Annotated in this window: 37 protein-coding genes and 1 pseudogene; 24 read left to right on the forward strand and 14 right to left on the reverse strand. The window is 54.1% G+C overall.

What is annotated here, in order from left to right:
• Positions 1-257: 257 nt before the first annotated feature.
• From paoC to ABF979_RS09095, 6 genes are all read right to left on the reverse strand, one after another.
• Positions 258-2,462 carry an aldehyde oxidoreductase molybdenum-binding subunit PaoC gene (paoC, locus tag ABF979_RS09070; protein ID WP_415559272.1) on the reverse strand — a complete coding sequence of 735 codons (2,205 nt, stop codon included), beginning with the start codon at positions 2,460-2,462 and terminating at the stop codon, positions 258-260.
• Positions 2,459-3,412: an FAD binding domain-containing protein gene (locus tag ABF979_RS09075; RefSeq protein WP_415559274.1), complete on the reverse strand. Its 954-nt coding sequence runs from the start codon at positions 3,410-3,412 to the stop codon at positions 2,459-2,461. Before ABF979_RS09075 ends, paoC begins: the two co-directional genes overlap by 4 nt.
• The gene (gene paoA, locus ABF979_RS09080; protein ID WP_415559276.1) at positions 3,409-4,038 is read right to left on the reverse strand and encodes an aldehyde dehydrogenase iron-sulfur subunit PaoA; all 630 of its coding nucleotides are present in this window, start codon (positions 4,036-4,038) and stop codon (positions 3,409-3,411) included. The genes ABF979_RS09075 and paoA overlap by 4 nt, the downstream gene beginning before the upstream one ends.
• A 167-nt stretch (positions 4,039-4,205) precedes the next feature.
• A complete protein-coding gene (locus ABF979_RS09085) occupies positions 4,206-5,357 on the reverse strand; it encodes a replication-associated recombination protein A (protein ID WP_415559278.1) in 1,152 nt (383 codons plus the stop codon).
• 203 nt (positions 5,358-5,560) lie between these two features.
• A complete protein-coding gene (locus ABF979_RS09090) occupies positions 5,561-6,553 on the reverse strand; it encodes an aldo/keto reductase (protein ID WP_415559280.1) in 993 nt (330 codons plus the stop codon).
• A gap of 42 nt (positions 6,554-6,595) precedes the next feature.
• On the reverse strand, positions 6,596-7,423 hold the full coding sequence (locus tag ABF979_RS09095; protein ID WP_415559282.1) for an oxidoreductase: 828 nt from the start codon (positions 7,421-7,423) through the stop codon (positions 6,596-6,598).
• Positions 7,424-8,247: 824 nt separating this feature from the next.
• Here ABF979_RS09095 and ABF979_RS09100 point away from each other — a divergent pair.
• From ABF979_RS09100 to ABF979_RS09120, 5 genes are all read left to right on the forward strand, one after another.
• On the forward strand, positions 8,248-8,370 hold the full coding sequence (locus tag ABF979_RS09100) for a hypothetical protein (RefSeq protein WP_415559284.1): 123 nt from the start codon (positions 8,248-8,250) through the stop codon (positions 8,368-8,370).
• A 313-nt stretch (positions 8,371-8,683) separates the two neighbouring features.
• Positions 8,684-10,141: an NAD-dependent succinate-semialdehyde dehydrogenase gene (locus ABF979_RS09105; protein WP_415559286.1), complete on the forward strand. Its 1,458-nt coding sequence runs from the start codon at positions 8,684-8,686 to the stop codon at positions 10,139-10,141.
• A 29-nt stretch (positions 10,142-10,170) separates the two neighbouring features.
• Complete coding sequence (locus ABF979_RS09110) at positions 10,171-10,674, forward strand: Lrp/AsnC family transcriptional regulator (RefSeq protein WP_415559288.1); 504 nt, start codon at positions 10,171-10,173, stop codon at positions 10,672-10,674.
• The gene (locus tag ABF979_RS09115; RefSeq protein WP_415559290.1) at positions 10,671-11,546 is read left to right on the forward strand and encodes a GNAT family N-acetyltransferase; all 876 of its coding nucleotides are present in this window, start codon (positions 10,671-10,673) and stop codon (positions 11,544-11,546) included. The genes ABF979_RS09110 and ABF979_RS09115 overlap by 4 nt, the downstream gene beginning before the upstream one ends.
• Positions 11,547-11,557: 11 nt before the next feature.
• Entirely contained in the window at positions 11,558-11,872 is a 315-nt protein-coding gene (locus ABF979_RS09120) for a hypothetical protein (RefSeq protein WP_415559292.1), read from the forward strand.
• Between the two features lie 126 nt (positions 11,873-11,998).
• Here ABF979_RS09120 and ABF979_RS09125 read toward each other — a convergent pair whose 3' ends face one another.
• Entirely contained in the window at positions 11,999-12,820 is an 822-nt protein-coding gene (locus tag ABF979_RS09125) for a MurR/RpiR family transcriptional regulator (RefSeq protein ID WP_415559294.1), read from the reverse strand.
• A gap of 315 nt (positions 12,821-13,135) precedes the next feature.
• On the opposite strand from ABF979_RS09125, the gene ABF979_RS09130 reads away from it, so the two are divergent.
• From ABF979_RS09130 to ABF979_RS09160, 7 genes are all read left to right on the forward strand, one after another.
• Entirely contained in the window at positions 13,136-15,058 is a 1,923-nt protein-coding gene (locus ABF979_RS09130; protein ID WP_415559296.1) for a bifunctional 5-dehydro-2-deoxygluconokinase/5-dehydro-2-deoxyphosphogluconate aldolase, read from the forward strand.
• A gap of 24 nt (positions 15,059-15,082) precedes the next feature.
• On the forward strand, positions 15,083-16,939 hold the full coding sequence (iolD, locus tag ABF979_RS09135) for a 3D-(3,5/4)-trihydroxycyclohexane-1,2-dione acylhydrolase (decyclizing) (protein WP_415559298.1): 1,857 nt from the start codon (positions 15,083-15,085) through the stop codon (positions 16,937-16,939).
• A gap of 45 nt (positions 16,940-16,984) precedes the next feature.
• Complete coding sequence (gene iolE, locus ABF979_RS09140; protein ID WP_415559300.1) at positions 16,985-17,887, forward strand: myo-inosose-2 dehydratase; 903 nt, start codon at positions 16,985-16,987, stop codon at positions 17,885-17,887.
• Positions 17,869-18,669 (forward strand): 5-deoxy-glucuronate isomerase, encoded by an 801-nt coding sequence (gene iolB, locus ABF979_RS09145; RefSeq protein ID WP_415559302.1) that lies wholly within the window; start codon positions 17,869-17,871, stop codon positions 18,667-18,669. The genes iolE and iolB overlap by 19 nt, the downstream gene beginning before the upstream one ends.
• A 98-nt stretch (positions 18,670-18,767) precedes the next feature.
• Positions 18,768-20,249, forward strand: a complete 1,482-nt coding sequence (locus tag ABF979_RS09150) for a sugar porter family MFS transporter (protein WP_202207993.1) — start codon at positions 18,768-18,770, stop codon at positions 20,247-20,249.
• Positions 20,250-20,254: 5 nt separating this feature from the next.
• Entirely contained in the window at positions 20,255-21,376 is a 1,122-nt protein-coding gene (locus tag ABF979_RS09155) for a Gfo/Idh/MocA family protein (RefSeq protein WP_415559304.1), read from the forward strand.
• A 30-nt stretch (positions 21,377-21,406) separates the two neighbouring features.
• Positions 21,407-21,805: a tautomerase family protein gene (locus ABF979_RS09160; RefSeq protein ID WP_415559306.1), complete on the forward strand. Its 399-nt coding sequence runs from the start codon at positions 21,407-21,409 to the stop codon at positions 21,803-21,805.
• Positions 21,806-21,950: 145 nt separating this feature from the next.
• Here ABF979_RS09160 and hydA read toward each other — a convergent pair whose 3' ends face one another.
• Genes hydA through ABF979_RS09190 form a run of 6 tightly spaced genes read right to left on the reverse strand, consistent with a single transcriptional unit; the run spans position 21,951 to position 27,793 of the window.
• Positions 21,951-23,339 (reverse strand): dihydropyrimidinase, encoded by a 1,389-nt coding sequence (gene hydA, locus ABF979_RS09165; protein ID WP_415559307.1) that lies wholly within the window; start codon positions 23,337-23,339, stop codon positions 21,951-21,953.
• Positions 23,340-23,367: 28 nt separating this feature from the next.
• Positions 23,368-24,021, reverse strand: coding sequence for a GntR family transcriptional regulator (locus tag ABF979_RS09170; protein WP_237390014.1), 654 nt, complete (start codon positions 24,019-24,021; stop codon positions 23,368-23,370).
• Complete coding sequence (locus ABF979_RS09175; protein ID WP_415559310.1) at positions 24,021-24,962, reverse strand: dihydrodipicolinate synthase family protein; 942 nt, start codon at positions 24,960-24,962, stop codon at positions 24,021-24,023. The genes ABF979_RS09170 and ABF979_RS09175 overlap by 1 nt, the downstream gene beginning before the upstream one ends.
• Complete coding sequence (locus ABF979_RS09180) at positions 24,959-26,113, reverse strand: NAD(P)/FAD-dependent oxidoreductase (protein WP_415559312.1); 1,155 nt, start codon at positions 26,111-26,113, stop codon at positions 24,959-24,961. Before ABF979_RS09180 ends, ABF979_RS09175 begins: the two co-directional genes overlap by 4 nt.
• On the reverse strand, positions 26,110-27,531 hold the full coding sequence (locus ABF979_RS09185) for an FAD-dependent oxidoreductase (protein WP_415559314.1): 1,422 nt from the start codon (positions 27,529-27,531) through the stop codon (positions 26,110-26,112). The genes ABF979_RS09180 and ABF979_RS09185 overlap by 4 nt, the downstream gene beginning before the upstream one ends.
• Positions 27,518-27,793: a 2Fe-2S iron-sulfur cluster-binding protein gene (locus ABF979_RS09190; RefSeq protein ID WP_415559315.1), complete on the reverse strand. Its 276-nt coding sequence runs from the start codon at positions 27,791-27,793 to the stop codon at positions 27,518-27,520. Before ABF979_RS09190 ends, ABF979_RS09185 begins: the two co-directional genes overlap by 14 nt.
• A gap of 132 nt (positions 27,794-27,925) precedes the next feature.
• Here ABF979_RS09190 and ABF979_RS09195 point away from each other — a divergent pair, with 132 nt between their 5' ends.
• The 12 genes and pseudogenes from ABF979_RS09195 to ABF979_RS09250 form a co-directional block, all read left to right on the forward strand.
• Complete coding sequence (locus tag ABF979_RS09195) at positions 27,926-28,720, forward strand: transporter substrate-binding domain-containing protein (RefSeq protein ID WP_415559335.1); 795 nt, start codon at positions 27,926-27,928, stop codon at positions 28,718-28,720.
• Positions 28,717-29,376 carry an amino acid ABC transporter permease gene (locus tag ABF979_RS09200; protein ID WP_415559317.1) on the forward strand — a complete coding sequence of 220 codons (660 nt, stop codon included), beginning with the start codon at positions 28,717-28,719 and terminating at the stop codon, positions 29,374-29,376. The genes ABF979_RS09195 and ABF979_RS09200 overlap by 4 nt, the downstream gene beginning before the upstream one ends.
• Positions 29,373-30,026 (forward strand): amino acid ABC transporter permease, encoded by a 654-nt coding sequence (locus ABF979_RS09205; protein ID WP_415559319.1) that lies wholly within the window; start codon positions 29,373-29,375, stop codon positions 30,024-30,026. Before ABF979_RS09200 ends, ABF979_RS09205 begins: the two co-directional genes overlap by 4 nt.
• A complete protein-coding gene (locus tag ABF979_RS09210; RefSeq protein ID WP_415559321.1) occupies positions 30,013-30,786 on the forward strand; it encodes an amino acid ABC transporter ATP-binding protein in 774 nt (257 codons plus the stop codon). The genes ABF979_RS09205 and ABF979_RS09210 overlap by 14 nt, the downstream gene beginning before the upstream one ends.
• 26 nt (positions 30,787-30,812) lie before the next feature.
• Entirely contained in the window at positions 30,813-31,703 is an 891-nt protein-coding gene (locus ABF979_RS09215; protein ID WP_215750180.1) for a dihydrodipicolinate synthase family protein, read from the forward strand.
• 1 nt (position 31,704) lies between these two features.
• On the forward strand, positions 31,705-32,562 hold the full coding sequence (locus ABF979_RS09220) for a transporter substrate-binding domain-containing protein (RefSeq protein ID WP_415559323.1): 858 nt from the start codon (positions 31,705-31,707) through the stop codon (positions 32,560-32,562).
• Between the two features lie 28 nt (positions 32,563-32,590).
• Positions 32,591-33,322, forward strand: coding sequence for an amino acid ABC transporter permease (locus ABF979_RS09225; protein WP_415559325.1), 732 nt, complete (start codon positions 32,591-32,593; stop codon positions 33,320-33,322).
• Positions 33,322-36,210 (forward strand): FAD-dependent oxidoreductase, encoded by a 2,889-nt coding sequence (locus tag ABF979_RS09230; RefSeq protein WP_415559327.1) that lies wholly within the window; start codon positions 33,322-33,324, stop codon positions 36,208-36,210. The genes ABF979_RS09225 and ABF979_RS09230 overlap by 1 nt, the downstream gene beginning before the upstream one ends.
• A complete protein-coding gene (locus ABF979_RS09235; RefSeq protein ID WP_202207978.1) occupies positions 36,207-36,935 on the forward strand; it encodes an amino acid ABC transporter ATP-binding protein in 729 nt (242 codons plus the stop codon). The genes ABF979_RS09230 and ABF979_RS09235 overlap by 4 nt, the downstream gene beginning before the upstream one ends.
• Before the next feature lie 112 nt (positions 36,936-37,047).
• Complete coding sequence (locus ABF979_RS09240; protein ID WP_415559330.1) at positions 37,048-38,316, forward strand: ArgE/DapE family deacylase; 1,269 nt, start codon at positions 37,048-37,050, stop codon at positions 38,314-38,316.
• A gap of 114 nt (positions 38,317-38,430) precedes the next feature.
• Positions 38,431-41,007 carry a TonB-dependent receptor plug domain-containing protein gene (locus ABF979_RS09245; protein WP_415559331.1) on the forward strand — a complete coding sequence of 859 codons (2,577 nt, stop codon included), beginning with the start codon at positions 38,431-38,433 and terminating at the stop codon, positions 41,005-41,007.
• A 196-nt stretch (positions 41,008-41,203) separates the two neighbouring features.
• Positions 41,204-41,551 (forward strand): annotated as a pseudogene (locus tag ABF979_RS09250) (transposase); the annotation flags it as partial.
• A 114-nt stretch (positions 41,552-41,665) separates the two neighbouring features.
• Here ABF979_RS09250 and ABF979_RS09255 read toward each other — a convergent pair.
• Positions 41,666-43,597 (reverse strand): Hint domain-containing protein, encoded by a 1,932-nt coding sequence (locus ABF979_RS09255; protein WP_415559333.1) that lies wholly within the window; start codon positions 43,595-43,597, stop codon positions 41,666-41,668.
• Positions 43,598-43,775 lie beyond the last annotated feature (178 nt).

A 43,775-nucleotide genomic window follows, 5' to 3' on the forward strand; every position in this document is an offset into this window, starting at 1 on the left:
ATGGAGGATCGCTCTGCTCTGTCCGAACTGCTTCAGGTCGGATAACAGCCTCTGGGTACTGATGGGGAAGCCTCGGCTTCCCCATCAGTCCTTAAAAGAGACCATCAAGCCCTTAATGGCTCTCAAATGGTGTTCGAACGCTTCAAACGACAGGCTGATTTGTTTTTGCGTTAGAGAATAAAGGGCACAGTGGAGAGAGACATAAGCTGTGTGAACCACTCGTGGTTGGCCCGGTTGTGTAACTTTTACGGAAGTGTTCAAGTCATACGCGGTAGGTGAGCCAGATGCTTGTCTAACGTGAGGGGGTAATCACGGACACGGACCCCTGTTGCATTATACACGGCACTGGCAATCGCTGCTGCCACGCCACAAAGCCCCAATTCCCCGACCCCTTTTGCTTTCATCGGAGAGGACAGGGGATCTACTTCATCAAGAAAAATTACGTCCTGATGAGGGATATCAGCGTGTACGGGGACTTCGTAACCCGCCAGATCGTGATTGACGAAGAAGCCATGTCGGGTATCGACTGCCAATTGTTCCATGAGGGCTGCGCCAGCGCCCATGGTCATGGCACCGATGACCTGGTTTCGGGCGGTTTTGGGGTTCAGAATGCGGCCTGCGGAGCAGACGGCCAGCATCCGCCGGATACGGACTTCGCCGGTAAATCCATTGACACCGACTTCGACGAAATGGCTTGCAAAGGTGGACTGCTGGTATCGTTTGTCTACGTCAGCATATTCAATGGTGTCCTCGGCAACCAGTTCACTCTCATGTGCAGTCTGTCCAAGGGGGAAAACACTGTTACCGACATGGACATTTCCGCCTGAGAACTGCGCTTCGGCTGGTGGTAATCCCAGTTTCTCCGCAACATTTTCTCGCAGTTTGACGCATGCGGCATATACGCCCGCAGCCGAATTGTTGGCCCCCCACTGGCCTCCGGATCCTGCCGATACAGGGAAATCTGAATCACCAAGAATGACCCGGACCCGATCGATGGAAACTCCCATCATTTCCGCCGCTGTCTGGGCAAGAATGGTATAGGTGCCTGTACCGATATCGGTCATGTCGGTCTCGACCGTCACAATACCCTGTGAATCAAGACGCACGCGTGCCCCGGATTTTGTCAGGAGATTGTTGCGGAAGCCTGCCGCGACGCCCATGCCGATGAGCCATTCTCCCTCCCGCACGGATGCGGGGCGGGGGTTCCGACGGCTCCAGCCAAATTTCTCGGCTCCATGTTCCAGGCACTCGACGAGATGCCGCTGAGAAAACGGCCGGCCTGGTTTTTCAGGATCGGCCTGGGTGTCATTCAGAATTCGGAAACGCACGGGATCCATGCGGAGTCGTTCAGCCATCTCGTCCATGGCAATTTCAAGTGCCATCAGGCCTGATGCTTCGCCAGGCGCCCGCATCGCATTCCCTTCAGGGAGGTCCAGAACAGCCAGTCGCATCGCCGTCAGTCGATTAGCACCCGCATACAGCAGCTTGGTTTGATCTATCGCGGCTTCCGGACGCCCGTGAGGAAGGTTGCCCGACGTGCTTTCATGGGCAATAGCCATGATCCTGCCGTGACGATCCGTACCGATGCGGATGCGCTGGATCGTTGCCGACCGATGCGTTGTATTGTTCATGATAAAGGGGCGGGTGAGCGCAACCTTGACGGGGCGTCCTGCGGCTTTGGCGCCGAGAGCCGCCAGTACGGCGTCAGAGCGCAAAAATAGCTTCCCGCCGAAACCGCCCCCGATATAAGGGGAATCAACCCGGACATTTTCCTTCGACAGGCCAAGGGCGGTCGCAATATCGCGCCGGTTCCAGGCGATCATCTGGGTGGACGTCCAGAGCGTCAGTTTTTCATTTTCCCATGCGGCGATCGTCGCATGGGGCTCCATCATGGCATGCGTCTGATCGGGGGTGGTGTACGTCTCATCCAAGCGCGTTGCAGAAGCCGAAAACGCCCTTTCAAAGTCTCCAACACGGTCCGCACGAGATCCATTGGCACCCTGCACCGGGCGAGCGGCATGTTGCGCCTGTTTCAAATCGAACTGACCCTCATCGTGGTCATATTCTGTTTCGATCAGAGCTGCTGCCGCGCGGGCCTGTTCGAAGGTTTCGGCCACCACGATCGCAGTGGCCTGATGGTAATGGGTTATTTCGGGTCCACCAAAGAGCTTTGCCGTATTCATGGGGCCATTTTTCAAGGTGGCCATGTCAAGCGTTGTGACAATTGCCAGAACGCCCGGTGCGGCTTTCGCATGGGCGATATCCATGCGGGTGATCCGCCCTTTGGCGAAAGCGCTCCCGATAATATAGCCGTAGGCCTGATGAGGGACGACGTCATGCCGTTCATAGGCATAAGGTGCGGTGCCTGTTGTCTTTAAACGTCCGTCGATGCGATCCAGGGGATGGCCGACAACATGTAACTGATCAATGGGGTTTTGACCTGCGGCTCTATCGAACTTCATGATGCCTTGGCCTCCTGAATGACGGCTGCCAGAGTGCGCTCCAGCAGCGAAACCTTGAACGCATTCTCCGCAGTGGGGGAGGCACCTGCCAGAAGCTTTGCTGCAACAGCCTCCGACCCCTTTGGTATTTCTGAATCCGCAGCCTCGATACGCCACGGTTTCGGCGCGATGCCGCCGACAGCGACCCTGCCTGTACCATCTTCTTGAATGATGGCTGCAACCGAGACGAGGGCAAAGGCATATGAGGCCCGGTCACGGACTTTGCGATAGAAATGACGTCCTCCCACTGGGGGCGGGAGGGTTACGGATGTGATCAGTTCATCCCTGTTCAGAGATGTTTCGATATGCGGACTTTTTCCCGGCAGGCGGTGAAAATCGGCAATGGGAATACGACGGGATTGCCCACGGACATTTATGGTCTCAACAGTGGCATCAAGAAGACGCATGGCAATGGCCATGTCACTGGGATGCGTTGCAATACAGGCCTCGCTTGTCCCGATAATGCCGAGCTGTCGGCTGACGCCCCCAATGGCGGCACATCCAGCTCCTGGCTGGCGTTTGTTACAGGGCTGGTTCGGATCATAAAAATAGGGGCACCGTGTGCGCTGTAGCAGGTTGCCGGATGTCGTTGCCTTGTTCCGAAGCTGCCCTGAAGCACCTGCAACAAGGGCACGGCTCAAGACGCCGTAATGGCGGCGAACCCGCAGGTCTGCGGCAAGATCCGTATTACGGACCAGCGCGCCAATACGGAGCCCTCCGTCTGAGGTGTCATCAATAGTGTCCAGACCAATCCGGCCGATATCGATCAGGTGTTCCGGCGTTTCGATCTGCAGTTTCATCAGATCAAGGAGGTTCGTTCCTCCGGCAATGAAACGCGCTCCTGGTCTCCGGGCGAGGGCAGTGACCGCTTCGTGGGGTGTCCGGGCACGCTCATAAGTAAATGCTTTCATGGTTGCGCTCCCGCGACTTCAGCCATGGCTTCTGCGATGTTCGAATACGCACCGCAGCGGCAGATATTGCCGCTCATCCGCTCCCGCATTTCCAGACCGCTATGCTCCATCGGTCCGAGCAGATCCTTCGTCACATGACTGGGAATGCCGCTCTTGATTTCATCAAGAACGGCAACGGCGGAGCATATCTGGCCGGGCGTGCAGTATCCGCACTGATAACCATCATGCTGAATAAAGGCGGCCTGCATCGGATGAAGATGCTCCGGGTCCCCGAGACCCTCGATCGTTGTAATGCTGTCTCCCTCGTGCATGACCGCAAGGCTTAGGCAGGAATTGATGCGCCGACCGTCCACAATGACCGTGCAGGCCCCGCATTGCCCATGATCGCATCCCTTTTTGGTGCCGGTCAGAAGCAGGTGCTCGCGGAGGGCATCCAAAAGTGTGGTTCTTGGATCCAGGCGAAGGCTGTGAGCGCGTCCGTTGACTTCAAATGTAACGTCCATGCCTTCGCTCACCTGTGTTTGAGCCTCAGCAAATGGTACGCCAGAGGCCATGATGGTTGCAGTGCTGCCTGCCAGAACCGTGCGACGGGGGAAGCGCGCTCTCTTAATCGTCTGAGAGGTCATGATCGGGTTCCTCGCTCGCCATTAAAAGCAGGTGGCACCAGCGTCATTCAGTGCTGACTTGATGATTGGGGCATTCTACCGCCTGCTAAGCTAACGTATCCAGACCGCAGAGGTTCTGTTCAGATTGTTCGTTCATTCCGCATAAGCTTATAGACTTTATTCATTAATCATTCTTGATTGTGGGCATTGCCTGTGAGGCGTTTCCAATAATCGTCGGCACGTTTTTCAAACGTTGCGGCATCGCGCGCATCACTTTGATAAAATGTCCCTTTAGGTATTGGAGAATAAACCTGCTCTACCCAGCCTCTGGGGTCGTCATGTGGTAGGCGATACCCGATATGGCCGAGTGCTGCGGCTCCCTTGTAATGGGCGTCGCGTAAATGCAGGGGGACTGCCGCCGGAGGCTGGGTTGCGACATACTGTAGCGCACTTGAAATGCCTCGGCATGCTGACATTGATTTCGGGGCCCGTGCGATATGTAACGCCGCATGGGCCAGAACAATCTGCGCTTCTGGATAACCGATTTTCTCAACGGCTTGCGCTGCGGCAATCGCGGTTTGCAGAGCGGTATTATCGGCAAGTCCTACATCTTCAGAGGCATGGATCATGATCCGTCGTGCAATATAGCGTGGATCCTCGCCTCCGTCGATCAGGCATGCCAGCCAGTAAAGCGTTGCGTCCGGGTCTGAACCTCGCATGGATTTAATGAAGGCCGAGACAATGTCATAATGCGCGTCTCCCGAACGGTCATGGTTGATGGGAGCCGCGGCATAGACTTCCTCAAGCATGGCATCAGTGACAGTCACTATCGCTTGGGTATGTCCTACTGCAAGGCTTTCAAGTGTTGTCAGAGCACGTCGCGCATCGCCGCCGGAACGTCCGGCGATCAGTCGGATCTGATGAGGGGTTAGCGCAATTTTTACGCTGTTGTTTTGCAGATGGATTATTCCGCGTTGGATAACCAGTTCCATCTCCTCAATGTTCAGCGGCTCCAGTTTCAGAATTGTTGAACGAGAGACGAGAGCAGGGGTAAGGACGTGGTAGGGGTTGCCAGTTGTTGCGCCGATAAAATCCGCCGTGCCTTCTTCACAGATGGCAAGAAGGTCATCGGTCTGGGTTGCTGAAAATCTCTGGACTTTGTCAACGAAGATCAGAAGGGGAACCATACGGGCTTCATCAGCCAGCTTGCGGATATCCGAGACCCCAGCACGTGTAGCGTTAAGGGCCCGGAAATTCTTGCCAAGCATGTTGCCGACAGTGCGTGCGATTGATGTTTCGGCTACCGCCTCGATGGCTATAACCGGGGCACCGACAGTCACGACCGGCAGGGCGCAGGCATGGTGGATGCTCTGCGGAGAGCTATACTACAACCGAATTTTGTACCCGTAAGACCGATTTCGTCACGTAAGTATCAGAGCAGGGACGTGTCAGAATTACCGTTCAGGTGGCTAGTTAAGGTTCGGGTACCAGCTAAGGGTACCCGGGCGGGATTACCACGGTCTTTTGTGGAAAAGTGGCCTTTTTACAGGCCAGTCATTTTTAGGACGGCTTCAGGCAGCCGGTCGCCCTGCACGATGATCCTTGCGGTTGCCGCGTCGATTTCCTGAAGATCAGATGGAGTAAGCACAAGATCGACGGCGCCAAGGTTCTCTTCCAAGCGTGACAGCTTTGTCGTTCCGGGAATAGGGGCAATCCACGGTTTCTGAGCCAGAAGCCACGTCAGTGCGACCTGAGCTGACGTGGCTCCTTTACGTTTGGCCACATCTTTTACAATACTCACAAGAGCCAGGTTGGCCTTACGTGCTTCTGGAGAGAAGCGCGGCACCAGATTGCGAAAGTCACCCGGCGGGAATTTGGTGTCCATGGTGATCTGGCCCGTCAGAAAGCCTGCACCGAGTGGACTGAAGGGCACGAAACCGATCCCAAGTTCCTCAAGGGCGGGGAGGAGTTCTTTTTCTGGTGCACGCCAAAACAGGGAGTATTCGCTCTGTACAGCCGTGACGGGTTGTACGGCATGAGCCTTCCGAATTGTTTTTACACTGGCTTCAGAGAGGCCGAAATGCTTGACCTTGCCCTCCCAGATTAGTTCTTTAACCGTATCAGCGACCTCTTCGATCGGCACGTCGGGATCGACACGGTGCTGATAGAACAGATCAATCCGGTCGGTCTTCAGGCGCATTAGAGCTGCTTCCGCTACAGCTCGGATATGCTCGGGGCGACTATTAACGCCACCAGAGCGCTGACCGGTTTTCAGATTAATATCAAAGCCAAACTTGGTGGCGATAACCACCTTGTCCCGAAGAGGGACAAGGGCTTCGCCTACCAACTCCTCGTTGACAAACGGTCCATAGGCTTCGGCGGTATCAAAGAACGTGACGCCATGTTCGAACGCATTGTGGATCAGTTTGATCATAGAGGCACGGTCAGTGGCTTCGCCATAAACCCCCGTCATCCCCATGCAGCCGAGGCCAAGTGCGGAGACTTTGAGATCCTTGCCCAATGTGCGATATTTCATAGTAATCTGTCTCAATTGCTACTTAGGGAATACAAAGCGTAATTACGCAAAATCCGTGCTTGTGCTGACGGTTTTCCAATCATCGATTTCCTGAAGCTCGGTTTTGATGGCTTCCATGGCCCAGGTCACGGCATCGCTTCCAAGAAGAAGGCTGTCAGGCAGCTTTTCTTTCATGACGACATCCACGAGAACATGAACGGCCTTGGCCGGGTCTCCCAATTCCTTACCGCTGGTTGTATCAGCGGCTTTGCGCCGGGGACCAACAGTTTCATCATAATCGGCAATGGTGTTTGCTGAGCCCTGCAGGGAACGACCGGCAAAATTCGTACGAAAGGCTCCCGGTTGCACAACCATAACCTTGAGGCCCAGAGGTGCTATTTCCTTGCGCAGAGTTGCGGAAATCCCTTCGAGCGCCAGCTTCGTTGCGGAGTAATAACCCGATCCAGGGCTAGCGATGCGAGGTGCTACCGATGAGACGTTTACAATTATTCCGGACCGGCGTTTACGCATACCGGGGAGGGCTGCTTTTATGACGGAAACCGGCCCGAAGACATTAGTGGCAAACAGAGCCGTTACGTCCGCTTCCTCACCTTCTTCGATCGCTGCGCGATAACCGTATCCCGCATTGTTGACCAGCACATCTATGCTGCCGAACCGCCTCTCGGCAGCCTGTACGGCTTGTGCAATCTGGTCTCGGTTTCTCACGTCAAGCGCCTGAGCCAGAGCATTGTCAGGATAGGCCTCAACGAGCTCTTTCAGGCTATCGGGGTGTCGGGCGGTGATGACGGCGTTATGACCGCGTTCCAGCACAGCCTGTGCCAGATCGCGCCCTAATCCGCTGGAACATCCTGTAATGAGCCATGTGGCCATTATATTTCTCCATTGAGCCCGAGCGTATCAGGGTGCTTGTGCTCTGTTTGTTTGCTGTTAGGGCAGGACTACGAGAGCAAAAGATGCCTGTTCTTTCGTAGTGTGAGTTCATGCCCTACGGGGTATGGCAGATAGATTATCCCGCATTATGTTTCGTGATTAGGTGCCATAAAGCGGATGATATTATTAGTGTGTCTAATTAATAGCGTATAAAAATTTTAATGATCTGACTCTGCGGATAAAATCTGTGCTCGATGGCTCAGCCATGGACGATACTAATTTTGTGCCTATAAAAACCTCTTGTTCTTTCTGGGCGGAGAGAGCCGATAGTTCGCGTTTTGGTTCTTCCTGTGCTGGGAACCATCAGCGAAAGATACTTGGGTGCGCATTTTACAAATCAATTGCCGCGCCAGATAACAGGCGCTGTAGGTGTCGGTTTCGATGAGTTTACGACCGACCTTGAGATTACAATTCAGGTTAAGGTTCTTGCGAAGAGGGGAGGTATAGCGGGCATCTACACAACCCATAACTGGGCGGCTCTGGTTCAGATCGCTAACTGCGCGTTGCTTTCAAAGATCCAGCTCCAGACAGCCAGTAAGGTCGGAGGATCGAGACAAGACGCCTTGCTGGACGTGCGTAATCTGGTGATAGGGTAGAGTCGGTCTACGAGTGCGAGACGGCGGGGAAAAGTGATTATCAGTCATGCCAGCTTTAGCGTTTTTAAAAGAGGCGCGCTGGGTATGAATGGAAAGTTAAGGCGTAGGGAAAGTACGCTTGTTTGTGCATCTTGAAGTTTCAACCTTGGGTCGCAAGAGAGTTTCTTAATGAAGCGTCGTTCTCAGGGGATGTTGGAGCGCACATGCCAGAACGGCAGTGTTACTGACAGCTTGTCGTTCACGATGCGCACAGCGTCTGAGTTCTTCGAAGTTGACTGGGAAAACCCTTGAATGGGTTATCCGTTTTTATAGCGGTTAGCAGGGCGAGGCTGTGATGTGGCGTTTGACTGAGAATTTTGAGTCTGCCGCGGCTTTGGCTCATTCGCGGATCCCGATTGCCCTCGGAGTTTCCTCTTGGTCAGAAAAAGAAGATTAGCTTGGCCTTCGCACGAACTGCAGATCCGGAAATATGCTGCTTTCTTGCGCGGTGCCCTGATCGTGTGAGCGGCCTCTGCGACAGGGTTCCTCCTCCTGCTCGCTCTGTTCCAGCAGGCCCCAGAGTTCTTTGTCATTTGCCTGCGTCAATCTGTTCGGAGTTTTCGACATGACATTTTCCCTGAATGATCCAGATCTTTTCCGTCAGACCGCCTTTCTCGGAGGGGACTGGAGAGCATCCAAGAGCGGCAAGACCCTGACCGTCGATAACCCTTCAACGGGTGAGATCATCGGCAGTATTCCGGCCTGCACGGCTGAAGAAACCCGCGCTGCTATCGAAAGCGCGCGGATTGCGCAGGGCAAATGGCGTCGGAGCTCAGCGGCAGATCGTGCGGGTCTGCTGATGGCATGGTACCAGCTGATGCTGGACCATGCTGATGACCTGGCCAAGATCATGACACTTGAGCAAGGCAAGCCTCTGGCAGAAGCCAAAGGAGAGGTTGCTTATGCTGCGTCTTTCCTCAAATGGTTCGCGGCTGAAGCCGAGCACGTACAGGGCAGTGCACTGGTACCGACCGCCGACCGCCGGGTCATCATCCTGAAAGAACCTGTGGGAGTGACAGCGGCCATTACGCCCTGGAATTTCCCTCTTGCCATGATTACCCGTAAATGTGCCCCGGCTCTTGCCGCAGGGTGCAGCATGGTGATCAAACCGTCCGAACTCACACCGTATTCTGCTTTGGCTCTAGCTGTTTTGGCAGAACGTGCAGGCCTTCCAAGAGGGCTTCTGTCTGTTGTGACGGGCTATGCGCAAGAGATTGGCCCGGAACTAACTTCAAGTCCCGTTGTGCGCAAGCTGTCTTTCACGGGCTCTACGAAAGTCGGGTCGCTGCTGATGCGTCAGTCCGCGGACACGATCAAAAAACTCAGCCTTGAACTGGGCGGAAACGCTCCTCTCATTGTCTTTGATGACGCCGATCTTTCTGTTGCCGTGTCCGGAACGATGCTGAGCAAATTCCGGAACGCCGGGCAGACCTGTGTCTGCGCGAACCGCGTTTATGTTCAATCCGGAATTCATGATGCGTTTCTGGAAAAACTCGCAGCAGAGGTGATGACCCTGAAGACGGGCGACGGATTTGATCCGCAAACGCAGATCGGACCACTGATTAACGAGGCTGCCGTCGCCAAGGTAAAGGAACATGTAGAAGACGCTTTGGCTAAGGGCGCTCGCATCGTGGGTAAACCACTGGACATTAACGGTCGGTTTGCATCTCCCGTGCTGCTAGCGGATGTGACGTCCGAGATGCGGATTGCACAGGAAGAAACGTTTGGTCCGATCCTTCCCGTGTTCCGCTTCGATAACGAGCAGGATGCCGTTCAGCAGGCCAATGCTACTCCTTTCGGTCTGGCGAGCTATTTCTTCACGAATGACATCGCGAGAGGTTGGCGGGTTGGCGAGGCTCTCGATTTTGGCATGGTAGGACTGAACACCGGTTCCATCTCCCTTGTGTCAGCACCTTTCGGGGGCGTGAAGCAGTCCGGGCTCGGGCGGGAAGGGGGCGCACTGGGCCTCGAAGAATTCCTGGAAGTGAAGAGCTTTCACATTGGACTGCCGACTGCACAATGACCGTCGTTGAAGAGAGAATGGCCTGACTTATGGCAATCGCGCCCAAGCTTGATCGTATTGATCTTAAAATCCTGGCTCAGTTGCAGAAGAATGGCCGGCTGACCAATGTGGAACTGGCAAACCGCGTTGGTCTGTCTGCCAGTCCATGTCTCATTCGCGTCAAGCGGCTGGAAGCAGCCGGCTACATTGTAGGATATGGGGCGCAGATTGCCCTGCAAAAAATCTCAAGCGTCATGACTGTCTTTACAGAGGTCACACTCTCAGATCACAGACGGGATGACTTTTTTCGCTTTGAGACTGCAATGCAGAAAGTGGAATCCCTGGTGGAGGCGCATCTTATCAGTGGTGGGTACGATTACCTTCTGAAATTCATGGTCAGAAACATTGATCATTATCAGGAAACAATCGAGTCTCTTCTGGATCAGAATATCGGTATCGAGAAGTACTTTAGTTATATTGTTATAAAATCTCCCATTCTGAAGCCAGCATTTCTGATCGAAAGTCTTACCAGAAACACGGAGCGTTCGTTATGAGCCTGGAAAATGCGAATGTATGTGAACAGACGGCCATTAACCTCCGGAGTATGACCGAGGAAGATCTGGGGGCTGCATCGGGTCTTTCAAAGGTATTGGGATGGCCGCACCGTCTTGAAGACTGGGATTTCATGCTGCGTCTTGGTCATGGGTTAGTGGCGACACTGGAAAGTGGAGAAATCATTGGCACCATTATGTGGTGGTCATTTGGGGAACGTCACGCCACAGTTGGGCTGATTATCGTCAATGGTGCATGGCAAGGGCACGGCATCGGCACAAACATGCTGACAACGGTGCGCAGGCTTCTGCCGGGTCGCTCAATATCCCTTAACGCGACGCCGGCTGGCCAGCCGCTCTATGAAAAACTGGGTTTTGTCCCGACTGGGATTGTGGAGCAGCATCAGGGTAATGGTGTGTCCTCTCCTATCATCGCTCTGGATGCGGGCCAGCGGCTGCGGCCGGTTGTTCAGTATGATCTTCAGGATCTCATAGCGTTCGACAGGGCCGCTACTGGGATGGACCGATCTGCGCTTGTTGAAGAGCTGGTGCAGAACGCCAAAGGCGTTGTGATCGATACGGAAGAGGGGATCAGGGGATACTCGTTCTGCCGTCGGTTCGGATGGGGATGGCTGATTGGTCCTGTCGCAGCGGAAACGGCAGAGCAGGCCAAGGCGCTCATTTCTCATTGGATTGGTACGTATGGTGGAGAATTTATCAGAATTGATACGCCGACTTCATCTGGTCTCTCAGGCTGGCTGGATGAAATGGGACTGATCCGCGTGGACGTCGTCAACACAATGTCGACCGAGCCTGTGGTGATCTCTGAAAATGCTCCGCAATATTTTGCTCTGACCAGTCAGGCTCTTGGTTAAGGATTGTTGAAGTGTCTTTTGTGCTGAAATCTACTGAAGAGCGTGCACGTCTGTGGAGGCCAATGTTCGCTAGCGCGCTGCCTGAGCTTGCGTTTCATGTCTGGCCTGAGACTGGCGACCCGCAGAAGGTTCGCTATCTGGCGGCGTGGCAACCACCGGAAAATCTGGCAGAAAACTTTCCCAATCTGGAAGTGCTCTTTTCTGTTGGTGCAGGTGTGGATCAACTGAACGATTTTTGGGCTGACAGAAATATTTTTGCGTGCCTATTCCGGCAGAGAGGGGCGGCATCTCATATAGAATTCGAACGCTGGATGCAGGGCAACTGAGCCAGGCTCTTTTGGATGTGACAGCCTTTGGTCTCGACTTGAGGTGCATTCTTCCGTCGTACTAGGAACATTTTTTGAGATCAGTATTGTATTATGAGATCCGAATTAAAAAATAGCGAAAATGATTTATAAATTCCTCCGGTAGTTTCCGATTGCCATGGCGAGCGCCATGATCATTACAACTGAAGCAGCATTGGAGCGAAATCCATGGAAATCGGCTTCAGTTACTTGAATCCATACTCCTGATTTCGGTATAATAGGGCTATTTTTATTGTCAGTCATGGAGACGATAGGCACTTTTCGCTCTTCGAATTTAGTGAATAGCTCTACTGTTTTTTGGGCATACGCTGCGTAGCTGATAATAAGTGCTGCATCTGACGGTGTTGCGGAAAGAAGTGCCTCGTCTTCCATGCCACTCTCCGTGCCAATAACCTGATGGGAAATGCCCATTTTTGTCAGCAGATAAGCGAAATAGCGCGCGACTGGCATAGAGCGTCTGAGGCCAAGAATATGAATGCATCGGGCATTCGCCAGAATATCGACTGCCTTATCAAGAAGGGCTGGGTTTGTCTTTTCCTGGAGGCTGTTCAGGGACGTAACTGCTGCGCGGTGGAAGCCGGTTAACAAATTAATTGTGGAATGTGCAGTATCGTCAGGGCTCTGGAGTGCCTGTAGGCGCTCAGGGTAAGATGAAGCTAATCCGCGAAGCCTTTCCCTGAAAATTGCCTGGAAATCTGAATACCCTTGAAAACCGAAAGTCCTTGAGAAGCGGACGACCGTAGAGGGCTGAACATTGGCATGATGCGCAAGAATGCTGACGGTCCAGTGTGCAATGTCGTCAGGATTGCTGGAAACCACATCAGCTAGCTGTTTTAGGCGCGGGGGGAGCGAAGTATAGCGTTTTCCCAGTTCATCGGAGAAAGTTTGATACCGGTCAGTCATGGTCATTTAGTCAAGCCTTCCTTGCCATCTTATGTGCATTGTTAAGGCGATGGTTTTTCCGCTGGGAAATCTTAGACGAAAGCTACGAAAACGTCTGCATTTCCAAAGAGAACATATATTCCAGACTTACTGAAGAGTGGGCTCTCAATCTCACAAAAAGACGGAACAATGAGATATATAACATGATACGTATGACATATATCATCATAAAGTGATATATTTAACTGAGAATCAGATTGCAGGCTCATCGCAGAGTGTGAGAATAGAACAAATATTCCGCATGTCGGGGAATGTTCAGACACGATGAAGGTGGATCCTGCGATGTCTACAGATCTTGATGTTATCACCATTGGTCGCGCGTCCGTGGACCTTTACGGACAGCAGATAGGTAGTCGGCTTGAAGACATGGCCAGTTTTAGCAAGGCGGTCGGGGGGTGTCCGGCCAATATTGCAATCGGAACGGCGCGTCTTGGATTGAAATCCGGCATCATTACCCGTGTCGGGAACGAGCATTTTGGACGCTTTATTCAGGAGCAGATGAAGCGTGAAGGTGTGGCGATTGAAGGAATTCGTACAGATCCGGACCGGTTTACTGCTTTAGCGATTCTGGGCGTCAAAAATAGGGAAAGTTTTCCGCTACTATTCTATCGGACAGATTGCGCAGATGCTGCGTTGAATGAAGACGATATTGATCCAGCCTTTATCCAGCGCGCGCGGGCAATTGTCGTAACCGGAACACACTTTGCCCAATCTGGGTCTGCCGCAGCACAACGTAAGGCGATGCGTCTGATCCGAAAGGCCGGTGGTCGTATTGCTTTCGATGTGGATTATCGGCCGAACCTCTGGGGACTGGGTGGGATCGGGGACGGCGAAGCCCGCTACGTTCGTTCTGAGAATGTGACATCTCATTTGCAGGACATTCTTCCGGATTGCGATCTGATTGTTGGCACGGAAGAAGAGCTCCATATTGCGGGTGGTAGCGAAGAGACGTTGGAGGCCATCCGGAATATCCGCGCGGTGTCAGATGCCACGATTGTTTGCAAGCGTGGGCCCATGGGATGTGTCGTCTTTGACGGCGAAATACCTGACAGTCTTGAGGAAGGTATCAGCGGCCCTGGTTTTCCTGTGGAAGTCTATAATACGCTTGGCGCAGGGGACGCCTTCATGTCCGGCTTCCTACGTGGCTGGCTGAAGGATGAGCCCCTATCGGAATGCTGCCGATATGCAAATGCCTGCGGTGCTTTTGCTGTTTCGCGTCTGCTCTGCTCGTCTGAAATCCCAAGCTGGAAAGAGCTCGAGTATTTCCTTTCACACGGATCGACTTACAGGGCCCTGAGATATGATGAAGCTCTGAACCATCTTCATTGGGTTACAACCCGCACAGAGCAAGCCTTTCCGGTTATGGCTTTGGCCTGTGACCATAGGGTTCAGCTTGAAGAGATGGCCACCGCAGCCGGAGCACCATCCAGTAGGATTGCCCGTTTCAAGATCCTGGCTGTCGAAGCTGCGGCGAAGGTCGCGAAAGGGCGGGAAGGTTTCGGGGTCTTCATGGACGGTCGGTATGGTCAGGATGCTTTGTTTCAAGCGGCGGAAAATGGCCTCTGGACAGCACGTCCTATTGAAAAAACCGGCTCAAGGCCGCTGGATTTCGAAGGGCAGGGCAGCTTGGGTACGTCGCTCATCGAATGGCCGAAGGATCAGATCATCAAATGTCTCTGTTTTTACCATCCGGACGACAGCGACGATCTGAAACTCCGGCAGGAACGTGAACTCCGTCGCGCTTATGAGGCATGTCGTTTGCAAGGGCGGGAGTTGTTACTGGAAATTATTGCTGGAAGGCACGGTGAACTCAAGACGGATACTGTCTCTCGCGTGCTTGAGCGGCTCTATGACATCGGCATTCAGCCAGACTGGTGGAAACTGGAGTCACAGCCCTCCGAAGCTGCGTGGAAAAAGATCGGCGAGGTTATTGAACAGCGTGATCCGTTCTGCCGGGGCATTTTGCTTCTCGGACTGGACGCTCCGGTCTCGGAACTTGAAGAGTCATTCCACAAGACGACAGCAACACCCTGGGTCAAGGGTTTTGCAATCGGGCGGACCATTTTCAGTGACACGGCCCGGGCGTGGTTGGCTGGCCAGATGTCGGACAATGAGGCTCGTGACGAGTTGGCGCGTCGTTTCGAGCATTTTGTAGTGGCTTGGCAAAGCAGGGGGCGTCCTCTGCCTCATCAGAGTGCAGCCTGAGCGAATGCCCGGAAGGATATCCCCATGAAAACGATACGCCTGACTATGGCTCAGGCATTAGTGCGCGCCATGGCCGCACAGAAGACTGAAATAGATGGCCGAATAGAGCCGTTTTTTGCCGGAGTATGGGCAATTTTCGGGCATGGCAATGTGGCGGGCCTCGGAGAGGCATTACACGAGGCCAAGAATGACCTGGTTACCTGGCGTGCCCATAATGAGCAGGGTATGACGCATATTGCGACGGCCTTTGCCAAAGCATCCCGTCGGCGCCGTGCGATGGTTTGCACCAGTTCTATTGGGCCTGGTGCCTTGAATATGGTGACGGGGGCGGCTGTGGCTCATGTCAATCGCTTGCCGCTGCTGCTTTTACCAGGCGATGTGTTTGCCAATCGTATTCCGGATCCTGTGCTTCAGCAGATCGAGGATTTTGGCGATGGTACAGTCAGTGCAAATGATGCGTTCCGGTCAGTGTCGCGCTATTTTGACCGTATAACACGGCCAGAGCAGATCATCCCGGCGTTCAATCGTGCCATGACGGTTCTGACGGATCCTGCCGAGTGCGGTCCAGTCACACTATCTCTTTGTCAGGATGTTCAGGCAGAAGCATTCGATTATCCGGAAAGCTTCTTCGTCGAGCGTATTCATCGTATTCGTCGGGCTCAACCTGATGAACGTGAGTTGATGGAAGCGGCGGAGCTCATCCGTGCATCCAGCAAACCGCTGGTGATTGCAGGTGGGGGAACCCTTTATTCTGGCGCGGAGCAGGCGTTAGCGGAGTTCTGTACCCGACATGGAGTTCCGTCTGGCGAAACTCAGGCGGGGAAATCCTCTCTGTCTCCTGATAATCCGTTGAATATGGGGGGTCTTGGTGTGGCTGGTACATCGGCAGCCAACGACCTTGCGGAAGAAGCGGATCTTATTATCGCCGTCGGGACCCGTCTTCAGGATTTTACTACGGGTTCCTGGGGGATGTTCCGTAATCCATCCGTAAAGATCGTAACTCTGAACGTGCAGGTAGCCGATGCGACCAAGCATCTCGCAACCCCACTTGTGGCGGATGCCCGCGTAGGATTGCGGGCGCTGGAAAGTTATCTTGCAGAATGGAAAGCTGACCCTGACTGGACGCAGAAGGCCAGAAACGCTCTTGCAACATGGTCTGAGAGCTCTCTGGGCTATCAGGCCGAGCCCTCTGTCAGGCAGGAAACCCTACCTAGTGATGCACAAGTGGTGGGGGCGGTGCAGCGCATGGCCCAGCCGAGCGATATTGTTGTGTGTGCTGCCGGAGGATTGCCAGCGGAGCTCCAGAAGCACTGGCGTCCCGGGATGCCTGGCGGATACCACATGGAATACGGCTTTTCCTGCATGGGGTATGAGCTGGCAGGCGCGATTGGCGTGAAGATGGCGGAGCCTGACAGGCATGTGACTGTTATGCTCGGTGATGGTTCTTACCTCATGCTAAATTCCGAAATCGCAACTTCCGTGATGCTGGGCCAGAAGCTGACGGTCGTTCTCCTTAATAATCAGGGTTATGGCTGCATCAATAGGCTTCAGCAGGCAGTCGGCGGTGCGCCGTTCAATAACCTTCTGGAAAATTGTACACAGGTCGTGACGCCGGAAATTGATTTTATCCAGCTGGCGCAGGGGCTTGGTGCCCGCGCAGAAAAAGTCTCGGGAACTGCGGAGCTTTCGGAAGCCGTGCAGCGGGCAAGAACTGCAGATCGTACAACAGTGATCGTTATTGATACTGACCCCAAGGCAATCACTGATGACGGTGGAACATGGTGGGACGTTGCGGTCCCGGAAGTGTCATCGCGTGAATCGGTTCGGGATGCGCGTGCAACCTATGAACGCTTGCGCATGGGACAGCGCATCGGAAACTAAAACTGCACAGGATGTGTGGCCTTCAGGGAAGGCCGGGAGTCTTCAATGTCTGTTAGAATTGGTGCCAACCCGATCATCTGGAGTAACGACGACATGCCGTTTCTGGGTGGAAAAATTTCTCTGGAAACCTGTCTTTCCGAAGCGCGCGAGGCAGGTATTGAAGGAATGGAACTAGGGAACAAGTTTCCCAGAACGGCGTCTGAACTGGAGACAGTGCTCACGTCCTATGGCTTGAAGCTGGTTTCCGGATGGTATTCGACGGAGCTTCTGATCCGGAGTGCCGAAGAAGAAATTGAGCGCATGCAGCCGCATCTTCAGCTTCTCAAAGCGTTGGGTGCTCCCGTTTTTATCGCCGCGGAAACCTCTAATGCCATTCACTCGGATGTCAGCATTCCGCTTTCCCGTCGGCCTGTTCTGGAAAAAGAGGCGTGGCTGGAATTCGGACGCCGCATGACGCTCATGGCGGATGCTGTCGCTGCTGAAGGCCTGGATTTCGTTTATCATCATCATATGGGCACCGTTGTGCAGTCCCGGCAGGATATCGATGACTTGATGCGTTTGACAGGGCCGTCCGTAAAATTGCTCCTTGATACCGGGCACGCTCTATGGGGAGGTTCAGATCCTGCAGAACTGGCGAAAGTTTATCGTAATCGTATCCGGCACGTGCATGTGAAAGATCTGCGACCAGAAAAGCGAGTCAAGGCGGATAGGGAAGACTGGAGTTTTCTGCAGGCCGTCATGGGAGACGTTTTTACCGTTCCCGGAGATGGTTGTATCGACTACGCCAAGGTATTTTCGGAAATCCCTGAATATTACGGCTGGGTCGTTCTTGAAGCCGAACAGTATTCGGAAGAAATCAGCCCTCTGACTTACGCTCGGATGGGCCGGAATCATCTGGTGAATATCCTCTCACAGACGGGGCACATGTCATGTCTTCGCGCCTCTTGATTCACGCTCACCCTCGCGATGAAAACTGCCGGATCATCAATCTGACGCCGGAGAAAGCGGGGTGGGACTACATTGGGTTTGAAGTGATGTCACTCAAGGCCGGTGAAACGGTTTCTGAAGCTACGGATCGTACTGAGGTCTGTCTTGTTCTCGTGAGTGGTCGTGCACGTATCGAAGGTGCGGAGCAGGATTTCGGTTTGATTGGAGAACGGATGAGTCCATTTGATGGGCTTCCATGGTCCGTATATCTTCCTCCGGGGACAATCTGGCGGGCGGAAGCCGAGACGGATGTTGAATTGGCAGTTTGCCGCTCACCCGCGTCCGGCAAATACCCTGCACGGCTTATTCCTCCCGATGAGGCTGGCGAAGTTGCTCGCGGAACCGGGACAAATGAGCGGTTTATCCGGAATATCCTGCCGGATACTGCACCAGCGGAAACGCTTCTGGTCGTAGAGGTAATTACCCCTGGTGGCCACTGGTCCAGCTATCCACCACACAAGCATGATACAGACGATTTCCCCAATGAGACCTATCTTGAGGAAACGTATTATCATCGCTTGAAACGGGGAAGTGGCTTCGCTTTACAGCGTGTTTATACCAAAGATGGATCGCTGGATGAGGCCATGGCCATATCCAATCGCGATACGGTTATGGTTCCGAAAGGGTATCATCCTGTCGGGGCGCCGCATGGTTTTGACCTTTACTATCTCAATGTGATGGCCGGCCCGCGTCGGGCATGGAAATTCTCCATGGATCCAGACCAGGCACACCTTCCATATTGAGCGATAAAGAAAGCCTGCAAGGCAGGTTTTTCAACCAGGAACGATAAAGCCAACCAGTCACCAAGAGAGAAATGCTTCTTAGTGATGGAGTAGAAATCATGGCAAGTATCAAAGATGTCGTGTTCGTTCAGTCTGAGCGGCATGACGTGAAATATGTGCTTCGTATCTGTGCCGTTGCAGCGCTTGGGGGTATCCTCTTCGGATATGATACTTCCGTCATATCCGGCGCCATTGACTCACTTCGCGACTATTTCCATCTGTCTCCGGCAGAGACAGGGTGGGCGGTCTCGAATGTGGTTGTTGGATGCATCATCGGTGCAGCGCTGTCCGGATGGATGGCGCATAGGCTGGGTCGGCGCGTAACGCTTTTTGTGTGCGCCATTCTGTTTACGATTTCGGCTCTGGGTGCCGCGCTCGTTGATAGCTTCATGTGGTTTGTTATTTACCGCATGATTGGTGGCATTGCAGTGGGTGTGGCTTCGGCAGTCTCTCCGATGTACATGTCGGAAGTCTCACCGAAAGACATGCGCGGTCGTGCTCTGACAATGGAGCAGTTCGCTATTGTTTTTGGGCAGGTTGTGGTCTTCATCGTGAACTATCTGATTGCGAGAAGTGCGTCGACCGAGTGGTTGAGAGACGTTGGCTGGCGCTGGATGATCGCCTCGGAAATCGTACCCTGCGTTATTTTCTGCGCTACGATTTTCCTGATCCCGGAATCTCCCCGTTGGCATGTTCTGCGTGGCCGTGACGAAGAGGCACTCAAGACCCTGAAGCGGATTTCCAATGAGCAGCATGCTCAGTCTCTGCTGGGTGAAATTCGTGAATCTGTTGCCAATATCGAAATGGATGCCCGAAATAGCGTCTCTGTATTGAAACGCGACGGAGCCAAGTGGATCATTTTCGTAGGCGCCATGATTGCTCTGCTGCAGCAACTCACAGGTGTTAATGTCATCATGTATTATGCTCCTATGGTTTTGAAGACAACCAGCGGTGGCATTCAGGCGGCACTCTTCCAGACGATCTGGATTGGTGTGGTGTCAGTCTGCGGTGCGATACTTGGCGCGTGGATTATTGACCGAAAGGGGCGTCTACCCTTGATCCGTGTAGGATCGGTTGTCATGTGCATTGGCCTGCTGACAGTTTCTTGGGCTCTCTATACCCAGACGACAGGGTTGCTGGCGCTGGTTGGTATGCTGGTTTTCATGTTTGCTTTCGGCATGTCCTGGGGGCCGGTGACGTGGGTTCTGGTCGCTGAAATTTTCCCAAACGCTATTCGCTCCATCGGTATGAGTATTGCCGTTTCATGCCAATGGACCATGAATTTTGTTGTCAGCCAGACATTTCCGATGCTGAGTGAAAACAAGTTCCTGAACGAGCATTTTCATGGAGCATTCTCCATGTGGCTCTTCGCCGGATTGTGTCTCGTATGCATGTGGTTCGTGCTTAAATTTGTTCCGGAAACCAAAGGCGTTTCTCTGGAAAAAATCGAATCTGTCATGCTTAGTCGTCGTCCAGGTGGTGCACCAGTAACTGTGCCGGTAAGTGCGCCGATTGCTCCTGCCGTATCTGGTCAGGAGTAAAGGTTGTGAATACATTGAGGATTGGCCTGATTGGCACGGGTTTCATGGGAAAAGCCCATGCCCTTGCTTATCAGGCGGCTGGAAACATTTTTGACGACATTTCCCGACCCGTTCTTCATAAGATCGCCGATATTGATGGAGAACGCGCACGCCTTTTCCAGCGTCAGTTCGGTTTTGCGTCCTATACCCAAGACTGGCAGGACCTCATTGATGATCCGTTGATTGACATCATCTCCATTACGACTCCGACACTTTTGCATAGTCAGATGGCACTGTCTGCTATTGCTGCGGGCAAACACGTTCACTGCGAAAAGCCATTGTCTCCTACCGCGTCAGAGGCGTGGGAGATTGTTCTGGCGGCTGAAAAAGCAGGTGTGAGGACACAGAGTGGTTTTAATTATCTTAAAAACCCGCTGCTGAAATACGCACGTGATTTTATCGAGTCAGGGGAGTTGGGAGAAATCTACGCTTTTAATGGCATCCACGCAGAAGATTTCATGTCGGATCCTTTGTCCCCCTATAGCTGGCGATGCGATCCTGCGGGAGGGACGGGGGCGCTGGCAGACGTGGGAAGTCATATTATTTCCGTTGCACGGTTTCTGTTAGGGCCCGTAACGTCGGTCTTTGCCCAGTTGGACACGGTAGTGAAGAAACGGCCTGCCTTTGCCGGGGCATCAGAGCTCAGAGACATTAATATTGATGACGTGGCTAGAATGATTGTCACGTTTGAGCGTGGATGTTCCGGAACTCTTCAGGCCAACTGGCTTGCGACAGGACGGAAGATGCAGCTGGAATTTGAAATTTCCGGCAGTAAGGGAGCATTGTCATTCACTCAGGAACGCATGAATGAACTGCTCTATTATAAGGCTGGTGACGATAGCCGGACAAACGGTTTCCGGCTGATCGAAACTGGCCCGCAACATCCGCCTTATGGCTCATTCTGCGTCGCGCAAGGCCACCACCTTGGCTTCAACGATATCAAGACGATCGAAATGGCAGAATTTATTCGCGCCATTGATCGTGGCGAACCCAGCACTCCTGATTTCCGGGAGGCATGGGAAATTCAGAAGATCATCGATGCTGCTGTTTGCTCACATCAGCAAAGGCAGTGGCAGACGATTTCCTGATCCGTTTCAATTAAAACTGGAGAAAATACCATGCCATTACTTCACTTTCATATGCTTGAAGGCCGCACGGATGCGGAGATCAAGACGCTTCTGGATGCTGCCCATGAAGCGATGCTGGAAGCCTTTGAGGTCCCGCGTGGAGACCGCTATCAATTGGTTTCTGAGTACAAGCCTTCACGCATGATCGTGGAAGACACGGGTCTTGGAATTCCGCGGACTGAAAAAGTTGTAGTTGTTCAGATGTTCAGCCGGCCACGCGGCGAAGAAAAGACGGCATTATTCTACAAACTGCTCACAGAACATCTTGAGCGGACGTGCGGAATTGCTTCGTCGGACGTTATGGTGTCCGTGGTTGAAAATCAGGATGCGCACTGGTCCTTTGGGCTGGGAAGAGCACAGTTTCTGACGGGGGAACTCGGAGGAAAATAGTCTTTATCTCCCATAGCTCTAACCAAACCTTGATCAGAGGACAGGCTGCATCAGTGTTGAGAAATATTCTGTGCAGTCTGTCTCTTCTGAACGTGGTTCATAGATGTGGAAAAAGTGCAGTATAAGTGGCAGAGCTTATACGCTTTCAGGAGGGCCGAACCTTGAGAAATTTTCCAGCTCCTGGCATGGCGACGAGCTTTCCCTCTTCCATGGCAAGAGTTCCACGTAGAAAAACCTTTGTCGGCCAGCCACGGACAGTCAAACCCTCATAAGGCGTGTAGTCGATGTTGCTCTGAAAGAGGTCATTGGTGATCGTGACTACGCGGTTCGGGTCCCATAGAACCAGATCGGCGTCAGAACCGGGGGCGATCGTGCCTTTTTCGGGATAGAGACCATAGCGTTTGGCTGGGGTCGTAGCGGTGAGGCGCACGAAGTCGGTCAGGTCCAGCTTCCCGCTATTGATGGCGGCATCATAAAAGACTGGCAGGCGTGTGCCGAGACCGGGCATGCCATTGGGAATAAGGGAGAAATCGGCATCCCGACCATGACGACCCTTCCCGACGGCACCATCGAATGTGTAACCACAGTGATCGGACGAAATGATACTGATGACACCGCTTCGAAGGTAAGACCACATACCCTCCTGCTGTGCTTGGGTGCGCAGCGGTGGGCTACAGATGTATTTTGTACCTTCGAAATTGTCGCGTTTGAGGGCGTCTTCGGTCAGAGTAAGATAATGGGGGCAGGTTTCAGCCACAACCTTGACGCCCCGTGACTGGGCCCGGCTGATTTCCGCAGCGACTTCGGGGCAGGAAACATGGAAAATCTGAATTTCCTGGTCCACGAGTTCACTCAGTGTCATCGCGCGGTAAGTGGCCTCACGTTCTACACTGGAGGGACGCGAGGTTGCATGACCATGAGGTTCGGTCCGGCCCTCCTCCAGGTGACGCAGGATCAGGTGACGGATGGCATCGTAGTTCTCACAATGGACGGAAACAATGATCCTGCTTTTACGGGCGGCTTCCAGAACCTGAAGAAACTGCCCGTCGGCAAGATGAAAGTCGTCATAGGTCATGAAGACCTTTAGGCCGGCCGCTCCCCGTTCGGCTACAATGGGAATCTCGTCATGGATTGTCTGGTCATCGGTACGGGTGATGATCTGGTGAATAGCAAAATCGATCCGGGAATTTGCGCCTTTCTCACGATAAGCCTCAAATTGCTCCACGAGACCTCGTCCGGGAACATGCGAGGCAAAGCAAACCGCTGTCGTGGTGCCTCCAAGCAGGGCCGACCCGGTAGCTGAGACGAAATCGTCTTCATGGATTGTGCCGTCAGCCTCTTCCTGCTCGATATGGCAATGGCCGTCGATCCCGCCTGGCATGACCAGAAGACCGGTCGCATCGACCGTTTCATGTCCTTGGAGATTGGTACCGATCTCAACGATTTTTGAGCCGTTGATCCCGAGGTCGGCGATATATTTGTCTGTCGCGGTCACGATCATACCGTTCCGGATCACGAGGTCAAAAGTCGTCATGATGGTGTCTCCTGTAAGATGGGGCGTTTTAGCCGCCCCTGAGAATGTCCATGCAGTCGGCCGCGACATTGCGCAGATGTGTAACCATGGCTGCGCGTGCGGCCTCGCGATCGCCTGCAAGCAGGGCATCTACAATGGCCAGATGCTCAGATGTGGAAGAGGGGACGCGACCGAGGGGGTAGGTGACTTCGCACAGCCGGGTAAGGGTACGGAGTTCGTCGATCGTACGGAGAAGAACACTATTTCCTGAAACTGTCGGGAACATGCGGTGAAGCCGGTCATCAAGCTGCCATTGGGCGGCGGTCTGGTCGGGAGTTTTTCCCAGTTCCACAATGTCGCGACGCAGTTCCTCGAGCGTGGCGCGGTCGAGTTTGTCGAACGAGAGGGCGATGGCTTCGCTCTCTAGAATTTCACGGATATGAATGGCCTGAAAAAACTCAATAGCCGAGACATTACGGACGGCAAAAGAGCGCGATCCCTGTTTGATCAGGAGGTCTTCGGCAGCAAGGCGCATCAGGGCTTCGCGCACAGGTGTGCGGGAAATTTCGAGATGGTCCGCAAGACGGCCTTCCACGACTGACATGCCGCTGGGTAGCTTTTTCTCAAGGATCATACGTTTAATCTGCGTGTAAGCCAGTTCTGCGAGATTCTGCTCGCGATCGGCCACCATGTAATCGCTCATTACGGTCCTTCCACTGTCATGGCAGTTTTCAATGCAGTTGACAGTTCCTGCCATTCTTCTGGAGCGATGATATCAGAAGCCTTGCGCGTGCGGCAGGAGGGCCATTTATCCTGCATGACCAGGCAGGCTTTCAACCGTAGGGTGGCTCGTCCCCCTGGAGCACGGCCGTAGATCAGGTTGGCGAGGGGCTGGACAGCTTCATGGATCTTTTGCGCGGCAAGCAGGTCGTTTGCACGTATGGCGCGGAACAGACCGGCCATGGCCTTTGGCAGAATAGCGGCCAGGCTGACGAGACTACCGGTGGTGCCGATAGCAAAACAGGCAAGGAGATGTTCGTCTCCCGATGCCATAACGTCTACGTGTGGCGCGATGCGTGCGGCTAGTCTGCGGTGTCGGTCATAGGCATTGGCTTCCCAACTGCCTTCCTTGACGGCAACGACCCCCGGAAGCCTTAACAAAGCTTCGAGAATTGGTAGGGAATAGGCCATACCTCCGCTGCTGATCGAGGACTGATAAAGCATGATCGGGACGTCAACCGTTTCACAGATCGCGGTGTGATGGGCGATAATGGCATCGGCGTCCTGTGAGACGGCCCAGGAAAAGGGTGGAAACACAAGAAGTGCGTCAGCGCCGGCAGCTACGGCGTCCCGTGCGTGCTCGCAGGCTTCATCAAGGTCTTCGGAAAGGACACCGGAGACAATGATCCGTGTTTTTCCGATGGTTTCCGTAGCCAGTTCCACCACCCGGCGCTTTTCGGCTCGGGTCAGAAGATGGTTTTCGCCAGCATGACCGTTGCAGAGAATACCGACAATGCCTTGGGGCGCAGTGCACTCTGCAAGATGCTGACTGAAAAGGGCTTCATCCAGCGTGTCATCAGCCAGAAAAGGCACAAGCGTGGCGGCGTAAACGCCCCGGAACGGCGTAGGAGACGCGGGAATCATAGCTGGGCTCTGGTGGCTGAAGAGGGGGAGAAACGTGAGGGATTAAAGGCGCTTAAGTCGGGATCGGCGCCGAGAATGCGCTCGGCAAGGAGACGACCCATGTAGGGGCCGCTGGTAAAGCCCGAGTGGACGCAGCCAACAACAAAGGCATCATCATCAGGTGTAAGAGCGCCTATCAGCGGCATGGCATCTGGAGTTTCAGATTCCAGTCCCAGCCATACCCGAAGGATCTGTGCCTCGTTCAGACGAGGGACGACATGCTGGGCGAGGCGGACGTTACCCTGAAGATTTTCGGGAATGACGCGGGTGCCACCGTCACGAATGTTGCCTTCACCCTGCCAGCCTCCGCCAATCAGGACACTGCCATTGGCGAACTGTTTGAGTGAAAGCAGACCGTTGGCGATGCTCAGTACGCTTCCCATGACAGGTGGCAGAGTTTCTGTAACGACGAGTTGGTTGATAAGGCAGCGGATTGAAATGTCATGTCCAAACCAGCCAAGCATCTTTTCCAGCCAGGCACCGGTACTAAGAACCACACGGCGCCCGTGTATGGCGCGCGCGTGACCAGTGAGGCGGATTTCATGACCTTGTCCTCTTACGGAAGAAATACTTTCGACGGGAGCATTCTCGATGAGAGTGATACCAGCTTCTTTTAATGCGCGGGCATAGGCTCCTCCGACGCGATAGGTCGGGATATGACCATCCAGCGCACAATAGGCGGCGGCACGCAGACGGGGATTTACGCCTGGTTCAATGCTGACGGCTTTTTCTGCCGAAATAACCTCAATAGGTGCACCCATATTTTGACGGACGCTCGCGCGCTGTCGAAGAAGATCTTCTTCTGCTTCGGTAAAAGCCATGGACAGCCCTGGCGTGGCTAAGGCACCGACATCCTCGCCCAGCCATTCTGCGCTGTTGAGCCACATTTCCCGCCCACGAATGGCGTGAGGAATGAGTTGCGCACGCGTCATGTGCAAAGTCAGTGTTCCAGCGTTAACACCTGAAGCAGCACGAAACATATCTTGCCGGTCAACTAGAGCGACTTTCAGGCCTGCACGAGCGAGAAATAGGGCAGTAGTAGCCCCCATGACACCCGCCCCGATGATGATGGCATCATAGATCACTGGTGATTCATGAAATGCGACGGTCATAGCGGAGCCGCCTTTGGTAAAGGGATATCGGAATAAGCGAACTCTCCGGTTACGGAGGTCAGGGGCAGTGGAAAGAAAGGTATGCGGGCCGTGAAGCTGCCCGCCTCTTCGGGAGTGCTGTTGCAGGCAGCCGTAAGAAGAGCACGCGCGCTGTCTTCACACATACGTCCTTGACAGGGCCCCATGCCGCAGCGGGTCCATGCCTTGAGCTGGTTCAAATCTTCTGCGCCAGACTGGATGGCGGTTCGTAATGTTCCAGCTTTTACACGCTCGCAGCGACAGACGATGGTATCATCAGGCAAACGGGCACCTATCGTACGCCCCGCGTTCATAAGCGGCAGCATTCGGCGGGAGACAGCATCAAGACGGCGAAGATGCCGGAGCGGCGTTGTGGTCAGGCGGGCATATGCCTTGGCTGAAATCAGCCTGCGATCGTGTGCGACTGCATGGGCCGTGACAAGGCCGCGTAGGCGGGCGACGGCCATGCCACGAATGCCCGCAGCGTCTCCCGTGACGTATAAATCGGGACGGCTTGTGCGACCTGCGACATCTGTGACGGGCTCGAGATAACCACCGAGTGAATCATAGCGGTGCTGAACACCAGCGGTTCGCGTAATGAGTGTCGAAGGCTTGAGACCATAGCCACATGCGGCGGCTTCGGCAGTGTAAAAGTGGTGACGCTCCGGATGGTCCATATCGCTGACCGTTAGAAGCAAGCCTGTCTCAGTTTCCTCCGCGGCCGACAGGAACGAGCGGTGATGGACTGGAATTCCAGCTTTGCGTAAGCGAAGCATCCACGCGGCAGCCTGCGTGAGGCGAGAGGAATCGAGCGTGAGCATGGCACCCAGCCGGGCCCAGTCGGCACGGTTGCCTGAATCTATAATCGCAGTGACTTTGCCGCCCATTTCAAGAACCTGATGGGCGACCGAAAAGAGAAGCGGCCCGGAGCCTGCAACTACGACACTTTGGCCTGGTAATGTTCCACCATTACGCATGAGAATACTGGCGCCAGCAAGGCCGGTAATGCGGGGTGTCGTCCAGCCTTGAAAAGGAAAGAATCGCTCAGTCGCACCATTGGCCACTACCACCGTAGAAGGCGGAATCTGGTCCATTCCATCAGGGCCAAGTAGGTCGAGTGTCAGGCTGGGAGATAGGCCCCAGACGCGGGTGGAAAGGCGGACCCGGACGTTCGAGGTGGCCAGCTTCTGGCGAAGGGCGTCGCCTCCGCTGAATTCATGGTTGGGTGGAACTGTCTGACGTGCATAAGAAGAGGGAGCACGAAAGATCTGTCCACCGGCTGAGGGCTGTTCATCGATAAGCGTGACAGGAAGGCCGTGGCGGGAAAGCGCAATGGCGGCGGTGCTGCCCGCAACTCCGCCACCGATCACGGTGACTGGGGATCGATCAAGCTTGGACATAAGGCGTAACGGTCATGTTCGGAAGGACGGAGGCTTTGCAGGCGTAATCGATCGCGCCATTGATAAGAACGCGGCATTCCTGACAACTCCCCATGAAACAGAAAGCGCCCCGCGGGGTGCCGTCGATACCGGATTGTCCAAGTTCGAGAATGCCTGAGCGACGAAGAGCCGCTGCAACAGGCTCCCCCTCAATGCCGTTTACCGTGCGGGTGCCCGATCGGCTTTGAAAAACAAAAGTGATCGGGGAGTTTTCGTTGCTCATCTGGATCGGTCCGGAGAAGAAAATTCTTCTAGAGGGTTTTCTATCGTATACATAACGTATATTCGAATTAGATCAGTGATCTGACAACCGCAACCCTAAAGTCGCACAGCATCAGGGAAACCTTTCTTGAGAGTGATCCGGATCAACCAGTTTCTGGGATTCTGCGCTGTCTGCAGTGTTCTTGCTTTCGGTAAAGCCGAAGCGAGGGAGAGCGCTGCCATCCGGGCGAGCGGTCATATCAATATCGGCGTGGAAGCCGGATTGCCGCCTTTGGGGCAATATGATGTTCGTAACGAGCTGGCGGGTTATGATGTCGATGTTGGGCAAGCCATTGCATTGGGGCTGGGTGTAGAACCACGTTTTGTCACGCTGTCGTCCAGTGGTCGCATTCCCTATCTGTTGGCAGGGAAGGTTGATATCGTTCTAGGCGGGCTGACGCGCACCCCGGAGAGAGCGCAGGTCATCGCGTTTTCCCATCCTCTTTATACCGAGCAGTTCGCAATCATTGCGCCAAAAGAGCGAGGTATTTCGTCGTTTACTGATCTGCTTTCAGGAATGCATCAGTTCGTGGAGGTCCGAGGATCAACGGCTGTGGCGTATCTGCGGGAGCATGCTCCAGAAGCGCCGATGCTGCTTCTGGATAGCTACGCGGATGCAATTCGGGCTCTTGCGCAGGGACGGGGAGATGCGATGGTCGATGTCATTGAATATGTTGGTCATTACTTACCGGTGCAATCACAGGTTCGGTGGACTGTCATTCGCGGGTTTGCACCGCCTGTCGGGGAGGACTGCATTGGCCTTGCCCGTAGAGACGTGACGCTGCGAGCAGATGTGAATCATATGCTTGAAGCAATGGAGCAGGACGGGCGGCTTGAGGCGATTTATCGCAAATGGTTCGACCCCGGTTCTGCGCAGGCAGTTCCATGAGTCAGCTAAATTTTCATCCGGTTCTGTTGCGGCTGCCTTTTTTGCTGGGGGGTGTAGGTGTCACAGTCTTGATTGCGACACTTGCTTTTGGGTTGGGGCTGTTTCTGGCTGTTCTTCTGGTCGTTTTGCGGTTTGAAAATAAAGGCTTCTGGTGCAAGGCAAGCCGCAGTTACAGCACAGCTTTGACCAATACACCGCAGCTCTCTCAGATTTTTGCGGTTTTCTATTGTCTACCTCTGATGGGACTGATGGTGTCACCGTTTCTGTCCGTTGTCATTGGAATGACGCTGAATGCGGCTGCGTATCTGGCGGATATTCTTGGGGCTGGTATGGCAAGGGTGCCCCCAGTCTATCATGAAGTGGCTCTGACGCTGGGCCTCAACCGTCGTCAGACCTATCTGCGGGTCATATTGCCGCATGTCGGACGCACGATGTTCCCGGCACTGGCCAATCACTTTCAGATCATGATTCTGGGAAGTGCAATGGCGTCTATCTTTGGTGTCGAGGACCTCACGGGCCGTGCCTATGATATCGGATCGACAACGTTTCGCATTCTGGAAGTCATGCTCGTGACCGGCGGTTTGTACGCCGTACTGTCCTTTGCATTGACAGGTTTTTTTGTGCTGTGTCGTCGCACAATGGAGCGCATGGTATGATTGCGTTCTCGCATTATGACATGGCGCTATTGCTGCAGGCGATGCTGCGGACGATCGTTCTGTCTCTTGGTGGAGGATGTCTGGGGATCGTCGGAGCAGTTCTCCTGACGGCGCTGCGGTTTTCAGCAGGGCGTGCGTTGCTGCCGCTTCGGGCACTGGCGGTCGCATATGTGCAGACCATCCGGCGGATTCCGTTCATCGTGACGCTTTATATTCTGTTCTTCTGTACGGGAATGGCAGGGGTAGACGTCTCAGCAACTGGAGTGGCGATCTGCTCAATCGGGTTGATTGCAGCGGGATATCTCTGCGAAATTTTGCATGGCGGGATCAATACGGTCCCGGTTGAACAGGTTGAGGCTGCACTGGCCTTAAACCTGCCAACCTGGGCGCGTTGGCGGTACGTGATCGGGCCACAGGCGATGTCGGCCGTGATTCCACCTGCTGTGGGATATCTGGTGCTCTTTATCAAGGATACGGCGTTGGCCTCGCAGATCGGCGTGGTGGAACTCAGCCAGGCCGGTGTGATCCTCTCCAGCCGCGGGCTGCCGTCAGCGCAGGTCTTCTGCGCGGTACTGCTGCTTTATTTCGTTATTTCCTATCCGCTGACCTGTCTGAGCCGTCTTCTGGAGAAACGCATTGCCGTACATTGATGTTCGGGACGTTTGTGTCCGTCATGGAAAGAACGAGACGCTCCGGGAGGCTGGGTTTGTGGCTGAACGCGGGGAGATCGTCAGCTTCATCGGGCCTTCGGGATCAGGAAAAACCACGCTGCTGCGAACCTTGATAGGGCTGCAACCTGTCGTGCGGGGAAGCATGACGGTGGATGGTCGTGTCGTCGATATGTCGGCGACAGGCGCTGCAAAAACCCTGCGAGACCAATCGGCGATTGTTTTCCAGCAGTTCGGGCTCTTTGGTCATATGTCAGTGTTGCGCAATCTGACCCTTGCACCGACCGTCGCGGCGAAACGAACGCGCACGGAGGCTGAGAATGAGGCGCGCGGGCTGCTCGAACGGCTGGGGCTGGGCGACAAGGCGGGTGCGCTGCCTGCAGACCTTTCGGGCGGTCAGAAGCAACGTGTTGCCATCGCACGTGCCTTGATGCTTCGGCCCGCGCTGTTGCTTCTGGACGAGCCGACATCAGCGTTGGACCCGCGGAAGGTTCATGAAGTCAGCGTGCTGCTGCGCGACCTCGCGCGTGACGGCATGACCGTCGTTCAGGTTTCGCATGCGATGAGTGTCGTCTCGTCACTGTCAGATCGGATCGTCCTGCTGGAGGATGGTCGCGTTCGGGCTGTGGGCAACGGCCTGAGAGAGGCCGCGCAAGAGCCCGATATCGCAGCGTTCATGAATACCCATGGCAGTGACCCCGGGGCTGGTCTGCCCGTGGGCCAGCTTGGCCCACAACAATGATGTCTCGAGTAATAAAGGAAAAATCCATGAAATTTCGCGGCACTTACACCGTCATGATCACGCCGTATGACAGCGAGGGACATATTGATGTTCCGGGGCTTCGACGCTTCACGGATTGGCAGATTGCTCAGGGGATCGCTGGTCTTATTCCGCTCGGTTCCACAGGAGAGTTCCTGTCACTGACGGATGATGAGCGCACGCTTGTTGCACAGACAGTGATCGAACAAGCCGCAGGACGTGTTCCGGTGTTTATCGGCACGGGCGCAGAAAACACCTATGACGTGATCCGCTACAGTCAGGAGGCCGAGCGCCTGGGTGCGGATGGCGTGATGATCATTCCGCCATTCTACTCCACGCCAACAGACGATGAACTTTTTGTTCACTATCGCCGTATCTCGGATGCGATTGGCCTGCCGATCATGCTTTACAACAACCCGGCAACAGCAAATGTGGACCTTAAGCCCGAACTGGTGGCACGTCTGTCGCATATTGATAACTGCTGCCTGATCAAGGAATCCACAATGGATGTCACCCGCGTACGGGACATCATCCGTCTGTGTGGTGATCGGCTATCAGTTTTTGGCGGGATCATGGGCTTCGAGAGTTTCCTTGAAGGAGCGATCGGCTGGGTCGCTGTCGCGTCCAACGTGGCGCCACATGTCATGAGTGAGATTTTTAATCTCTCTGATGGGTACAAGGACATTGGCAAAGCGCGGGAAATGTATTTCCGCCATGTGCCGCTGATCCAGTTCGTAGGCGGGCAGGGCTATGTTTCGGGGACGAAAGCTCTCCTGAAACATATGGGATTCGATGTTGGCGGCCCGCGTGCCCCGCGCCTGCCGCTGCCGGCTACGGACGATGCCCGTGCGCTTCAGATTGTTAAGGATCTGGGCCTCCGGTTCGAAGAAGGTGCCTGAAATGGCTAAGGGGGCTCTGTCACGTGTGTTGCGAGGCAAAGGGCTGTTTTGTGCGGTTCTGTGTTTCGGGTGGCAGGCAGCGCAGGCCACACCATGCCCGACTGTAGTCCCTGGCTTGATTTCGCCAGGTCAGCTTGTCATGGCGACCAATCCAACGCTGCCGCCATTGCAATATGTGACGGTAGATGGGCGGATTGCCGGTATGCGGATGGAACTGGGAGACGAACTGGCTCGCAGGCTCTGTCTGAAGCCGGTCTTTCTCTCGACCTCTTTTGCGCAACTCACGCTTGGCCTTCTCGAAAAGCGCTGGGACGTTATCAACACTGGAATGTTCTATACGTCTCAGCGCGCAAAGCTGATGGAGATGATCCCCTACGAGATTCAGGCGATCAGTGTATCCCTGAATAACGATACGACCCTTCGTCCGGCCCGACTTGAGGACCTTTCCGGCACATCAGTTGGGGTGGAAATGGGGGGGATCGAAGAGCGTCATGCACGCGAAGCAGATCAGGCGCTCCGAGCGAGCAACCGGCCAGGGCTTGAAATTAAAACGTTCCAGAATGTTGGGATTGCCTTCGCTGCTTTGCGGGCAAAGCAGATTACAGCCGTGCTTTCTATTGATGCTGTAGCGCAGCGCAATGCTCATCAGGGAGGCGTCCGGCCTGTTCTGGCGGGGCTGTATCCCACAGCGGTAGCGTTAGCGCTCCGCGATCCGGCGCTGGCACAGCAACTGGCGTCGGTTCTGGAAGGCATGCGGCAGGATGGCACGCTGGCCCGTCTCATGGCGCCTTATGGCGTTGCTCCGTTCCCGGGGCACATCACAGTTTCCAAGCCTCATTTTTCCGACAACACACGCTAATTTTCATACGCTGAAACGGGGCATCGACATGCAGATCTGGAGTTGGCAGGGCTTCTTCACCTATCTCGGCAGCCCGTATATTTTTCGCGGAGCACTTCTCACCGTCTACATGACGGCGGTCGCGATGGTGCTAGGGTTTCTTCTGGGGCTTATTGTTGCACTTATGAAACGATCTCGCCGCCCTTTGCTGTCTTGGCCTGCGCGCTTTTATGTCTGGTTTTTCAGGGGCACGCCTTTGCTGGTACAGCTTGTGGTAATCTACGCCGGATTGCCCAAGTTGGATATCCGTTTGAGCGTAATGGCGTGCTCGATTATCGGCTTAACGCTGAATGAAGCGGCCTATCTGGCAGAAATCATCCGTTCGGGACTTAATGCCGTGCCTGCAGGGCAGATTGCGGCAGCGCGCGCGCTGGGTTTGAGCGAACGACAGATCGCTTGGCGTATCGCATTTCCGCAGGCGTTTCGTCTTGTTATTCCGCCTTTGGGCAATTCAGTGAATGGCCTGCTGAAAACGACAAGTGTGACGTCCGTTATTTCCATGGAAGAACTCATGCAACGCAGCCAGATCCTTGTGCAGGATCAGTTCATGGTGCTGGAGCTGTTTTCGGTAGCGGCGTTGTATTACTTACTAATGACCACAGCGTGGGATTTTCTTCAGCGCCGGATTGAGCGTTATGCTGAGCGTCCGTATCTCCGACAGCAGCGTCTGATCCCGGAAGATATCATCAGTTTGCCTGTCAGCACACAGGATGCGCGCTGATGGCTGACACTCTGAGTTTCACGTTTGATGGCAATACGCTTTCAGCGAAGCCAGGCCAGACTCTGACGGCTGCTTTGGTGGCGGCGGGAAAAATTGTGCATCGCGTAGCATCTGATGGTTCGGCACGCGGACCGCTGTGCGGCATTGGGGCATGTCAGGAGTGTCTGCTAAACGTGGACGGGCGGATGTCCCTCCGTGGATGCATGACGCCAGTGCGAGAAGGAATGGTGGTCCATCGCAATGCACGCCTGCCGGATGTCACAATCGCGCAGGCACTGGCTACGGATGTCATCGATGGCGAACAGAACCAGTTGGTCGAGCATACATGTGACGTTCTGGTAATTGGTGCGGGGCCAGCAGGTTTAGTCGCAGCGACAAAACTGGCTGAGGGGGGGCTGGACGTTCTGCTGCTTGACGAGCGGCATATTCCGGGTGGTCAGTATTTCAAGCAGAATGCCGTAAATCCGCAGCATCAGGATAGTCAGGCTCGCCGAGGGCGGGCGCTGATTGAAGCCATGCAGCAGAGCGGTGCGCAGTTGTGGCACGATACGCTCGTCTGGTGTGCCTATCGCGAACAAGGTGCGCTCGTCATCGGTGGTCTCAGGGATGGTGAAGCGTTTTATATTCGGCCAAAGCGGATCGTCATAGCGACTGGTGGGCAGGAAACACCCCAACCCAGGCCCGGTTGGACGCTTCCGGGCGTGATGACAACCGGTGCTGCTCAGACATTACTGCGGGCCTATGAGACGGTTTCGCCCGGCCGGATTCTTGTCGCTGGAAACGGTCCGCTCAATCTGCAGCTTGCGGCCGAACTGGTCAGGCGGGGTGCTGAGGTGGCTGCCGTCGTGGAGGCCGCGCCTGATCCTATGACGCGGGCTGTTCTAACTGGCCAGCTTTCAGCGGCTTCCCCACGGCTGGCTCTTTCTGGTGTGCAGCATCTGTTGACGCTTCGCCGGGCTGGAGTTCCCGTACTGTGGAGCAGTGTCGTGACACGCATTGAAGGAAACGAGCGTGTCGAACGAGCCTGCGTACGGAACGTGGACGGTCAAAACCGTTGGTTGGATATACAGACGGTCTGTCTTGGTGACGGCTTTGTCCCGGCGGGAGAATTGCCCCGGCTGCTGGGGTGTCAACAGCAGGTGCGGACGTGGCCAGTCATTCATCCTGAAACCGGGCGTACTCCCGACGGGCGCACGGATCAGCACGATGTCTTCATTATCGGTGAAGCGGGACGCTTTGGCGGGGCTCTTCTTGCACAGGCTCAGGGCGAACTGTGTGCGGGACGACTTTTGGAACTGGAGCGACGGGAGGCTTCGAAGGGCTTGGAACGGGCCCTGCGGATCTATCGGCGAAGCGAGCGTTTCCAGTCTCTTCTATGGAAACTCTACAGTCCTGTCATCACGTTGCCCTCACCGGAAGGCCAAATGGTTCTATGTCGATGTGAATGCGTTTCAGCGGGGACCGTCCTGGGGCGGATGGCAGAAGATGGCATTAACGATCTGGCCACTCTCAAGCGCACGACGCGGGCGGGAATGGGGCGTTGTCAGGGACGTTTCTGTCAGGCGGCACTGATGGCAGTTCTGCCTTCTGCGACCAGCGAGCGCGATTTTACAGCGCCGCAAGTTCCATTGCGTCCGGTGCCAGTGTCCGCGCTAGCTCGTCAGAAGCCTGAGTGGCGCGGGCACCGTCGTGTGACCATTCCTTCGGGTCTCGGAACGCCGCTGCGGACACCCGAAATTTCTGACGAAATGGTGGATGTCGTCGTCGTTGGGGCTGGGATCGTCGGACTTTTTGCAGCCCTTTTTCTGGCTGAAGCAGGAAAGTCCGTCGTGGTGCTGGAAAAGGGGCGTGCAGGAGCCATGGCCTCGGGAGGGAATGCGGGAAGCCTGCATGCTCAACTTATGGCCTTCGACGCAAGTGCAGACAGTGATGGGCCGTCTATGCCTGCCCGGACACTGGCACTGCAGCGTGAATCGATCAGAATGTGGGAGGCGCTTCGGGGCCGGTTTGACCGGGATCTGGAAATCAAGATCTGCGGAGGACTGGTCGTTGCGGAAACAGACGCTGACATGACGCGCCTGCGGAGCAAGGTTGCGGTCGAGCAGTCTTTGGGCGTGGATGCACGGATCTTGGATCCGGATGAATTGCGGCGGATCGAACCCAATCTGCGTGAGGGGTTTCTTGGGGGAGCGTACTGTTTTGAGGAAGGTAAGATCAATCCGATGGCTGCGACGCAGGCCGTTTTGGCGCACGCCCGCAAGGCAGGCGTGTGCATCGAGGAATTGACGCCGCTGTCCGCGATTGATCGTGAAGGCAAACGGTTTGCCGTCCGGGCAGGCGCGCGGAGATGGTCGGCTGGTGCCGTGGTGAATGCGGCGGGTGCCTATGCGGGTGAGGTCGCAGGGCTTGTGGGACGGACACTGCCTGTTTTTGGCGCTCCGTTGCAGATGATTGTCACTGAACCTGTTGCTCCGCTGGTACATTCTCTTCTTGCCCATGCGAGCCGTCACCTGACGCTTAAGCAGGCGGCGAATGGCTCGCTATTGATCGGCGGTGGCTGGAGTGCGGGCCTCGATCCTGTGCATGGTCATCCCCGTCCGCTGCGGGAAAATCTTGAAGGCAATCTGTGGGTTGCTCAGCGCCTGGTTCCGGCTCTGGCTGCTGTTAATATCGTTCGGAGTTGGGCTGCCATGAACATTGATGTCGATGGGGCGCCCATTCTTGGGGAAAGCCCGGATGTTCCGGGCTTCTTTACGGCGGTGACAGCCAACGGCGTGACGCTGGCGCCTGCCATGGGTCGTCACGTGGCCGACATGCTGTTGGGGCGCTGCGAGCGGGCTGATCTGGGGATCTTTTCTCCAATCCGTTTTTATGGAAATCCGTCATGATCACACTTGAGAAGGTGACAAAATCCTACGGTGCTTTTCAGGTGCTCAAAGGATGTTCGGCAAAGATCTCCAAAGGGGAGGTCGTAGTTGTCTGCGGGCCGTCCGGTTCTGGGAAATCCACGCTTATCAAATGCATCAATGCGCTCGAAACGTTCGAAAGCGGCCAGATCTACGTGGATGGAATGGCAGTTCGTTCAGCGCAGACCAATCACTCGGCGCTAAGGGCGAAGGCGGGGATGGTCTTCCAGAGCTTTGAACTGTTTTCACACCTGACCATTCTGGAAAACATAATGTTGGCGCCGCGCATTGTGCAGAAGCGTAACAGCGCCGAAATCCGCCCTTTGGCGGAAGCGTTGTTGCGTCGTGTTGGTCTTGAGCGTCATGCGAGCAAGTATCCAATTGCGTTGTCAGGTGGCCAGCAGCAGCGTGCAGCGATCGCACGGGCTCTTGCGATGAAGCCGGATGTCATGCTGTTCGATGAGCCAACTTCCGCACTGGATCCAGAGATGGTTCAGGAAGTCCTTCAGGTCATGACAGAATTGGCGCGCGATGGAATGACCATGATGTGCGTGACGCACGAAATGGGATTTGCACGCCAGGTAGCGACACGGATCCTGTTCGTGGACGCGGGTGAGATTGTTGATGACTGTCCGGCGGAGGATTTCTTTGCAGGAAAATGCTCGCCGCGTGCCCAGTCTTTTCTACGCTTCGAAGAGGTTTCGTAAAAAAGTTAAAAATTTTTCGCATGGGCGTAACATTCCGCTTCTTGATCGAATTCATTCGGTATACAAAGAGAATATGAATCGAGGACGGAACGAAGATCCGATGGGAGGCGCTATGCTGGGAAACGATTCCTGTTGTGAAAAGACGGTGGCCAATCGCCTCGGTGGCGTCATTGATCGTGACTTCGATGCGCGGCAGGTTCCTTTCCTGCAGGCGCTCGTCGGTGTTCCTTCGGACAATCCACCCGGCGACTGCGCGCCGCATGCTTATTTTTCGGCTGAGCGCCTGAAAGACCTTGGCTTTGAGGTCGAGTGTCATCCTGTTCCACAGAGCGTTGTGGGGCAGTATGGCATGAAGAGTGCCACGAATCTGATCATTCGGGAGCGCTTTGGCGATGGATCTGGGCCGGTCGTTGCCCTCAATGCACATGGTGATGTAGTCCCGCCGGGAGACGGATGGACTCATGATCCCTATGGGGGTGTTATTGAGGATGGACGGTTGTATGGGCGCGGTGCGGCGGTTTCAAAGTCTGATTTCGCGACCTATGCTTTCGCGCTTCAGGCTTTGCGGGAAGTCTGTACCGATCTGTCAGGAACGGTTGAACTCCATCTGACCTATGATGAAGAAATAGGTGGTCACGTCGGTCCCGGATGGCTTCTTTCTGAGGGGCTGAGCAAGCCGGATTACGTCATCAGCGCTGGTTTTACCTATGATGTGATGATCGCCCACAATGGTAGCCTTCAGTTGGATATCATATTCACGGGCAAGTCTGCGCATTCTGCCTGGCCTGAAACAGGTGCGGATGCGATCGAAACGGCCTGTCGGGTGATGACAGCGCTCTATACTTATCGTGACGGTCTGTCTGAACATCGAAGTGCCATCGAGGGGATCGACTCTCCTACGCTTGTGATCGGGACAATTGAGGGAGGCATTGCCGCCAACGTTGTGCCTGCCCAGGCGCAGTTCCGTTTGGAACGACGGATATTGCCTGACGAACAGGCTGCTGACGTTGAAGCAGAGTTGCGGCGCGTGATTGCTCAGGCGGCAGATATGCCCGGTGTGGAGTGTGTTGTGTCGCAACATCTTCTGGCTTTGCCACTGGTGCCTACAGAAGGTCAGGCACCGCTGATCAAAGCATTACAGGATGCTGCGGAAGCCGCCTTTGGCGAACGGATTGCCCAGAAAGGCATGCCGCTCTTCACCGATGCACGGATCTACAGCAATTGGGGCTGCCCGACTGTTCTGTATGGGGCCGGGCCGCGCCGTCTACAGGATGCCAATGGCCATCGCGCCAACGAACACGTGGTTCTCGAAGACATGCGACGCGCGACAAAAGTGGTTGCAGGGGCGCTTTCGCAACTCCTGCGTTCCGAAGCTGCGTGATCCTTAACGTCTTTTGAATGTTCGACGCGGAAAGAGCCTCGTTTGAGAAGACTTCCGCATCGCCTTGAAAAAACCGACTGATATCCCTGCGCGGGCAGGGCAATGGAGCCGATTATGAACATCAGGAAATTTGCGCTTTATTCCACCTTCCTTTCAGTCAGTTTCGGCACCAGCCCGCTTCTGGCTGAAACGATAAGCGTGCCAGCAGGGCAGGTGAAGGCGCCCACGCACAAGGCGTTCCAAAAGCCTGCAACCGTGCGTCCCGCTACCCAGAAGGCTCTGGCCCGTGCTCATCAAGTAAAGTCCATTTCTGGTGGTGAAGAAGGTCTGATCGTCACGGGTACTCACGCCACCAACCGCCATGCTCGTCAGAGCACAAGTCCCATCACAGTTCTTTCTGGAGCTGCGTTGCGTCGGTCTGGCATGATGAATCTGGCTGAGGCCCTGACGAAAACCTATCCTTCCATCAACATGAGTACGATGGGCAATGACGCAGGTGCGTTGACGTCATTCATCCGAATGCGGGGCCTTAATCCGAATCAGGTTCTGGTTCTGGTAGATGGCAAAAGGCGTCATACTACTGCAAACATCAATGCTGACGCCGGGCCGAACTTTGGTGCCACTCCAGTTGATTTGAACATGATTCCTTCGAATATGATCGATCATATCGAAGTGCTCGAGGACGGTGCTGCGGCAATGTATGGCTCCGACGCCATTGCTGGCGTTGTGAACATCATCACCAGGAAGCAGGATCATGGGCTGAACATGAGTGCCCAGACTGGCGCGAATGCTTATAATGGGGATGGTTGGCAATATCAGCTTAATGCTGATGGAGGTCTGAAGCTTGGGCGCGACGGTTATCTCCATATTTCCGGGCAAGTGTACCATACGGATCATTTCGTAACCAACACGGTAGATAACCGCTTGGCTGGTTATGTTCCGGCAGGGGCTGCCAACGAGCTCTACACGGGGTCGGTCAAGGTTCCCAAGAACTCCAACAAGATCATGAGCACGCCCGAGGAGACGCGCGAGAACCTCGGGATTGATTTCGGCAAGAAGCTGACGGACAACGTCGATTTTTACGGTCAGGTCACTTACGCGCACCGTCATGCCGAAGCATACGAGAACTATCGTATTCCTTCTGGGAGCAGCGCGAGTAATCCGGAACTTTTCCCATATGGCTATTCGCCATTGGAGACGATCGACGAGAACGACTATGCAGCAACCCTCGGTCTGAAGGGGCGTCATCTCTTCGGATTCGACTGGGATCTAAGCAGCACCTGGGGCGAGGATCTGGATAAGATTTCCAACCAGAATACGACCAACCCGAACATGTATGCGACAACGGGCTACTCACCGACCACTGTGCGGACATCGAACTTCCGACTAGCCCAATGGACTAATAATCTCGATTTTCGCCGGAATTTTAATATCGCGAATGTTGTGCCGATGACGCTCGCATTTGGTGGTGAGCACCGGCTTGAGCAGTATACTATTCTTGCTGGTGAACCGGCGTCTTATGAATATGGGGGAACTTCGGCCCTCGCTGGCCTGACGCCGCAGGATGCGGGGAAGTGGGACCGTGATGTCTGGGCGGCATATCTGGATGGTGATTTCCACCCGCTGAAGAACTGGGATCTGGATTTCGCCGGTCGTTTTGAGCACTATACCGATGTCGGCAATACCGAGAACGGCAAGGTTTCGACCCGTTATGATATCACGCGCCGTATTGGCCTGCGTGCGACCATCAGCAACGGCTTCCGTGCGCCAACGATGGCCGAGCAGCATTACAGTGCCATTAACGTTGGCCCGACATCAGTTCTGGGGCTGCTACCAGTTTCGTCGTCCGAAGCGCGTGCGACGGGCGCCACACCCCTGAAGCCTGAACGTTCCACCAGTGCGACGGGTGGTATCGTACTTGAACCAATTGATGGATTTCATATTGAAACGGATGTTTACCAGATCAACATTCGTGACCGTGTTGTTCAGGGCGGCAACGTGACGGGAGCACCAGCCATTGCAGCTCTTGAAGGAATGGGTGTTTCGTTACCAGCCTTAACGCAGATTTCTGAAAATTCCGTGCAGACCTATTACTTCACAAACGGAGCCAGCACACGGACGCAAGGGCTTGATATCAAGGCGGATTATATGTTCCGCTTGCATCGTTATGGTAATCTGACGCTGTCCATGGCACTGGATCTGAACCGCACGCGTTTGACGCATAACGGTATGTCTTCAACGGGGTCTCCGTTGCTGAACGCTCAGAACATTGCGTATCTCACTACGGCGTATCCGCGTAGCAAGATTATTCTGAACGCTCTCTGGACTGTTGGAAACTGGGATATCAATGTTCGTCAGACGCGTTACGGCGAGACGACTGGGATGATGACGTATCAGGACTGGACGCCAACAGCATCAATCTGCCCGATCGACGGAAAGCAGCTTGCCCAGTCCAGTTCCTGCTTTGCCCAGTTCAAGAATTCACCCCGGTGGTTGACGGATCTTGAGATTGGATATCGTTTTAATTCGCGCTGGCATGTCGCTGTAGGTGCGAATAACGTGTTCAATATCCGACCGCGTAAGCTGCCAGGCGAACTGAACCAGCTTGGCGCCAATCCGTATGATACTTTCTCATCGCAGGTCCCGATGACGGGTGGCTATTACTATGGACGTATCAACTTCACGCTCTGAAGAAAGAGTTATGGGGGAGTGGGTCATTACTGACCCACTTCGTTTTTTTCTTTTTTCGAAGTATACGACAGATGTGTCATTGGTGGGCCACTGGCGATTTTCGCTCAGATGATGGGCGTCCTAGTTGCGAGGAAAGTAGAGCATCATGATTGATGCGACTTACCCTAAAGCACACCGCATCGATCAAGGCATATGACCGCTCAGTTTCTTCATGGAAGAGGGACTGATCAGTAATTATATCGGTGTCACTACCCGTCTGGACAGCCTTGCCGCAGCACAATTGATGCCGAGAGATCGGGTTATAACGTTGACTGGTTCAGGGACGCCTTGCAGGAAAAGGGCATCAAGCCCTGCATCTCGGGCCAAAAATCCCGGAACAAGGCTGTCAAATAACGACAGGCGCCGCTGCAGACGGCGCAACTGCATCTAGATCATGTTCGGACGTCTTAAGGACTGCCGCCGCGTTGTGACCGGCTACGACAGATACCCCACAACTTTCTTCTCCGGCATTGTACTCGCTGCCATTGTCATCTTCTGGCTCTGATCAATGCGTCCTGACCTTGGAGTGTCTTCGGAAATTAATGGAATAAATTTTTTCTGATAGTTGGATTAGCCCCATCTTTTTAAGGATGGGGCAAGGATACTTGTGGATTTAGAATTAAGCCGTAATTGCGCTGGTTGTTTTTGTTGTATCATTTAACAAATAAGGGCCACTGGCCAACACTTGGATAGCCAGTATTGCAATACTGTCAGGAGACCTCTTACCCAAATCAAGAAACCCATTTCCAGTCGTCCAGCGCAAATTTTCCTGTTCCAGATTGTTCCAGCCATCCAAAATTCCGGAGGTATAGTGATCCGTAAGATTTTTGGAATGGCTGTTTTCGAAAAGGGTAATTTGGCCTACGAGGACTCCAAGTTGACGACGGTCATCAACGAAAGGGCCGATAGTGTCGCACGGGCGCGATGCACGAGACACGAGGCGTACAGTTTTGGCACTGGCCGGTATCATAAAGACCATGCGTCCGTTGGCTTCACGAGCCTTGCGAATAACAGTACCGTTATTAGTAACAAGATGAAGATCTGAATTGCTTGTTAAATTGGATTGCTTTGCAGATTTCGACAGTTGTGCAGTTTTGTTGGCTCGCTCTTGAAGCTGATGGAACAGGGGCTCAACAAAAGAGCGGTCAACATCCAAAGGTGCCGCTGCGTCGCCTTCCCAGCTTTTTAAAGGCCCTCCAAAATTCACTACATTTCCTTCCTGCCGAAAGGTATGGCGATTGCCTGTGTCCAGATAGCTTTCCGTGAGAACACCATCTGATATGATAACAGAATGTTGGTCCGTTTCTACATGGTAATATTCATATGACGTAATGCTTTTGTCATAAAAAATAGTCTCTCCATTTACCAGCATACGTGCAGGTACGAACTTGCCATTAAAAAAGAGGCAATGCTCTGGCGTGATCAGCATGTCTTTATAGGGAACGCCATCGCTAATCGCATTCTGTAGAATGCGTACAGGGTAACCAGCTTCATCGTCGGGTAGACCATAGCGAATACTCGCCCGTGTTTTTCCAGCCCACACAACTGGACGAACAACGTTTTTGCCTTCTTTCCAATCGAATGCAATGACTTTGTCACCAGCCAAAATTTCTTCAACAGCTACATCGCCATCTGGCGTTTTGATCATGCTTCCTGCCAGAAAACAGGCACCAATATATGTGTTCCCATTAGAATAAGTGATTCTTAGAGGGTTGGTTACCAAATTCTGTGAGTTTGCAGCGTTGTCGAAGGTGCCCGTAGGAACATTGGCGCCGTCTGCAAGGGTTACGGAATAACTGGCAATATCTTGGCCGTCGCTTCCTTGAAGCGTAATGGTACGGGACGTTCCAGATCCAGAAATCACATAGCCCGAAACCGGAGCGACTGTATTCTCAATTTCTATTGTATTGTATCTGGGGTCATACCCGGTGATTGATGTTCCTGATAAGTTTAGGAAAACACCGCCACCATTTAAAACCAGGGTCCCGCCGCCGCTGGTAAAGTTAACGGTTGTACCCTGAAGAAGGCTGATGAGCTGCGTATTACCATTATAAGTTCCGCCATAGCCAATATTAATGGTAGAACCACTTAGGGCGCCGGCAACTAAGCCGCCTGAGAAAGAAGCCGTTCCACCATATATATCTATGGTGATAGCGGTTGCTGCATTGACTACGAAATTGATATTTGTCGTGCCGCCAATTGTAAAAGTAGGGGCAGACAAGGCCGAAAGAACAATATTAATCGTCCCGCTGGATCCAGGAACGGATACCCATTGGCCACCCAGGACGCTCAGAAGGCTACCATTTGTAGCGTTGGCTCCAGTCTGGATATGTGCAGCCAAGATACCATCCGGGACGCCAGTAAGCGTTTCAATGGTCTGTCCCGAAGAATCCTGAACTGTTACTGTCGAGTTTCCTGTCTTGGCACCAAATAGGCCAGTCTCTTCAGTAATGGTCCAGGTTGTTTCAATCTGTTTATTGCCGTTGGTATCCAGGACAGGATTACCTTCAGCATCAGTTACATACGTATAATAAGTTCCTGCACTACTCATGATTTTATTCCTTAAAATCTTCATTCTCGCAAACACGAACAATGGCCATGCTTGGGACGTTTGCAGAAACCAAACGCTAACGTCTAAAATTTCTTAAAGCAATAAACATCAAGCAAAAAACGATCACGATTACTTGATCTTTTGGTTTTTTCGTTTTTATATTTGGTTTGATTTATAA

Origin of the sequence: Gluconobacter sp., from assembly GCF_047723935.1 — a bacterium.
Taxonomy (GTDB): Bacteria; Pseudomonadota; Alphaproteobacteria; order Acetobacterales; family Acetobacteraceae; genus Gluconobacter.

Excerpts from the sequence above, each read along its gene's own strand:
- paoC (WP_415559272.1), bottom strand. The coding sequence starts at position 2,462 with ATGAAGTTCGATAGAGCCGCAGGTCAAAACCCCATTGATCAGTTACAT.
- ABF979_RS09075 (WP_415559274.1), bottom strand. The coding sequence starts at position 3,412 with ATGAAAGCATTTACTTATGAGCGTGCCCGGACACCCCACGAAGCGGTC.
- paoA (WP_415559276.1), bottom strand. The coding sequence starts at position 4,038 with ATGACCTCTCAGACGATTAAGAGAGCGCGCTTCCCCCGTCGCACGGTT.
- ABF979_RS09090 (WP_415559280.1), bottom strand. The coding sequence starts at position 6,553 with ATGAAATATCGCACATTGGGCAAGGATCTCAAAGTCTCCGCACTTGGC.
- ABF979_RS09095 (WP_415559282.1), bottom strand. The coding sequence starts at position 7,423 with ATGGCCACATGGCTCATTACAGGATGTTCCAGCGGATTAGGGCGCGAT.
- ABF979_RS09100 (WP_415559284.1), top strand. The coding sequence starts at position 8,248 with ATGAAGCGTCGTTCTCAGGGGATGTTGGAGCGCACATGCCAGAACGGC.
- ABF979_RS09105 (WP_415559286.1), top strand. The coding sequence starts at position 8,684 with ATGACATTTTCCCTGAATGATCCAGATCTTTTCCGTCAGACCGCCTTT.
- ABF979_RS09110 (WP_415559288.1), top strand. The coding sequence starts at position 10,171 with ATGGCAATCGCGCCCAAGCTTGATCGTATTGATCTTAAAATCCTGGCT.
- ABF979_RS09115 (WP_415559290.1), top strand. The coding sequence starts at position 10,671 with ATGAGCCTGGAAAATGCGAATGTATGTGAACAGACGGCCATTAACCTC.
- ABF979_RS09125 (WP_415559294.1), bottom strand. The coding sequence starts at position 12,820 with ATGACCATGACTGACCGGTATCAAACTTTCTCCGATGAACTGGGAAAA.
- ABF979_RS09130 (WP_415559296.1), top strand. The coding sequence starts at position 13,136 with ATGTCTACAGATCTTGATGTTATCACCATTGGTCGCGCGTCCGTGGAC.
- iolD (WP_415559298.1), top strand. The coding sequence starts at position 15,083 with ATGAAAACGATACGCCTGACTATGGCTCAGGCATTAGTGCGCGCCATG.
- iolE (WP_415559300.1), top strand. The coding sequence starts at position 16,985 with ATGTCTGTTAGAATTGGTGCCAACCCGATCATCTGGAGTAACGACGAC.
- iolB (WP_415559302.1), top strand. The coding sequence starts at position 17,869 with ATGTCTTCGCGCCTCTTGATTCACGCTCACCCTCGCGATGAAAACTGC.
- ABF979_RS09150 (WP_202207993.1), top strand. The coding sequence starts at position 18,768 with ATGGCAAGTATCAAAGATGTCGTGTTCGTTCAGTCTGAGCGGCATGAC.
- ABF979_RS09160 (WP_415559306.1), top strand. The coding sequence starts at position 21,407 with ATGCCATTACTTCACTTTCATATGCTTGAAGGCCGCACGGATGCGGAG.
- hydA (WP_415559307.1), bottom strand. The coding sequence starts at position 23,339 with ATGACGACTTTTGACCTCGTGATCCGGAACGGTATGATCGTGACCGCG.
- ABF979_RS09170 (WP_237390014.1), bottom strand. The coding sequence starts at position 24,021 with ATGAGCGATTACATGGTGGCCGATCGCGAGCAGAATCTCGCAGAACTG.
- ABF979_RS09175 (WP_415559310.1), bottom strand. The coding sequence starts at position 24,962 with ATGATTCCCGCGTCTCCTACGCCGTTCCGGGGCGTTTACGCCGCCACG.
- ABF979_RS09180 (WP_415559312.1), bottom strand. The coding sequence starts at position 26,113 with ATGACCGTCGCATTTCATGAATCACCAGTGATCTATGATGCCATCATC.
- ABF979_RS09185 (WP_415559314.1), bottom strand. The coding sequence starts at position 27,531 with ATGTCCAAGCTTGATCGATCCCCAGTCACCGTGATCGGTGGCGGAGTT.
- ABF979_RS09190 (WP_415559315.1), bottom strand. The coding sequence starts at position 27,793 with ATGAGCAACGAAAACTCCCCGATCACTTTTGTTTTTCAAAGCCGATCG.
- ABF979_RS09200 (WP_415559317.1), top strand. The coding sequence starts at position 28,717 with ATGAGTCAGCTAAATTTTCATCCGGTTCTGTTGCGGCTGCCTTTTTTG.
- ABF979_RS09205 (WP_415559319.1), top strand. The coding sequence starts at position 29,373 with ATGATTGCGTTCTCGCATTATGACATGGCGCTATTGCTGCAGGCGATG.
- ABF979_RS09215 (WP_215750180.1), top strand. The coding sequence starts at position 30,813 with ATGAAATTTCGCGGCACTTACACCGTCATGATCACGCCGTATGACAGC.
- ABF979_RS09220 (WP_415559323.1), top strand. The coding sequence starts at position 31,705 with ATGGCTAAGGGGGCTCTGTCACGTGTGTTGCGAGGCAAAGGGCTGTTT.
- ABF979_RS09225 (WP_415559325.1), top strand. The coding sequence starts at position 32,591 with ATGCAGATCTGGAGTTGGCAGGGCTTCTTCACCTATCTCGGCAGCCCG.
- ABF979_RS09230 (WP_415559327.1), top strand. The coding sequence starts at position 33,322 with ATGGCTGACACTCTGAGTTTCACGTTTGATGGCAATACGCTTTCAGCG.
- ABF979_RS09235 (WP_202207978.1), top strand. The coding sequence starts at position 36,207 with ATGATCACACTTGAGAAGGTGACAAAATCCTACGGTGCTTTTCAGGTG.
- ABF979_RS09240 (WP_415559330.1), top strand. The coding sequence starts at position 37,048 with ATGCTGGGAAACGATTCCTGTTGTGAAAAGACGGTGGCCAATCGCCTC.
- ABF979_RS09245 (WP_415559331.1), top strand. The coding sequence starts at position 38,431 with ATGAACATCAGGAAATTTGCGCTTTATTCCACCTTCCTTTCAGTCAGT.
- ABF979_RS09255 (WP_415559333.1), bottom strand. The coding sequence starts at position 43,597 with ATGAGTAGTGCAGGAACTTATTATACGTATGTAACTGATGCTGAAGGT.